Source organism: Kribbella sp. NPDC056345, assembly GCF_042262745.1.
GTDB lineage: Bacteria > Actinomycetota > Actinomycetes > Propionibacteriales > Kribbellaceae > Kribbella.
Genome location: NZ_JBHJQQ010000016.1, coordinates 57,672 through 113,914, shown reverse-complemented (window position 1 = coordinate 113,914; position 56,243 = coordinate 57,672). Strand labels below are relative to the sequence as shown.

The window sequence follows — 56,243 nt, the reverse complement described above, 5'->3', positions numbered from 1 at the left end:
GTGCACCTGGCGGCTGCGGGTCGACCCCGGCTTCCAGGCCGACGCACCGCACACCCTGGACGCCGACGAGATCTTCGTCGTCCTCAGTGGCACCGTGCAGATCACCCCGGACGGCGAGAAGCTCACCGCCGGTGACTCCCTGATCGTCCCGGCCGGTGACCCTGTCGGCATCACCAACCTGGGCGAGGGGCACGCCGAGATCCAGGTCGTCATCACCGCCGGCTTCACCGGCACCATGGCGGACGGCAGCACCGTCCAGCCGCCGTGGTCTCGCTAACGCAAGCCCTGGAGGATGACGGCCAACGTTCGTTGCTGAAGGTCCGTCGTCCAAGAAGATTGCTGAGCTGCGTAGGTCGCTGCCGTGAGGAGCGCCATCACCTCGTCCACCTGAACAGTGGACCGGACCTCACCGGCGGCCTTCGCCTGCTCCAGCAACCGGCCGACGCTGTCCGTGAGTCCACGCAGGGCATCGCCAATATCGAGACGCGGCTCACCCAGTGCCATCACAACCATTCTGGTCCGGACGGCTTCCTCGACGACCGCGCCGAAGAACGCCGCCAGCGTCGACTGATCCGCGAGGGCTGCCAGTCGCTCCAGTGACTCCTTCATGATCGCGACCAGTAGGTCGTCCTTGGTCGGGAAGTGCCGGAAGACGGTCCCGATCGCCACCCCGGCCTGCTGTGCCACCTGCTCGGTGGTCGCCTTCGGCCCGTGCTCCGCGAAGGTTTCGGAGGCGGCAGCGAGGATCGCGGCCCGATTCCGCGCCGCGTCGGCTCGCAGGGCCATCCGGACTCCTCTTGGAATATGAGTAGGCACTCATTATAGTGCGAGACAACCTGAGTCTGCACTCATCTTTTGGGGGTTGTCATGTCCGACCTGCGCACGATGATCGAGAGCCTGGGGAAGAGCTGGACCGGCGATCCGGCGGCGATGGACGACTTGCTGGCCGACGACGTGGTGATCGAGGCGCCGTTCGCGGCCGGCGGGCCGGCGCGCTGGGAGGGGCGCGCGGAGTGGCTAGCGTTCGCGGTGCCGGCGCGGGCGGGGTTTCCGGTGCGGTTCGATCGGTTCACGCCGTTGACCGTGCACGAGACGGCCGATCCGGAGGTTGCCGTGGTCGAGTACGAACTGGCCGGCGAGCATCCCGCGACCGGCGAACGGGCTGGTGCGCGATTCATCGGCGTACTGCGGGTCCGGGACGGGCGCATCGCGGGCTGGCGTGAGTACCAGAACACACATGCCATCCTGCAGGCGTTAAGTTGAGGCGGAGAGCGTTGCCGACTGGGAGGACTGTGTGTGATGCCGGAGATCGTCGAGCTGGCGGAGCGGCCGTACGTCGCGCTGCGGGGGACCGTGCCGATGGACGGGATCAGTGCGTTCGCGGACCGGCTGCACGAGGTGATCCAATGGCTCGTGGCGCGGGAGATCGCACCGAACGACGCTCCGTTCTTCAAGTACGACGTGGTCGACATGGAGGCCGGTCTCGTGATGGAGATCGGGTTCCCGGTCGATGATCTGCATGCCGGTGAGGGAGAGATCGTGACCGGGGTGCTTCCGGCCGGGCGGTACGCCACTGTGTCGCATCACGGTCACCCGGACGGTCTGATGGATGCCACGCGTGACCTGCTCGCCTGGGGTGAGGCTGAGGGGATCGAGTGGGACGCTGTTGGTGACAAGTGGGTGTCCCGGCTGGAGATCTACCTGTCCGATCCGCGTGAGGTGCCGAACATGGCGGACTGGGACACCGAGCTGCAGTTCAAGCTCAAGTAGTGCCCACAGTCCTCGCAGGTGCCGGCCGACTCGCGCCGGAGCGCATCCGCCACGTCGCCTCACCCCTGATCGAGCTCGGCTGCGCACTCCACGTGCTGGCCGAGCCTCGGCACCACAGTCGCGTGGACTGGGCTGCCGACGTACCGCTGCCTGCTTCGCTGCGTTCCGAGCTACTGCAGTGGACGTGGACTGTCCGTGCGGTGCGGGCCCGCTTCTTCGCGACATCTGCCGCCACAGGTGTGCCCTCGTGGGCGGACGAGATCGCGGCGCTACGGGCGCGTGCTCCCGAAGACCTGGCTGCTGAGCTGGTGCGCCCGCTGCGGGGCCGTCCGCTGAGCAGTCGCGAGGTGGACGTCGACGCCGTACGGCACTGGTCGCGGTCACGTGGTCGCGCGGTCGCCTCACTCGTTGAGGCGTTGCTGGACTCGCCTGCGGAGCCGGTACGACGTTTCCTCGACCTGCTGGATGCGTGCTGGTCCACGTGGTTCCACGAGGTGTGGGACTCGTCGCGTGACGCCCTGGCCGCCCGCGGACGCCAGGACCGCGACCTCGCCGTGCGCGACGGCGTACTGGCCATGCTGCAGTCCCTGGACAGCTCCATCTCCATCCGCGACAACGACAGCGCCGTCGTCCAGAAGGTCCAGAACAAACGCATCGACCTGTCCGACCGCTCCCTCCTCCTCGTCCCCAGCAACCACATCGCCCCGCACCTCTTCCTCGGCGAGATCCCCGGCGAACCCCTCACCGTCATCTACCCCGCCACCGGCCGCGGCCCCGCCGTCCCCACCGCCCAGCAAGTCCGGGCCCGCCTGGAAGCCCTCGCCGCCCCCGACCGCCTCCAGGTCTGCCGAGCCGTAGCCAGCGAACCCCGCACCGCCGGCGAAATAGCCGCCCTCTGGAACCTCCACCCCACCCAGGTGACCCGCCACCTCAAAGCCCTCACCCGAGCCAACCTGGTCACCGCCGAACGCCAAGGCCGCTTCGTCACCTACCACCTCAACGAAGCCACCCTCCAATCCCTGGGCCCCCACCTCCTAACCCTCATCCTCAGATAACCCACGGCGTACAGAAGGTGAGCGAGTTGACGATCCACGTCGAGCCGTACGACGAGGCCTGGCCGCGGCAGTTCACCGAGCTGGGCCAGCGGCTTCGGGAGGCTTTGGGAGATGTGGCCCAGCGCATCGATCACATCGGTTCCACGGCGGTGCCGGGGCTGGCGGCCAAGCCGGTGATCGACGTACAGATCTCGGTGGAGGCACTGGAGCCGGTCGACCCTTTCCGGGATCCCTTGGAGGGCTTGGGTTTCGTCTATCGCGCGGACAACGCGGAGCGCACCAAGCGCTACTTCCGCGAGCCACCGGGCGCTCGCCGTACCCACATCCACGTACGCAAGTCCGGCAGCTTCTCGCAGCAGATCCCGTTGCTGTTCCGCGACTACCTGCGCGCCCACTCTGACGCGGCCGAGCAGTATGCGGCGCTCAAGCGCGAGCTGGCCGGCAGGTTCGCCGACAACCGGGCCGCGTACACCGACGCGAAGGAGCCCTGGATCTGGGACGCCATTCGGCAGGCCGACGGGTGGGCGCAGCAGACCGGGTGGGAGCTGGGGCCTACGGATGCTTGAGTTCGGTGGCGAGGGTGTCGAGTTGCTGGGCGGTGCCGGCTTCGCGCCATTCCGGCTTCTCCTGGCCGGGGAGGTACATGCCGTGTTCGGTCAGGGTGAGGAGCGTTCCGTTGCCGTCCGGCTGGAACTCGACGCTGGTGACCGAGGTGGTCGACAGTACGTCGCCGGTGCTCAAGGTTGACGTGGTGAGGATGCGTTCGTTCGGCACGATGTCGACGTACCGGGCCTCGTAGGTCAGCGGGCGGCCCTCGCCGTCGAGGCCTTTGGCGGTCTCGCGGCCGCCGACGGTGAAGTTCTGGGAGTGCTCGGCGCCTTGGGCCATCCAGCGTTTTCGGGCGTCGGGGGTGGCCCAGGCGGCGAACACCCGGTCGACCGGGACGGGGTAGTGGCGCTCGAGGGTGAAGGTCGAGTGGGTGACGGACATGGTCAGGTTCCCTTCAGGTAGTCGTCGAGCTGGTCGAGTTGCCGTTCCTGTTCGGTGCGTTGGCCGGACAGCCAGCGTTCCGCGGTGCGCAGGGTCTGGGGTTCGAGTCGGCAGCTGCGGACCCGGCCGTGCTTCTCGGTGACGATGACGCCCGCGTCCTCGAGCACCTTCAGGTGCTGCATAACCGCCGGCAGGGACATGGCCAACGGTCCCGCCAGCTCCTTCACCGGCGCCGGCCCGCGGACCAGCCGCTCCACGATCGCGCGGCGGGACGGGTCGGCGAGCGCATGAAAAACGCGTCCGACCGCGTCGATCCCGGAATGGTTAGGCATATCCTTAACTATTGACCTGACCCTCGCGAAAGTCAAGTAGTTGCTTAACCATTTAGGCTGTGCGGCATGACGACGAAGCAGACGGTACGACGAGGGCCCGCGCGGCTCCTGGTCGCCGTACTGCTGCTGGCCGGTGTCTTCGCCATGCACGCCCTGACCGGCAACCACAACCCCGCGATGGCCGAGCCTGCACCGGCCGCGCATTCGATGGTCACCAGCGACGCTCCAGTTGTGGAGCCCGCGGAGGATGGGCATCTGCACACGATGGGCGAGGTGTGCCTGGCGGTGCTGGCGGCGTTGCTGATCGCCCTCCTGGTGACGCTGGTACGGCGAAGTTTCGCGCCCGCGCACCCGATACCGCCGACCGGTGCCGTCACCCCCGTGATCATCGCCGAACCGTCGCCCCCGTGGCGGCAACCGAGTCTGTCGAAACTCTGCGTACTGCGGACCTAGGCCGAGCTCTGTCTCCAGCCCTTCTGCAGCTACGAAACGACAAGGACTCAACCCCATGCGACACCGTCTATGGATCACCTCTGCGCTGATGCTCGTGGGCACGCTGACCGCCTGCGGCAATGACGACAAGGCGGCAACCGCCGACTTCAACGACGCCGACGTCACCTTCGCGACCCAGATGATCCCGCACCACCAGCAAGCCGTGCAGATGGCCGACATGGCCGGCTACACCGCCACCAACCCCGAGGTGAAGAAGTTCGCCACCGCCGTCAAGGCCGCCCAGGACCCCGAGATCAAGACCCTCACCGCCTGGCTCACCAAGTGGGGCAAACCTGTCCCCACGCCGGCTCATGGCGGCCACGGCTCCCACGAAATGCCCGGCATGATGACCGAAGACGAGCTGTCCGCCCTCGGCAACGCCAAAGGCCGCCAGTTCGACCGTCAGTGGGCGCAACTCATGATCGACCACCATCAGGGCGCCGTCACCATGGCCAAGACCGAACAGTCCACCGGCAAGTACCCCGAAGCAGTAGCTCTCGCCCGCAAGATCCAGTCCGATCAGACCCGCGAAATCGCAGCCCTGCAACAGCTCCTGGCCAAACTCCCCAGGTAGTCCCTCCGCGGTAAATGCCTGAAATGTGACCAGAAATCCAGGCAGGATCGTCGGATGAACACTCTGGACCGACGAGCGCGACACTCTGCCTTCTCCGACCCGGGCAGGCACGGCCAACTGCTCCGTGACCTGTCCGGGATCGAGGAGATCTGCGCAGCCGTCAGCAATCTCGTGCTGCACTACCGAGCCGAGGCGCACCTACTGCGCGACGATCGGCGCGGCGAAATCAACCTGCGCTGGATCTCAGCACTTCTGGACCTCGACCAGGCGCGGCATGCCGCCCCGCTGCTGGATCCCCGGCCACCTGCCGACCGGGTCGCGGGCTGTTGCCGCGACCACGCCCTCCCCGCCGTCGCCGCGCTGCGCGAGCAGGGAACCCCAGCACGCACCCGAGTCGGCTTCACCTTCGCTGAGGACTTCTGCGGCGATCACGTGGTCGCCGAATGGTGGAACGGCACCCGCTGGCAGCGCTTCGACCCCGAACTCCAACCGGGCACCCGTCCGTTCGCCATCCGCGACCTGCCAACCGGTGCAGGAGCCCCGTTCGAGACAGCAGCGGAGGTCTGGACGGGCTACCGCGCCGGCCACCTCGACCCTGCGCGCTACGGCGTAGCCCCAGGCTCGGAGCTGTCCGGTCCAGACTTCATCCGCATGTACGTCGTCATGGAGGTCCTGCACCGCCACGGTCACGAGGCCCTCCTGTGGGACGAAATCGGTCACGGGATCACGGATGCCGATGCCGACGACCTCGCGCGACTCTTACTCGCTGCCGACGCCGAAGACCCGACGGCCGAGGATCACCTCGAGATCCGGTTCCAGACCGACCCGAGGCTCCGACCGGGCTCGACGGTCACCCAGCTATCGCCGTACGGCGATCCGCCGGTCACGGTCGAGCTCACGCGGTGAACTGCTTGACCGCACTCGTACGGTGACTGCGTGGACCTGTCGCCTGCTCACCACCGCGCCGCAACTGTTGCAGCCCAATCACTCGGCCGCGAGTTCGCGACCCTCGAGCCGCAGCGGACATGGGGGCCGACAGTCGTGGTCAAAGTCATCTCCCGTGACGGTCTGACAGCCTTCATCAAGGCAGGCGCGAACCAGAACGTCCACACCGAAGCCGCCGTCATCGACCGTGCGCAGACAGCCGGCGTCCGCGCAGTGGACGTGCTCGCAACGGGAACAGACGAACAGCTGCCCGGCGGCCGCTGGATGATCACCCGAGCCGCCGAAGGGCAAGCCCTGGAAGACGCCGGCCTGACCGCCCCGACGATCACCCGGACCCTCGCCGACCTAGCCGAGCAATACGCTCAACTCCACCAGACCAGCCTGCCCGGACGCGGCCCGATCGCCCCCGACGGTTCCCGCGCAACCCTCGACACCTGGTCGCAATGGCAACAGCAGGTCCTCGAAGAGGCCCTCACCAAGCTGACCCACCGCAACGACGTCACCGCCACCTTCGCCGACCGAGCCCGACTCCTGGCACACCAGTTCGCCGCAACCCTCGACCAGACCCCTGCCGCCTTACTACACGCCGATCTGGGCGACCGCGAACTCTACGTCGACCCGTCGAACGGACACGTGACCGCGATCGTCGACTGGGGCAGCGCCTTAGTTGGAGACCCCCTGTACGACGTCGCCCGCTTCGTCGCCGGCGGCCCCGCCAACGACCCCCGCCCCGGCCAACTCAGCCCCCTGCTCCAGCACCACTACTTCGCCCGAGCTCCCCATGACCCCGATCACGCGAACCGCCTGCTGCTCTTCTACCGCTTCCACATCTGCCTCGTCGAAGCCGCCTGGGAACCATCCTGGGCCCCAGCCCACACCACCTGGGCCGACAACCTCATCACCGAACTTTCCTAAGCTGCGTGGGGTTTGAGGAGGGTTCGGAGCGAGCGGGCGGCGGTGAAGCCGGCTCGGTTGGCGCCTATGGTGCTGGCGGAGGGGCCGTAGCCGACCAGGTGGATGTGGGGGTCGAGGGCGGTTTGGGTGCCTTGCATGCGGATGCCGCCGGAGGGTTCGCGGAGGTGTAAGGGGGAGAGGTGGGCCAGGTCGGCTCGGAAGCCGGTGGCCCAGAGGATGGTGTCGATGTGCTGGTGGTGGCCGTCGGGCCAGGTGGGGCCGTCGGGGGTGAGGTGGTCGAACATGGGGTGGCGGGTGTAGACGCCGCGGTCCCAGGCGGGTTGTTCTTGGGGGCGTAGGTGCAGGCCGGTGACGCTGACGACGCTGCGGGGTGGGAGGCCGGCGCGGACGCGTTCCTCGACCTTGGCGACGACCTGGCGGCCTAGCTCGGGGCCGAACCCTTCGCCCGTCCGCCATTCCGGCACGCGTCGGGTCACCCAGGTGGTGGTGGCGACCTCGGAGATCTCTGCGAGGAGTTGTACGGCGGATGCGCCGCCGCCGACCACGAGCACCTGCTGGCCGGCCAGCTCAGCCGCACCGCGGTAGTCGGCAGTATGCAGCTGCTGGCCTTGGAAGGTCTCGATCCCCGGGTACCACGGGATGAACGGCCGATTCCACGTGCCGGTCGCGTTCACGAGCGCTGCGGTCCGGTACGTCGACTGGTCCGTCAGCACCTCGAACCCACCGTCGACCCGCTGCACGCTCTCCACCGCCACCGGCCGCACGACCGGCAAGCCGAACCGCTTCTCGTACGACGCGAAGTACGACGGCACGAACTCGTTGGCCCGCTCCGGCCCAACACTCTCAGGCACTGGTACGCCGGGGAGGTTCGCGATCCCGTGGACGTCGTGCATGGTCAGCGAGTCCCACCGGTGCTGCCACGCGCCGCCCGGCTCCGGATTGCGATCCAGTACGACGACCTCGTCGTACGGCGTGAATCCCATCCGCACGAGGTGGTACGCAGCCGACAGTCCCGCCTGCCCGGCGCCGATCACCACAATCTGTTGCACACCACCCACAACACTCGCCCGGCGACGCATCTTCCCGCCGCCGGGCTGGTCTGGTGCGGGCGGTCAGTCCTCGGCGATCAGGCGGTCGATCTTCTCGTGGTAGCGCTGGCCGCTCTTGCCGCCGATGATCGCGGACAGCAGAGTGACCACGATCAGTGCCACTCCGGCGATCACACCGCCGGTGGCCATGGTCTCGGTGGACAGGGCGATGTCAGGGCGTTGTACGTCGCCCAGCCAGTCGTACTGGCTGTTCAGCAGCGCGCCGGCACCGGCGGCGAGGAGTGCGACGAGGATCGCCACCATCCACACGCCGAAACCGTTCCGGGCGCCGTCGAAGCGGGCGAGCCGGCCGGCGACGTAGCCGCCGCTGTAGAAGGCCACTGCGATCACCACGATCCCCATCACCGAGGCGGTGAGGCCTGCGGCGGCGGGTGCGGCTTCGGCGTCAGTGCGGTTGTAGTCGAGGACCTCGGCGGTCAGCATTGCCACGGCGGAGACCGCGGCGGACAGCAGCACCGACATGGCAATCGCGATCAGCCAGCCGAAGAAGGCGGCGCCGAACTTGAATCCCCGATAGACCAGTAGCGCGGCGTCGGCGGCCGGCGGGCGATCCGGTGCGACCAGTGGCCGGTCCGGGACGGTCGTCACGTTGCTCATTGTCCGTTCTCCTCACAGGTGAGCTCTGGCGACCAGTACCCCGCTGGCTGTGCGCCAACACCGGTTGCGCTCCGGATTTAACCCGGCTCTGTTTTATCGGGGTAGCGCCTTGGCGTGAAGACCAGCGGCCCAGCCGGCCGGGAGACACTCCGCGTCTGCGACGAGCCGATGAGCAAGAGACACCGCATGTCGACCGTCGCGGGGTCCAGCTCACCCAGCGTGGTCACAGTGACGGACTCACGAGCTCCACCGACTTCACGACCCACCACGACCGGTGTGTCCGCGGAACGGTGTTCCAGCAGCAGATCCCGGGTTGCGGCCACCTGCCAGGTGCGGGACTTCGAAGCTGGGTTGTAGATCGCGATCGCCAAGTCGGCGGCCGCAGCGGCAGTCAGGCGCTGGGCGATGACGTCCCACGGCTTGAGTCGGTCTGACAGCGACAGCACGCAGAAGTCGTGTCCGAGCGGCGCACCGACCCGGCTGGCTACGGCCTGCGCAGCAGTCATCCCAGGCAACACCTGTACGGCGATGTCCGCGTACTCCGGTTCCGACGCGACCTCGGTGACCGCACTGGCCATCGCGAACACCCCGGGGTCTCCGGACGACACCACGACCACTGCGGATCCCTTGCGGGCCAGGTCGAGTGCGAACGCAGCCCGCTCCGACTCAACCCGGTTGTCCGACCCATGCTTGCGCTGACGAGCCCGGTCCGGCAGGCGGTCGACGTACGGGCCGTAGCCGATCAGGTCGTCGGCTCCGGCAATCGCCGCGCGCACCTCGGGCGTCATCCACTCCGGCCCAGCAGGACCGAGGCCGACGACAGTCACCGAACCTTCGCGCGCGGTCCGCACTGCCGGCGTACTGAAGGTGTTGTTGATCGGACTGGGCAGCAGTGCCAACGAGAAGTACGGAACCGCGTCCGGGTCGACCTCGGACAGCGGTGCGATCCGCTGCTCTGCGGTGGTGGCGCGTTCGACGTACCAGGCCTCGTCAGCGCGGCCGGCCAGCTCGAATGCCTCGCGGACGTTACTGAAAGTGCGCCCCAGCTTCATGACCGCGGCAGCGTCTGTGTTCCGCAGTCGCTCGGCAAGCACATCCGGCGGCAGCGTTCCAGGCAGCACAGTGAGGATCTCGTCGCGCTCACACAACGGCCGTCCGAGTACGGCGGCCGCTCCGCTCACCGACGTCACGCCAGGCACCACCTCACACGGGTACTGGTCAGCCAGCCGCTTGTGCATGTGCATGTAGGACCCGTAGAACAACGGATCGCCCTCAGCCAGTACGACGACATCCCGGCCCGCATCGAGATGCGCAGCGAGCCGTGCCGCGCACTCGGTGTAGAACTCGTCCATGGCGCCCTGATAGCCACCAGGGTGGTCAGTGGTCTCGGTGGTGAGCGGGTAGACCAGGTGCTCTTCGATCTGCCCGTCCCGCAGGTACGGCGCGGCAACCGAGCGCGCGATACTCCGCCCGTGCCGCGCACTGTGGAACGCGATCACGTCCGCAGCGCCGATCAAGCGGGCAGCCTTCACCGTGACCAGCTCAGGATCACCCGGTCCGAGTCCTACGCCCCACAGCTGTCCGGTCACTCTTCCTCGCTCGCAATCGCATTCACAGCGGCGGCGGTGATCGCACTGCCACCACGGCGTCCCCGCACCACCAAGTACTCCAGGCCGAGCGTGTTCGCCGCCAGCGCCTCCTTGGACTCGGCGGCACCGATGAACCCGACCGGAATCCCCAGTACGGCGGCCGGCCGCGGACCGCCCGCTGCGATCACCTCGAGCAACCGGAACAACGTGGTGGGCGCATTGCCCACCGCAACCACCGCACCGGCCAAATGCTCGGCCCACAGGTCCACGGCGGCCGCACTCCGAGTCGTCTGGAGTTGCGAGGCCAGCTCAGGCACACCGGGGGAGCTCAGTGTGCAGATCACCTGGTTGTCGGCAGGCAGCCGGCGCCGAGTGATCCCGGCAGCCACCATCTGCGCGTCGCACAGGATCGGTGCGCCGTCCTGAAGAGCGGCGCGGGCGTTCTTGACCACGTTGGGCGACCAGGCCAGGTCGGAGACCAGATCGGTCATGCCACAGGCGTGAATCATCCGCACCGCGACCTGCGCCACGTCGGCCGGCAGGCGATCGAGGGTGGCCTCGGACCGGATCGTCGCGAACGACCGCCGGTAGATCTCCGCGCCGTCCCGCACGTACTCGAACCCGCTCACCACGTCTCGCTCCCTAGATCGTCGACCACTGCACCGTCAACCCGATACCCGTTGCCGACGGCAAGTATGTCGACAAAGTCACCCGCCGGTTTCCCGCACCGGCGTTCACACCCCGACCAGTGCACCCGGCGTCCGTCCCGCACGAGCCGTGGCACGATCCGCTGCGCATCACCGCGGACGTCGGCCAGCGCCTTCGCACAGCCGGGGCGGCCCGCACACGCTGTCACACCGCTCCACATCGAGTCAGGTGTTGTGATCAACCCGACAGCCTCCAACGGCTCACTGGCCATCGCCGGGAGCACGACCGAACGCCAAGGCGTCACTCGAACCCACTCTGCGACCTGGGTGAGCAGCACAGCCTGCTCCTGCGTCAAACTCCCGAGCGGAACGGTGGCTACCAGCGCCGACCCCTGCGGGCCAGCCTCAACCGGCGCACCGGCGGTCGGGACCTCCTCCGTCGCCTGTAGGCCCAGCCGCTCCAGAATCCGGCTCTCCCCGTCCGCCACCTCGGCGATCCGCCACTCCGCCGCGTCCCGCACTTCCAGGAAGGTGGCTGCGGCCGCCAGCATCACCTCGACCACCTCATCCCAGCCGACACGCACACCACGCGCACCGAGGGTCAGCAGCGCATTGCGGGCATCGACTGCCTGGACCAGCACATCCGCGGCCGAGGCGACCAGATCACCACGTCCGTCATCCAGGGCGAACAGGAACCGCCCTGGCAGCTCGGCCAGACCAGGCTGCGCACACAGAGCTCGGTCGAGTGCAGCAGCGAGCGGCAGTACGTCGTACCGGCCGTCCAAACCGGACAGCGGGGAGACGAGGATGTTGCGGACGCGCTCGTGAGTCAGCGAGGGGAGTAGCCCGGCCCGGTAGAGGCGGTCCGACAGTTCTCGTGGCCCATCTGATCGCAGGGCACGGATCTGCAGGTTCCCGCGGGATGTCAGCTCAAGTCGACCGTCACCCAGGTCCAGCGAGGCGGAGCGGAGTACGTCGAGCTGCGTGACGCTCAGCAACCCACCAGGCACGCGGATCCGAGCCAGACCGCCGTCAGCCGCCTGGTGCACTGCCAGCACACCGGGGCACCTGTCCGTCGAAGTCCGCACCACACCGGTGATGCTACGTGGCTGCCTCCTGTGTCCTGGACCACGTCACGACTCCAACTGTCAGCGCAGCGCAGACACCACCCAGCGTCATCGCAGTAGGCACTGACCAAGCGTCCACGACCAGGCCGCCCACCAACGCGCCCATGGAGAGCACCGCCTGGAACGACGAAGTGAACAGCACGGTCGCGGCCTCGCGCGCCTGCGGAGCAGCCGCAGCGAACATGCTCATCGTGCAGACCGGTACGCCGCCGTACCCGAGCCCCCACACCACCAGCAGAGCAACAGCTCCCGGCGTACTGCGTCCGAGCAGGGGGAGCAGCAGCATCGCAGTGGCCATCAGACCGGCACAGGTGGCAAAGGTGAGCCGGAGATTCCGGGCGGCCGTCGTACCCGCGACAAGGTTGCCGATCAGGCCGGCGCCGCCGTAAACGAGCAGGAGCAGGCTGATCAGGTCGGGGCGCACGAAGGGCCGGAGGAAAGGCGTCACATACGTGTAGGCGGCGAAGTGGCCGGTCACGATCAGGCAGGTGGCAAGCAACGCCTGGTTGCTGCCCCGGAGCGCACCTCGTAGGACGGACAGCCGGGTGACCTGCAGCGGCGGTAGCGGCGGCACGGTCAGGTAGAGGGCGACCATCACCACCAGCGACAGGCCGCCGAGCGCGGCGAACGACGCCCGCCAGCCCAGCAGCTCGCCCAGGAAGGTTCCACTCGGTACGCCGAGGAGCGTGCCGAGCGGAACCGCGGAGAAGATCACCGCGGTCGCCCGGGCCGTCCACCGCTTGGTGACGAGTCGCTCGGCCAGACCGGCACCGATCGACCAGAAGCCGCCGATGGTGAGGCCCACGAGGAGGCGGGCGAGCAGTTCGAGCTCGTAGGACGGTGCGGCGGCTGCCAGGAACCCGGAGACGGCCAGCAACCCCATCAGCGCGCACAGCATCAGCCGGCGGTCCAGCCGTGCAGTGGTCACAGTGATGACCGGTGCGGCGACCGCGGCGACCAGCCCCGGCATAGTCATCAGCCAGCCCGTCCGGCCCGCGGTCAGGCCGAAGTCAGTGCCGATCGGAGTGAGGAGACCGACCGGCAGGATCTCGGTGGTGACAATGGTGAAGATGCCCAAAGTCACCGCGGCCACCCCGAGCCGATGATTGACCGGCGCCCGTGTCATCTCGAGTGTCATGACATCCAGCCAATCGACCACAGCTGCGCGAGACCGGCGGATTTGCGACGGCGCGGTGCGGGGCGACCGAGAGGTCGCATTCTCGCCATCGCCACAGACTGATCGCCACAGACTGTCGGAAGTGCCTGGCAGGGTTCGTGGCATGGCACCGAGAGAGCGGCCGTGGCCGGATGACGACCTGACGTTGCAGGAGTCCGTGGTCGGGTACTTCCAGTTCGTCCACACCACGGTGGTGAACAAGCTGGACGGGCTGACCGAGGAGCAGGCGCGGGCGACACCGCTCCCGACGTCACCGGTGATGAATCCGCTCGGGCTGGTCAAACATCTGACCGCGGTTCAGCGCCAGCACATCCAGCGCACGATCGGCGGCCAGGACCTGCCGTCGTTGTGGCGGTCCGAGGACCATGACTACGAGTTCCGAATAGGTCCGGACGAGACGGTGGCGACGGTCGTCGCGGCGTACGACGCGGAGTGGGAGCTGACGCAGCAGACGCTGGCGAGGGTCGACTGGTCGGCGTTCGTGCCGGGGTACCACGGCCCGGTCCGGATCGAGCGGTTCCTCGCTGACGTGCTGCAGGAGTCGGCCCGGCATCTCGGCCACCTGGACATCGTCCGCGAGCTGATCGACGGCACCAAGGGAGAGTGATCCGGAGCGGGATCATCTGGCGGCAGATAATCCCGAGCTAGACTCGAAGTATGGCCACCCTGCGCACTGTCCCCGACCTCACCGGCTACCTGAACCATGCCGGTCACGTGCTCGAGACGCAGCTGCATGCCGCCCTGGCCGAGATCGGGCTGACGACGCGCATGCAGTGCGTGCTGGGTCATGCGCTGGAGGCCGAGCGGACGCAGATCCAGCTGGCCGAGTTGGCCTATCTCGACAAGACCACGATGGTGGTCACGGTCGACGCGCTGGAGAAGGCTGGGTACGCCGAGCGCAAGGCGTCGGCCACCGATCGCCGGGCCCGGATCGTCTCGGTCACCGCGGCCGGCGCGAAGATCGCGCGTGAGGGCCAGGCGATTGTCGACCGGGTGCACCGGGAGGCTCTGGACGCGTTGGCGGCCGACCGGCGGACGCCGTTCGTCGAGGCCTTGCAGACGCTGGTCGACGGGCATCTGGCCACGCCGGTCGAGGCGCAGCCCGTCCGCCGCGGCAGGCAGCGGACGAGCTGACGCAGGTCGCTCAGGCGTTGCTCTTGCCCGGCGTGCAGACGATGAAGCCGTAGGCGTCGATGGTGTCGGACAGGCCACCGTCGGCCTTGCTGTAGCGCGCGCCGAAGAACCAGCGCTTGCCGTCGTAGCTCGGCTCCGACTGGAAGTAGCTGATCCCGCGGCCGGAGTTGGTGCCACCTCCGTGACCGCCGGTGACGACGACCTGGCCGTCGGGGCAGCTGGCCTGCCACTGCGCCCAGCCGCCGTCCTTGATGTTCTGCCGGAAGATGGTCGGCGGGTTGACGACGAAGCCCGCCGCGTCACCCTTCGGACCCTGCGGGCCAGCAGGCCCGGCAGGTCCAGCCGGACCACCCGGCCCCGGGACACCCTGCGGTCCGGCGGCACCCTGCGGTCCGGCCGCACCGGCCGGTCCGAGGTCGCCCTTCGGGCCCTTCTGGTTCCACGAGGTCGGCGTCTCGTAGAAGCGGCATGCGCCGCCCTTGGCCGGGTCGATGATCCGCACGTCGCCGAAGCTCCGGTCGACGCACGCACTGATGGTGACCGGCGCCGGCTCGGCCGCCGAGGCGACCAGCACGGTGCTCGCGCCGAGTGCCACCGTCGCCCCCAGCACCGCCGCGACTCCGCGAGACTTGCCCACCCGTAGTGCTCTGTTCTTCAGGTCCATGCCGTCGATTGTGAAAACAAGATGCCTGCGGCAACAGTCGCGACCAGGCCGCCCCCAGGGCCATGACCGGTTCGCGATCGGGCAACCGGCACCCGGAGTCAACCGGCAGTCACACCCGGTGGATGCCTTAGTCTGCCCGCATGCAGATCCTGGTGATCGGTATCGGTGCAGGCGATCCGGAGCAGCTCACGCTGCAGGCGGTCGCGGCGCTGAACCGGGTCGACGTGTTCTTCGTGCTGGACAAGGGCGATGTCAAACAGGAGCTGGTCGACCTGCGTACCGAGATCCTGCAGCGGCACGCGGCCGGGTACCAGGTCGTCGTCGGTCGCGACCCCGAGCGGGACCGGTCCAGTACGGCGTACGTCGAGGCCGTCGACGACTGGCGGCGGCGCCGGGCGGATGTGTGCGCCGAGCTGATCGCAGCGAACCTCGGTGCCGACCAGGTGGGCGCCTTCTTGGTCTGGGGTGACCCGTCGCTCTACGACAGCACGCTGGCGATCCTCGACGACATCCAGGCCCGCGGTGAGCTGTCCTTCGACATCGAGGTGATCCCCGGCATCAGCAGCGTCTCCACGCTGGCCGCCCGGCACCGCGTCCCGCTCAACCAGGTAGGACGTCCGGTGCAGATCACCACCGGACGTCGGTTGGCCAAGGAGTGGCCGGCCGGCGTGGACGACGTGGTCGTGATGCTGGACGCCCAGACCGCCTTCACCGCGCACCTCGACCAGGACGCCACCATTTACTGGGGCGCCTACCTGGGTACGCCGGACGAGCTGCTGATCGCCGGTCCGGTCCGTGAGGTCGCAGCGGAGATCGAGAAGGTGCGTGCGGAGGCCCGCGAACGCAAGGGCTGGATCATGGACACGTACCTGCTGCGACGCCCTTAGACCAAAGGTGGTGGCGCCCTGGTCTCAGCTAGCGGGCCGGCGCACGAGATCCCACGCCCGCATGATGAACGGCGAGAGCAGCAACAGCAGTAGGGCATAGAAGTGGACACCCGGAACGAACGCTGCCAGCACGAACGCCAGCAGCGTCAGCCCGGTCAGTACCAAGGAGTTGGCGAGCTCCCGGCGGCTGACCGGGTTGTCCGGGTTCTCGATCTCCTGGTGTCCGCGGATCATCCAGGTGAGAGCCGTCTGGGTGAGGCTGAGCGCGAGGATCGTCCCGCTGTAGAAACCGGCGGTGAACTGCGAGCTCTCGAAGGTGCCGACGATCTCGGTCGGGAACGGCAGGACCACGATCGCCAGCAGCCAGAGCAGGTTCAGCCGCATCATGTTCGCCGTGTAGGCACGCACGTGCTCGAAGACGCGGTGGTGACCCAGCCAGAAGTTCGCGATCACCACGAAGCTCAGCAGGAACGAGTAGATCTCCGGCTTGTGCTCGGTGACCACCTCGAGCGCGGTCAGGTTCTCCGCCTTGGACTCGGTCACCACCTCGACCAGCGGCAGGATCAGCAACGTCAGTGCGATCGCCACGACGGCATCGGTGAACAGGACCAGGCGATCCGGATTCCGCGTCTTACTCACGGCCGCCACCTTAGTGGAGTGTCGTGGTTAAATCTCGGCACTTGCGGCGCCCAGGCGGGCACCTCGCGGCGTTGGAGGGAAAGCCACGATGGAAAACATCGAGGCTTCCCCTCCGCCTTGCGATGCACCCACCTGGACACCGCCAGCACTCGAGCTTTAACCACGACACTCCACTAGCGCCGACGGATGAGCGCACCCGTCAGGAGGAGGGCTAGGGCAACAAAACCGGCGGCGGTGATCCAGGCGACGCCGTAGCCGTCCCGGAGCGCCAGCAGTTCGCCCGCGCCCTCGGACAGTCGTTGTGACGTGGTGGCTGCAGCCAGAGTGGCCAGTACGGCGGTGCCGACGGCTGCACCGGCCTGCTGGGCGGTGTTGTTGAGTCCCGATGCCAGTCCGGCATCGCTGGGTGCGGCAGCGGCCATGGCCAACATGATCGCGGCCGGGATGGCCAGCCCGACCCCGGCACCCATCACTGCGAGCACGGGCGCGACATTGACGACGTACGAGCCGTCAACGGGTGCCTGGCTGAGCCAGAGCAGTGCCAGTGCGAACAGGGCGAGGCCGACGAGCAGCATCCGGCGTGGGCCGTACCGGACGGTCAGCCGGGGCGCGATGGACAGCGACATCAGCGCGTTCATCAGGGGTGCCGGCAGAAACGCCAGGCCGGTCGAGAGCGAGTCATAGCCGAGCACGCGCTGCAGGTAGAGCGCGGTCATGAACTGGAAGCCGAATCCGGCAGCGAACAGCAGCATGACCACCACGTTGGCCACCGTCATCTGCCGGCTGCGGAACATCCGCACGATGGCTATCAGGGCAGCCCGCAGGACGTCGGCGCCCTTGCCCAGACCGAGACCGCGTTCCCGGGTGAGCAGGCGCTGTGCGAACAGCAGGGCGATCAGACCGATGGGGACGTTGATCAGGAACGCCCAGTGCCAGCCGATGGTCTCGGTGATGACTCCGCCGAGGATCAGGCCGATGGACGCACCGCTGGCGGAGGTGAAGCTGTAGATGCCCATGGCTCGCGCCTGCTCACCGGGTGCCGGGAAGAGCCCGACGATCATCCCGAGGATGACTGCGGAGGCCAGTGCGCCGCCGACGCCCTGCAGGAACCGTCCGGCGATCAGCACCTCGGCACTGGTGGCGATCCCGCACAGCAGCGAGGCCGCGGTGAACAGTGCGAGGCCGGCGACGAACACCCGCTTTCCGCCGATCAGGTCGCCTAACCGGCCGGCCAGGAGGAGCAGGCCGGCGAAGGCGATCAGGTAAGAGTTCATCACCCAGGCCAGACCGGCGGCGGAGAAGCCGAGGTCGCGCTGGAGCGTCGGCAACGCGACCGTCACCACGGTCCCGTCCAAGATGATCATCAGCTGCATCACGCACAGCACGACCAGCGCCTTGAGGCGTCCGGCCGTGGGAACTTCGGTCTCGATCGTCATGGACGAGACCGTAGCAGATAGTTCCGAAGCGGACTATCTGTTGAGTGATTATCTGCTTAGGTATCAGGGAGTGAGATGATCGACCAGGTGATCCGGTCCTTGCCGGGCCGGGCCTGGAGGTAGGGCTCGACCAGGGCGTGGATCCCCTGCCGGAGGGTGTCCAGGTCGGCGGCGTCCACGTACAGCGAGGCCTGGTTGAGGCCGAATTGCTCGAGTCTGGTGTCGAGATCGCCACGCTCGACCAGCCGGTCGAAGTCGGCGGCCAGCTGGGTGAGCACCAAGAGGAGTGCGCGCCGGTGCTGGTCCGGCGTCATCGCCCGCGCCTCGTCGATGCCGATCCGGCCGGCCGCCGTGGACTGGTCGAGGGTCAGGGTGCGCTCGATCGCGCCGCGGATGCGCCGCTCGCGGACGACTGTCAGCATGCCGCCCTCGATCAGTGCGGCCACGTGCCGGTAGAGCGTCGTCGCCGGGATGTCGGGCAGATCGTGCTTCAGGTCCGTGGTGGTCACCTCCCGGCCGAGTACCCGCTGGACGATCCGGAAGCGGATCGGGTGCAGCAGGAGATCGGCCAGCGGTGTTGAGGGTTCGGTCATGGTCTACCCCTATTGATTCCAAGTCTGGGAATAATATCCTTTGTGGTACCAATCGCCCTAGACCGAGGAGTCTGCCGTGTCGTTCCGCTCGCAGCCCGATAGTCCGAAAAGCGCAGGTCTCTCGCGGCGCACCGTCCTCGCCGCCGCGGCAGCCGCCGTACCGGTCGGTGCCCTGACCGCCACCAGTACAGCCACCGCAGCACCAGCACCTGTCGCCACGAAACCGAACCGTACGACGCCGGTCGCGGTCGGGCGGCTGTTCGACAAGGTCGAGGCCGGGATGGCGAAGTACGCGATCCCCGGTGTCGGTCTGGGCGTCTGGTACCGCGGCCGTGAGTACGTGCGCGGTTTCGGCGTCACGAACGTCGACAACCCGTCGCCGGTGACCGCGGACACCGTCTTCCGGATCGGCTCCACCAGCAAGACCTTCACCGCCACAGTGATCATGCAGCTGGTCGAGCAGGGGCTCGTGGACCTGGACCGGCCGGTCCGCACGTACCTGCCCGATTTCGCTACGGCTGACCCCACAGTCGGCCCGCGGGTCACTGTCCGGCAGTTGCTGAACCACTCCGCCGGCTGGCGCGGTGACACGTTCCTCGACACCGGCGACGGCGACGATGCACTGGCCCGGTACGTCGCTTCGCTGTCAGCGGCGCCGCAGTTGACCCCGCTGGGCAAGGTGTTCTCGTACAACAACGCCGCGATCGGTGTGGCCGGGCGGATCATCGAGGCGGTCACTCGGAAGCCGTACGAGACCGCTACCCGGCAGATGCTGATCGACCCACTCGGTCTGGCGCACAGCCGGTTCTTCCGCAGTGAGCTGGGCGGCTTCAGCGTCGCCGCGTCGCACAACATCGTCAACGGAAAGCCGGTCGTCGAGCCGTCGTTCGACCTGATGCCGCGCAGCCTGAACTCGTTCGGCGGTCTGATCTCCAGTGCGCAGGACCAGCTGAGCTATGCGCGTTTCCAGCTCGGCCACTACGGGTTCCCGCGGTTGCTGCGGGACCGGACCCGGGTGGCGATGCAGACCAACCCCGGACCGGGCGGCACGCTGTTCGTCGAGATCGACGGTGTCGGTGTCGGCTGGATGATCCGTCCGACCGCAGAGGGCCCGAAGGTGATCCAGCACGGCGGTGACTGGAGCGGCCAGCACTCCGGCTTCCTGATTGTGCCGAAGCGCGACTTCGCCCTCACCGTGCTGACGAACTCGGAGAGCGGCCCGGCGTTGACGGCAGAGCTGTTCGGCGGCGACTGGGCACTGGCCGAACTGGCCGGCGTCCACAACCTGCCCGCCGTACAGCGTCCGCTGTCACCGAAGCAGCTCGCGCCGTACGAGGGCAGCTACGTGGCCAGCCAGATCGGTATGGACGGTGTGGAGAGCTCGTTCGGTCTCGACCTCAAGGCTGACCAGGGGCAGCTTCTCGCCTCGGCCGATGGGCAGCCGGCCCTCCGCCTCGGCTTCTACCGCCGGGACTACGTGCTGTCACTCGGCCTCGACGGCACACCGGACCACGTCCGCGCCAACTTCGTCCCCGGACCCGACGGCAAACCCGCCTTCCTCCGGTACGGCGGCCGCCTGTTCCGCCGGCAGACCGCGGCCGGCCGGAGTGCTGCGGGCCGTCAGCTCACGAGCCTCGCCGAACTGACACGTCCCGTCCGCTGACCAGCAGCAGGAGATCCTGAGCGGTGCCGGTGACAACCTCACCGGCACCGTAGGACCAGTCCAGGTCGGTTGCGCGCAGTTCGGTGTTCGACAGGTCCACCCCGAAGTACTTCAGATGCTTGGGCCCGAGACCACTCAGAACCACGCGCACCCGATCCAGCGGTACCCGGCGATCGATGGCCAGCGCAACGGTCATGTCGAGCCCGTGGATCACGTCATGCGACAGTGCGCCCTCGTAGCCGCCGCCCGGTGGCTTCCATGGGTGGTTGATGTTCTCCCGCAGACAGCTCAGCAGTTCGGCGTTGCTCAGGGCTGCGGTGTCGGCACGCGCTGCCCGCTCGGAGAACCGGTTGAAGCGGCCACCCGCCTTGGCGATCCCCAGCAGGACGCGGGGCATGGAGTAGCGGTAAGCCATGGTGATGTGGGCAACCACCTCACGTACCCGCCAGCCGGCACACAGACTCGGCCTGTCCCAATCCTCCTCGGACAGTCCGGTCAGTAGCTCGACCAGATCACTACGTTCAGCCGCAACGAGCTCTCGAATGTCTGTCATACCCCACCGACGAACAGGTCAGCTCCGGACAGACACCTCGGCCAGGCGCTTCTCCAGGTATCTCCGGTCGGCGTCTGTCGTGGACAGCTCGGCAGCCTCTCGGTAGGCCGCGGCTGCTTCGGTACGGCGGTCGAGGCGGCGCAGGAAGTCAGCCCGCGCAGCCGGGAGCAGGTGGTAATCGGCTAGCGGCCCTGCGGCGAGTCGATCGACCAGTGCGAGTCCGACGGCAGGTCCGTCCGCCATACCAATCGCCACTGCGCGGTTGAGCGCGACGACCGGTGTCTGGGGGAGCTGTGCGTAGAGCGCGGCGATCTGCGGCCAGTCGGTGTCGGCTGCGGTCCGGGCGATCGCGTGACACGCGGCTATCGCGGCCTGCACCTGGTACGGCCCCGGACTGCGGCGCTGCAGCGTGCGGTCGAGCAGGTGCTCGGCCTCGGCGATCAGTGCGCTGTCCCAGCGCGTTCTGTCCTGCTCGTCCAGTGTGATGAGGACACCGTCGGGGGAGAGGCGCGTGCTTCGCCGAGAGTCGTGGAACAGCATCAGGGCAAGCAGTCCGGCCGCCTCTGGCTCATCCGGCATGAGCTGAACGAGCAGTCTGGCCAGCCGAATGCCCTCCTCGGTCAGAGTGCCGCGGGTGACATCGGAGTACCCCTCGTTGAAGAGCAGGTAGAGCACCGCGAGTACGGCGGGAGTCCGCTCGGGCAGGAGATGCGCCGGCGGGACGCGGTACGGGATTCCGGCGTTCTGGATCTTCTGCTTGGCCCGGGTGAGCCGCTTCGACATGGTGGTCTCGCCGACGAGGAACGCGCGCGCGATCTCCGTCGTACTGAGTCCTGCCAGCGTCCGCAACGTCAGTGCGACCCGCGCCTCCATCGCCAACGCCGGGTGGCAGCACGTGAACATCAACCGCAGCCGGTCGTCCGGTACGTCGTACGCGGGGGTCTCGGGTTCGTACGTCATCGCAGCGACCTCCTGCAGCTTCGCGGCTCCGACCGCCTCGCGGCGGAGCCAGTCGATCGCGCGGTTGCGCGCAGTGGTCGTCAGCCATGCACCCGGCTTGTCCGGTACGCCGTCGCGCGGCCAGCGCTCGAGAGCTGCGGCGCACGCCTCTTGGGCGCACTCCTCGGCCAGCTCCCAGTTCCCGGTCATCCGGATCAGCGTGGCGACCACCTGGCCCCACTCCGCCCGGAAGACCTCGGCGTACGTCACACCACCCCAGGCGGCGGTTCCAGCACCGGGCGGATCTCGATGGTGCCGTAGCCCGCGGCCGGGTGCTTGGCAGCGATCTCGATCGCCTCGTCCAGATCCGCGCAGTCGATCAGCACGAAGCCACCGATCTGCTCCTTGGTCTCCGCGAACGGACCATCGGTGAGCAGCAGTTCGCCCGAGCGGACCCGCACAGTGGTTGCCTCGGTGGGCGGGTACAGACCGGCCCCACCGGTCACTACACCCCGTGCCTCCATCTCCTCCGACCAGCCGCCACAACCGTCGTTGGCATGCTCCGCGGCGCTCTCGTCACCGGCGATCATCAGCAGGTACTTCACAGTCGTCCCTCCGAGTTTCAGACGCGCTAACAGTTCACCGACGAAGACCATTGCCGGAAACAGACACGACCTACACTGCGTCTATGCCTGACCGTACCCAGACCATCGCGTACCCGGCACCCGGATCGCGGCCGTCACGACGGGACGAGGAGCCGCTGGCACCGCACGTCATAGTGCTCTTCGGTGCCACCGGTGACCTGGCGAAGCGCAAGCTGCTCCCCGGTCTGGCGTACCTGCAGCAGTCCAAGTTCGCCCCCGACGTACGGATCATCGGGTCGGCCACCGAGGACCTGACCGCGGACGAGTTCCGGGAGCGCGCCCGCCAGGCGGTGGAGACGTTCGGGACGCACCGGATGAGTGACGAGGAGTGGGCGCAGTTCGCGAGCCGCCTCGACTACGTGTCGGTGTCGGCCGGGCCGCAGGCGCTGGCCGCCACCGTGCACGCGGCTGAGGAGCTGCTCGGTGAGGGCGTCTGCCGGTTGCACTACCTGTCGGTGCCGCCGAAGGCCGCGCAGGCCGTGATCGCGATGCTCCGCGACGCCGGACTGGTCGACCGGGCCCGGGTGGTGATGGAGAAGCCGTTCGGTGACGACCTGACCAGCGCCATCCAGCTGAACGACTTCGTCCACGAGACCTTCGACGAGTCGCAGGTCTTCCGGATCGACCACTTCCTCGGCAAGGAAGCGGCGCTGAACATCCTCGCCTTCCGGTTCGCCAACGGCCTGTTCGAGCCGATCTGGAACCGCAACCACATCGACCACGTGCAGATCGACATCCCCGAGGAGCTCGGTCTCGACCAGCGCGCGACCTTCTACGAGCCGACCGGCGCGTTCAAGGACATGGTCGTCACGCACCTGATGCAGGTGATGTCGTTCGTCGCGATGGAGCCACCGACCGCCCTGGAGCCGCGGGCGATCTCGGAGGAGAAGAACAAGGTCTTCCGGTCGATGCTGCCGATCCAGGCGGCCGACGTGGTCCGCGGCCAGTACTCCGGGTACCGCAACGAGGACGGCGTCGCGCCGGACTCCGACACCGAGACGTTCATCGCTCTGAAGGTCGAGATCGACAACTGGCGCTGGGCCGGCGTGCCGTTCTTCCTGCGCACGGGCAAGCGGATGGCGCAGGGGCAGCGGATCATCTCGATCGCCTTCAAGGAGGCGCCGAAGACGATGTTCCCGACCGGTTTCGGGGCGGAGGGTCCGGATCACCTGACCTTCGACCTGGCTGACTCCTCCCGGGTCTCGCTGTCGTTCTACGGCAAGCGGCCCGGGCCGGGGATGCGGCTGGAGAAGCTGTCGATGCAGTTCTCGACGCAGGAGACGAAGAGTGCCGGTGACGTCCTGGAGGCCTACGAGCGGCTGATCCTGGACGCCATGCGCGGCGACCACACGCTCTTCACGACCGCCGAGGGTATCGAGTCACTGTGGGAGCGGTCGGCACACCTGCTGGAGGACCCGCCGCCGGTCAAGACGTACCAGCCCGGCACCTGGGGCCCGAACGCCATTCACCAGCTGATCGCGCCGCGGGCCTGGCGGCTGCCGTTCGAGCGCGAGTGGCGCGAGAACAAGCCCCACTCCTAAGCGTGTACGGCGGCCACTGCCTCGCGGATCGGACCGCGGTGCAGTCCGCCGTGGCCGGGCAGTACGACGTTCGCGTCCAGATCCACCAGGGGCTTGAGTGCCGCGAGCAGATCGGTCGGGTCGCCGTGCTGGAACAGCGGTGGGATCAGCTGCGGACCCACAGCCGACACGATCTTGTGCCCGGTCACCAGCGCGTCCCCGGTAATCACCACACCGGCCGCCGGGACGAAGTACGCCGAGTGACCCGCAGTGTGGCCGTGCGTCGGCACCGGGACCGGCTTGCCGGGTAGGTCCAGGGCGCCTTCGGTCGGGAACGCTTGGACGTGCGGAGCAGCCACATCCTGCAGAGCGCCGTTCCGAACGATCCCGACCGTCCACGGCAGCACACCGGGCCGCCACAGGTTCCTGATCAGCTTGGCCGGAGCCAGCTGGTCCAGGTAGTCCCGGTGTGCGTGGCCGACCTCAGCAGGATCGGCGTACGCCGGTGTGTCGTAGCGACTGTGGAACGGGTTCACCGCACCCATGTGATCGACGTGTGCGTGAGTGAGCAGTACTGCCTGCACATCCTCGGGCCGGTGCCCGATCGCCCGGATCGAAGCCTCGACAGCCTCCAGATCACCGGGATACCCACCGTCGATCAGAGTCAGGTCGGACCCGTCCCTGAGCAACACCCAGTTCACAGCCGAGCCCTGGACGAAGAACACGTTGTCTGCTGCTTCCACCAAGTTCACGCGCCTGATGGTACGGGGATTGTCCCCACGGCCCGGTAACGTCCGGGGGTGTGAACGTCGAAGAACGCATTCAGGAGCTGGCCGGCCGGATCGTCGAGCTGCGGGACGCGTACTACCAGGGGTCGCCGGTGGTCGCGGACGCGGAGTACGACGCGGTCGAGGACGAGCTGCGCGCCCTGATCGCCGCGAACCCGGAGCTGACCCCGGAGCCGAATCCGCTGGACCAGGTGGGCGCGCCGGCCGTGCTGCACGCCCCGATCCGCCACTCGCGGCCGATGCTGTCGCTGGAGAAGGCGACGAAGCCGGAGCAGGTCGAGGCGTTCTTCAGCCGGTTCCCGGGGCAGCCCGTCGTGGTGATGCCGAAGCTGGACGGTCTGTCGCTGGCGCTGGTCTACGAGGACGGCCGGTTCGCCCGCGCGATCACCCGCGGCGACGGGACCACGGGTGACGACGTGACGCCGCTGGTGCGGGCGCTGACTGACGGCGTACCGCATCAGATCGATGCACCGGGGCGCGTCGAGGTGCGAGGCGAGGCGGTGATGCTGCGGTCGACGTTCGTGGCGTACAACCAAGCCCACCCGGACAAGCCGCTCATCAACCCGCGCAACGCGGCGGCCGGCACGCTGCGGGCGAAGGACCCGGCCACCGTGTCCGAGCGACGGCTCCAGTTCCTCGCATTCGATCTCCAGACCGATCCGGACAGCACCGAGGCCGATCTGGAGCGCGCGCTGAAGACACTCGGCTTCACCGCCGCCGACATGAAGCACTGCTCCGATGCCGCTGCGGCTCAGGAAGTCATCACCGGGATCGAGCAGCAGCGCAACGAGCTCGACTATGACCTGGACGGCGCCGTACTGCGGCTTGCCGATCGTGACGCGTATGCCGCAGCCGGGACCCGGTCGAGCTCGCCGCGGGGCGCACTGGCGTTCAAGTTCGCGGCCGAGGAGAAGACCACGATCCTGCTGGAGGTCAAGTGGGACGTCGGCAAGACCGGCAAGATCGCCCCGGTTGCCTGGCTCGAGCCAGTCTTCGTCGGCGGTACGACGGTCACCCGCGCCACGCTGGCGAACCAGGAGGTGATCAAGGCCCGCGGCATCAAGATCGGTGACACGGTTCTCGTCCGCCGGGCCGGCGACGTGATCCCGTTCGTGGCCGGCGTGCTGGACGCATCTCGCCGTACCGGCGCGGAGCAGGACATCGTGCCGCCCACCGTCTGCCCGTCGTGCGAAGAGCCGCTGACCGAGCAGGGCAACAGCCGCGAGCTCTTCTGCACCAACACCGCCTGCCCGGCCCAGACAGTCCGCCGCCTCATCCACTGGGCCTCCCGCGCGGCAGCGGACATCGACGCCATCGGTGGCGTCTGGATCGAGCGCCTGGCCGAGTCCGGCGACCTCGAGAACCCCTCGGACTTCTACGCCCTCACCAAGGAACGCCTCCTGGAGTTCGACCGCGTCGGCGAAGTCTCCGCCACCCGCATGATCGACTCCATCGAAACCAGCAAACAGGTCGGCCTCCGCCGTGCCCTCATCGGCCTGGCCATCCCGATGGCCTCCGAAGGGACGGCGGCGCGGTTGTGCCGAGCCGGATTCCCTTCCCTGGAAGCAGTCCTGGAAGCAGGCGAAGAAGGCCTGGTGGCCGTCGACGACATCGGCGCCAAGGTCGCCGCCTCCCTCATCGAACACCTCAACCGCTTGAAACCGGAGCTGGAGCGCCTCCGCGCGGCCGGTGTCTCACTCGACGTCCGGGACGAGGACCTGCCGCCAGTCGTGGCAGCAGGCGCACCGCTGGCAGGCAAGACAGTCGTGGTGACGGGCTCCATCTCCGACCCCCGCACCGGCGAGAAGGTAGCCCGCCCGGCCTTCCAGCGGATGTGCGAGCGAGCCGGAGCCACCATCGCCTCCTCGGTCTCCGCCAGCACCGACTACCTCATCACCGGCGCCGACGTCGGCGCCGCCAAAATCACCAAGGCCGAGAAACTCGAGGTCGAGGTCGTCGACCAGTCCGAGATCTGGAAGCAACTGCTGGAAGCCGGCGTCGCCTGACTCAGGGCTCGACACCCCAGGCGAGGGTGCTGCCGGTGTAGCCGGTGACTCGGTCGAAGTCGGTGAGTGAGCTGCTCACCCGGTAGCTGTGGTCGTCGGCCTGGTTGAAGGCGGACCAGTCCGACTTCGCCACCCGCAACTGGATGTCACCGGTGCTCGCGCCGGGTGCGAGGCTGCCGCCGGCGAAGACGACCTCCAGGTAGGCGTCCGCGCCGGTGCGGGGTGTACTCAGCTTGACGACCCGGGCCGTGAGGTTGGCACATCCGACCTGGGCCCAGTCGCACCACACCTGGTAGGTGGGCGAAGGGGCGTCGCCGGTGAACCAGTATCGCAGCGACACGGTGGCCAGGCCGACGCTCGTCGTACCGCGGTTGGTGGCCTGCAGGGTCGCGCCGATCTGGCCGGATGTCGCCGCGGACGAGCCCTTGTGCTGTACGGCGAGGGTGCTGGCGGGGGTCTGTGTGGTGCGCACGCTGATGAAGGCGGGCCCGGAGACGTTGCCGGAGGCATCTTTAGCCCGGACCGAGAAGGTGTAGGAGGTGTCCGGTGTCAGACCGGTGACCTGCAGGCTTGTCGTGGTGGTGGAGCCGACGACCGTGGTGCCGTTGAGCACGTCATAGCCGGCGACGCCAACGTTGTCGGTGGACGCGGTCCACCTCAGGGTGACGCTGCTGCCGGTCAGAGCAGAGGCTGTGAGCTGAGTGGGCGTGCTGGGCGGTTCACTGTCCGCCGTGCCGCTCGGCTCGACGCCCCAGACCAGCTTGCCGCCCTGACGCAGCACGATCCGGTCTGTCTGGGCCACTGCGTTGCCGGTGCCCAGCCCCACGGCAGACCAGTCGTTGGCCGGGTCCCACGTCCCCGAGCTGGTGATGCGGAACTGGACCTCCTTGCGGTACGCCGACTGCCCGGCCGGCGTCACGCCGGTGCACGGGATCTCCACGTAGTACGTCGAACCGCTGTGCTGGGTAGGAGCGCTCGGAGTCCCGCACTGGTTGTAGTTCGTGGTGACGGTGATCTGGCTGGGAGTAGTGGCGCCATCGAGGGTGAAGTAGTAGCGCAGTGTCCCGTTGAACGTCCTGGCGGGCCACGCGCTCTTGTTGAGCACGAACGCCTTGATCTCGCTGAACTGAGCACCTGACTGGTTCACCGACGCCTGCACGGTCAGCTCCGGGCCGTCCGGTGTCTCCGGTACCGGGAAGTTCGCCAGTGGGGTCCCGCCGTACTCCTTGTACAGCCGGGCGAGCGCACCGGTGAAGCCGGCGTTGTAGTCGAGTGCGACCTCGTTCATCACGTAGTCGCTGCGGCTGTCGACATAGGCATCGTCATTGCTCTTGGGGCCGCCGACCAGAGCGCCGTACAAGGTGTGCCTGCTGACCGCGGGCTCCTGGATGCTGTCGCTCCAGGATCCGTGCGCCGTGCGGTGATGCGGGTTGCGTGGCGGGTTGGCGCCGAAGCCTACGAGGTAACTGGAGCTGCGCGGGTTGTCGCCGAGCGCGTAGTTGATCTGCCGTACGCCGAAGTCGTGATACGTCCTGGCCCGCGCACTGTCCCGAGTGGCCAGCCAGTCGGAGTACACCAGGGCAGCGAACGCGGTGTTGGCCGCGTAGCGCAGAGAGCCCCAGGTGTCGAGGACTGCCTGGCCGCCGGGGGAGTAGCGGACCCGGTTGCCGTTGTAGCCAGTGGTCCAGTAGTCCAGCCAGCGGTTGGCGTCGGTGACGTACATCTGCTCACCGGTCAGCTTGGCCATCAACACGTAGGCGCCGTAAGCCTTGTCGTCCCACGCGATCGTCCACCGGTAGGACCGCTCGGAAGTCTGCGACTCGGTCGAGAGTTTCAGGTACTCCGCCTTGGCCTTGGTCAGGTACGCGGCGTCGCCGGTGGCGCGGTACAACCAGATAGCGCCCCAGGCCAGCTCGTCCTGATAGCCGCTCCAGGAGTTGTAGAACTTGGCCGCGTCGGTGATGCAGTCGCTGTACTTGCCGCGGTAAGTGTCGGCGAACGTGTAGAGCTGCTTCGCGTGCGTCACCAGAGTCGCCGCGTAGCCAGGGTCGGAATCCTTGAACACCATCGAGGCCGAAGCCATTGCGGCGGCGTACTCACCCGCGAGGTCCGAGCCAGGACACGAGGTGTCGACCTTGTACGACGGGCGTGCCATCGGCATCACCTCCGCCGAACCCCACCAGGCGTGGTCGGGGTCGCCTGCCCCGACCTGGCCGTAGACCACGTTCGGGGAGGGGTGCGCCTTGATGATCCAGTCGGTACCCCAGCGCAGGTTCGCCATCAGCGGCGCGAGCTGGCCGGAGCCCACGTAGGCATCCCGGTTGTCCACCACGCCCCAGGCCAGCGTCGACATGCTGAACGCGAACGGCAGCCCGAACTTCACATGGTCGCCCGCATCGTAGAACCCACCACTGAGATCGGTTCCGGTCCCGCTGCCGTCCTGCAGTGCCGAGTCGCCGCGCCAGTTGACGCGATTGTTCGCCGGCAACTTGCCTGCACGCTGCGCGTCGTAGAACCACACCGCCTTCTGCAGCGCCTCCGCGTAGTTGAACGCGGGTGCCGCCGACGCACTTGGCGGCGTCAGGCTGACCAGGCCCGCAGACAGGACAACCAGCGCAGTGAACAGCCGCAAGATACGACTTGGCATGTGAGCCTCCGAAGGGCGGTTCCGGGACGCGTTGCGGCAGCGTAGGTGTCCCGAAATGCCCCGGAGAAGGGCCTTAAACGTTTCGGATGCGATGTGCTCTTTACCGCCCGATGGTGGCCGGTTACAGTGCGGTGACTTTCTGGGAGCGCTCCCAAGTGTCTTACCCGCCCCGACGCTGCGAGGACCCATATGCGATCAAGAAAACTGTTCAGAGGCAGAGTGGCCGCCGTACTGGCGGCTGCGATCGCCACCTTCACTGCCGGTACCGCCCTGACGGCCACCGCCACCACCACTGCTGCGCCGGCGGCGAGTGGGTGCAGCGTCTCGTACTCGGTGACGAGCCAGTGGCAGGGTGGCTTCAACGCCGACGTCGCCGTGACCAACCTCGGCGCACCGGTCGACGGCTGGCAGCTGGTCTGGACGTGGCCGTCCGGACAGCGGAGCACCAACGCGTGGAACGCGACCATCACGACCTCCGGAAGCCGGGCGACGGCCAAGGATGTCGGCTACAACGCCAGGATCGGCACGAACGCGAAGGTCTCCTTCGGATTCACCGGCACCTGGACGGGGTCGAACCTGGTGCCGACCTCGTTCGAGCTGAACGGCGTTCTGTGTACCGGCAGCCCGGGCGCCGACGACGCGATGGCCAGCGTCGCGGCGATGCAGCCGGGCTGGAACGTGGGCAACACGCTGGACTCGACCGGCAGTGACGAGACGTCGTGGGGCAACCCACGGATCACCGAAGCCTTGCTGGACAACGTGAAGGCGCAGGGCTTCAAGAGCATCCGGCTGCCCGTCACGTGGAGCGCGCACATCGGCCCGGCGCCGGCCCACACGATCGAGGCGGCGTACCTGAACCGGGTCAAGGAGGTGGCCGGATGGGCCACCGCGCGCGACCTGTACGTGATGGTCAATCTGCACCACGATTCCTGGCAGTGGATCAACGCGATGCCGTCCGACCATGACGCCGTACTGAGCCGGTACAACGCGATCTGGACGCAGTTGGCGGAAGCCTTCAAGAGCTTCGGACCCAAGCTGACCCTCGAGAGTGTCAACGAGCCGCAGTTCACCGGTAGCTCCGGCCAGGCTCAGGAAGTGCAGTTGCTCAACGAGCTGAACACTTCGTTCCGCGACATCGTGCGCCGATCCGGTGGCAACAACGCGACTCGTCTGCTGGTCCTGCCAACTCTGCACACGTCGTCCGACCAGGTGCTGCTCGACGCGCTGGCGACCTCGATCCGCGGCTACAACGACCCCAACCTGATCGCGACAGTGCACTACTACGGCTACTGGCCGTTCAGCGTGAACGTTGCCGGCGGCACCCATTTCGACGCCACCGCGCAGAAGGACCTCACCGACGCGTTCGACCGGGTCCACGCCACCTTCGTCGCGCGCGGCATCCCGGTGATCCTCGGCGAATACGGCCTGCTCGGCTTCGACCGGCACACCGGAACCATCCAGCAGGGCGAGAAACTGAAGTTCTTCGAGTACCTCGGCCACTACGCACGCACCCGGAACATCACCACGATGTTGTGGGACAACGGCCAGCACCTCGGCCGCACCTCGTTCCAGTGGAGCGATCCGGAGCTCATCGCGCAGATCAAGTCGAGCTGGACCACCCGCTCAGGTACGGCGTCCACGGACCAGGTGTTCAGCGCCAAGTCGACCGCGATCACCGCCAAGACGATCACCCTGAACCTCAACGGCACCTCGTTCACCGCCCTGCGCCACGGCAGCACCGACCTGGTCCGCGGGACCGACTACACGATCCAGGGCGACCAGCTCACCCTGACCGCAGCGGCCCTGACCAGACTGAGCGGCTCAAGGGAGTACGGCACGAATGCGGTGCTGTCGGCCCGCTTCTCCCAAGGCGTCCCGTGGCGGATCAACCTCGTCACCTACGACCCGCCCGTCCTCAGCAACGTCACCGGCACAACCACTGCCTTCGCCATCCCCACCACCTTCCGCGGCGACCTCCTGGCCACCATGGAGGCGAAGTACGACGACGGCTCGAACGCCGGTCCGCATGACTGGACGCCGTACAAGGAGTTCGACCGAGCCTTCGCCCCGAACTACACCACCGGCGTGACCACCCTCACCGCAGACTTCTTCGCCGCTGTCAGGGACAACGCACGGGTGACGCTGACGTTCCATTACTGGAGCGGCACCAAGGTGACTTACTACGTCACCAAGTCAGGCACCACAGTCACCGGGACGACGGCATGAAGGCGATCGGCGCCGCGGTGTTGGCGACGCTTCTCGTAGTGCCCGGTCCGCCGGTGGCGCAGGCCGCGCCCGGCAGCCCGGCGCTCACTCCACCGTTGGGGTGGAACAGCTGGAACAGCTTCGGCTGTGCCGGTGTCAACGAGACGGTGATCCGGCAGGCCGCGGACACGATGGTGTCCTCGGGGATGCGGGACGCGGGCTACCAGTACGTCGTCGTCGACGACTGCTGGTTCGATCCGCAGCGTGATCCGCAGGGCAACCTGCGGGCGCATCCGACGAAGTTTCCCAGCGGCATGAAGGCGCTGGGTGACTACATCCACAACCGCGGCCTGAAGTTCGGGATCTACCAGGTTCCGACCGAGCGCACCTGTGCGCAGGGCGGGGGTGCGCATCCGGGCTCCACCGGCAGTATGGGCCACGAGGTGCAGGACGCGCGCTCGTTCGCGTCCTGGGGTGTGGACTACCTCAAGTACGACTGGTGTTCCTCGAGCGGTACGCGGGATCAGCAGGTCGCCCGGTTCACGATCATGCGGGACGCGCTGCGGGCGACCGGGCGGCCGATCGTGTACAGCATCAACCCGAACAGCTACCACGCACCCACGGGCGACAAGTACAACTGGGGTGAGGTCGCCGATCTGTGGCGCACCACCGAGGACCTGCTGGACATCTGGCAGAACGGCAACACCAACAGCTATCCGATGGGCGTCGGCAACGTCGTCGACGTCACCGCGCCACTCGCCGTACAAGCCGGTCCCGGCCACTGGAACGACCCGGACATGCTGGTGGTGGGTCGCCCCGGTCTGACGCTGACCGAGTCCCGGTCGCACTTCGCGCTCTGGGCACTGATGGCCGCGCCTCTGATGGCGGGTAACGACATCCGCACCATGTCCGCCGACGTCAGTGCGATCCTGCGCAGTCCCCGGTTGCTGGCGGTGAACCAGGATCCGCTCGGTGCGGGCGGGCGCCGGGTGCGTGACGACGGTACGACGGAGGTGTTCGCCAAACCGCTGGCCGATGGCTCGGTCGCGGTCGGACTGTTCAACCGGGGCAACGCGACGGCCACCGTCTCGACCACGGCGGCACAGATCGGGTTGTCCGGCGGATCGTTCACGCTGACCGACCTGTGGACCGGCGCCGGCTCCACCAGCACCGGGCAGCTCTCGGCCAGTGTCCCCGCGCACGGCGTTGCGGTGTACCGGGTCTCCGGCGGGTCTCCGGTGACCAGTACGACGTCCCGGCTCCGGGGCGCCGGCTCGGGCCGTTGCCTCGACCTCGCCAACTCGTCGACCGCGGCGGGTGCACTCGCGGTGATCTGGGACTGCCATACCGCTGCCAGTCAGTCGTGGACGTCGTGGCCCGGCGGCGAGATCCGGGTCTTCGGTGACAAGTGCCTGGACGCCGAGAACGCCGGAACCGGCAACGGCACCCGGGTGATCAGCTGGTCGTGCAACGGCCAGAGCAACCAGCAGTGGACGTTCCGCTCCGACGGATCGATCGCGAACGTCCGGTCCGGACTGTGCCTCGACGTCAACCAGGCCGCTACAGCCAACGGGTCCCGGCTGATCCTCTGGACCTGCAACAACCAGCCCAACCAGCAATGGGCACGTTCATGACCTGAACCACTGAGAAGGGGGAGCCGGGGACCGGGCAGTTTGCCCGGTCCCCGGCCTCTTTCATGAGGACAGTGCCCACTTCTGGTTGCTGCCGCCGGTGCAGGTCCACAGGACCAACGGCGTTCCGTCCGCGGAGCTGGCACCGGTGGCGTCGAGGCACTTGGTGCCGTTGCGAATGGTGCCGTCAGACTGCACGGACCAGTTCTGTCCGGCAGCCCCGTTGCAGGTCCACATCTGCACCGCGGTGCCATCGCCGGTGCCGTTGGCCGTCATGCACTTGCCGAGAGTGCGGAGCGTGCTCCCGCTGACCGCCCACTGCTGGTTCGCGCCACCATGGCAGGTCCACAGCTGGATGCGAGCGCCATCGGTCGGGCTTGCGCCGTTGACATCGACACATTTGCCGCCGATCCCGGTGAGTTGGCCGCCGGTGGCGCCCGGCGTACCGACGCCAGGACCGGTGAACGTCAGCGAGTCGACGTCGTACGAGTTGGCTGCGTTCGTCTTGAAGACCAGGAACAGTTCCGTGCTGCCACCGGGGTTGGTGACGTTCACCGCGGGCATGTTCACGTAGTTGTCCCAGCCGCCGGTGCTCTGCACCGGAACCGAGGCAATCAGCGCGCCGGTCGGTGAACCGGCCCGCAGCTCGACCGTGCCGCCGCCACTAGGTGATGACAGCCGGACCGACACCTGGTTGATACCGGTGAAGTTGTACGGCGTGAACGAGATCCAGTCGTTGTTGCTGATGTCGCCGACCCGCGCACCCGACTGCGCTCCGGACTGCGCGACGACCCGGACCCCGGACGAGCCGGTGAAGAACTCGGCCTGCTTCTGCTTGGGCTGCAGCACGACCTTCTTGCTACCGGTCAACGCCGGTACGCCGCTCGCGCCCTTGTCGGTGTACTTGGCATCGGCGACGTACAACACATTCGCGGCCGCATGTGCGCTGTCGGTCTGTGGATTGAGGTTTCCGGAGCAGCCCGGGATCGGACTGAGGTCGTGGGAGTGCTGATCGTGTCCCAGGGCCGGCGTCGTACTGACCTTCGTGCAATCGATGGTGCCGTCCTCGGGATCGGTCACGGTCACCGTGTACGGAATCGTGCTGCCCCAGTCGAACATGCCGCCGTCGGGGATGCTGAGTCCGACCGTGGGCGCGGTGTTGCCCGAGGTCACGATCACGTTCGCGACGCCGGTGTTGCCGGTCGTGTCGGTCACGGTGAGCTTGGCGTTGAACTGTCCCCTCGCCGTGTAGGTGTGCGTCGGGTTGGCTTCGGTCGACGTACTGCCGTCACCGAACTCCCAGCGGTACGTCACCGGACCGCCTTCGGGATCCCTCGACCCGGCGCTGGAGAACTTCACTGTCAGCGGCGACGCACCCGAGGCCGGAGTGCCGGTCGCCGTGGCGATCGGACTGCGGTCCCCGCTCTGGTAGTCGATGCGGTAGAGCCCGGAGTCCGGATTGTCCCGGCCGTACCCGGTTCCCCATTCCAGCAGGTACATCGCGCCGTCCGGACCGAACTTGGCGTCCATCGGCGACTTGAAGCCGAGGTTCGGCAGGAAGTTGTTGATCTTCAGCAGCTTCCCGTCCTGGCCCAACCGGAACTCCCACAGCCGGTTGCGGGCCCACTCGCCGAAGAATGGCGTCTGGTCGAAGTACGCCGGGAACTTCGTCGGCGACAGGTTGGCGGCGTCGTAGGAGTAGATCGGGAACGCCATCGGAGCCTCGCCACCGTCGCCCAGCTCGGGGAACTTGAACCCGTTCGCGCCATTGCCGTACCAGACGTCCGCCTTGCGGGCCGTGGGCAACTGGGTCAGGCCGGTGTTGTTCGGTGAGTCGTTGACCGGGCTGGTGCAGTTGAACTTCGGGCCGGACTGCCGGGTGGCGAAGTTGAAGTCGTTGAACGGGATGTTGTCACCGACGCAGTACGGCCAGCCGTAGTACCCCGGCGACGTGATCACGTTCCACTCGACGATCGCGCCCGGACCTCGGTTGGCGTTGTCACCGGCCGCGTCCGGGCCGTAGTCGGCCGCGTAGATCGTTCCGTTCGTGGGGTGCACCGAGAAGCGGAACGGGTTGCGGAAGCCCATCGCGTAGATCTCGGGCTTCGTCTTCGCTGTGCCGGGTGCGAACAGGTTGCCCGCCGGGACTGTGTAGGTCCCGTTCGGCTCGGGGTGGATGCGCAGGATCTTGCCGCGCAGGTCGTTGGTGTTGGCCGCGGTGCCCTGCGCGTCGTTGTTCGCCCAGCCCGGCCGCTCGTCGATCGGCGCGTAGCCGTCGGAACGGAACGGCTCGATGTCGTCGCCGGAGCCGATGTAGAGGTTGCCGTTCGGCCCGAACGTGATGTAGCCGCCGGTGTGGCCGGGCTCGGGGGCCGCACGTGACGACGGCACCTTCATGATCACCTGCTCGCTGGCCAGGTCGAGGGTGTCTCCGTTCACCGTGAACCGGGACACCCGCGCGATGTGCTCGGTCCCACCAGCGGGCGAGTACATCAGGTAGATCCACTTGGTGGTGGCGAAGTTCGGGTCGAGCGCGAGGCCGGTCAGTCCGTCCTCGCCGCCCGTGTACGCATTGAGCGTCGCGGCGGTGACGGTGGTCCGGGTCGACGGTTTGAAGATCTTCACCTTGCCGCCGTACTCGGCATAGAACACCCGGCCGTCCTTGGCCACATCGAGCGCGGCCGGCCCGACCGTGTTGTCGTCCAGCGTGACCTTCTCGAAGCTGCTCCACACCGTGGGGCCACAGTCCGCCGCGACCTTGCCGCCGGCCGATTCCACGCCGCCCTTGATGTGCTCGCGGAACAACGGCTCCGAGTAGCTGGAGGCCTGGTGGCCCATCGCGGTCGCCCACACCCGGCCGCCCTCGTAGTTACGGCACCAGGAGATCGGATGGTCGTGACCCATCTTGTTCGGACCGGCGTCGTACGTCGTCTCGTCCGCGGTCACCAGGACGTGTACGTCGCCACGCGCGGACCGGTTGAAGTTGTACCACTCCTCGGTGCGTGTCCAGCGGTCCGGCAACCCGGCGCCGGACGGGTGCTTGCGGTCGGCAACCTTCGCCGTACCGGGCACTGTTGCCGAGTGCTGGGTCATCGTCATGCCGAGCATCTGGTCCCACCAGGGAAACTGCTGCTCGATGTTCATGTCCGTCGCGTTGTGGATCGCGACCACGCCACCGCCGCCGCGCACGTACTTCTGCATCGCCGCGCGCTGGGCGTCGTTGTCCCAGACCATGCCCGAGGTCTGCAGCATCACGATCACGTCGAAGGTGGCGAGGATGGCGTCGTTGAAGACCGTCGAGTCCTCGCTCCTGGTCAGCTCCCACGCGTTCTGTGCGGCGAGCTGTTCGAGCATCGTGATCCCGGCCGGGATCGAATCGTGCCGGTAGGCGCCGGCAGCGGTCTTGCTGAACACCAGCACGTGCAGGCCTTCGGGGTGCGCCTGCGCGACTGGCAGGGGTATCCCGATCAGCAAAAGCAGCACGCCGATGATCGAGAGCAGACGGGCGGATCTGGATCTCATGGCCAAACTCCTCTGTACCAAATTCTTCTGGGGCGGTGGAACAGCTAACGGATCGACGCGGTCGCGCCGCGCAGAAACGTGAGTCCCTCGGTGGCGAGGGCATCGGGGGAGGCGGCGAGCGGGCGCCAGATCGAGGCGGCGGTCGCGATCGCGGCGTTGTCCGGCGTGAACGACTCGATGCAGAGCGGACCGCGATAGCCGGCGTCGGCCAATGCGCCCAGCAACGCGGGCCAGTCCAGATGGTCGTTGCCCGGTACGCCCCGGTCGTTGGCGCACACCTGGACGTGCGCGATGCGTGCGCCCGCGGCCCGGATCGCCTCGACCGGCGCGGATTCCTCGATGTTGAGGTGGTAGGTGTCCAGCGCCAGACCGCACGCGGGCAGACCCTGCAGGGCTTCCAGGGCTTGCTCGACCGTGTTGAGCAGGCTGGTCTCGTACCGGTTCAGCGGTTCGACGGCGAGCTGGACGTTGTGCGCAGCCGCATAGTCGACGACGGGGGCCAGGTTCGCACGCAACTCGGCATACACCTTCGGCCGGTCCGCGATGCGCCACGTGCGGCCGACCGAGCTGTACGCCGGGCCTGCCGCCACCGGGCTGCCCACCAACGCGGCCACGTCCACCACATGCCGCAGATAGGCCTGGGTGTCCGCGACGGTGCCCGCCTCGACCAGCTCCCGGCCGGGTGCCATCACCAAGCAGACCGTGGCTTTCAGACCCAGTGACGCCAGCAGGTCAGCCGCACGGTGTGGATCCCAGTCACCTGGCTGCTCCACCGGCAGTTCGATGACGTCGAAACCCCAGTCGCGCACCTTCGGCGCGAGCAAGGCCAGGCCGTCATCGGTCAGCGGTGACGTCCAGACCCACGTGCTGACGCCGATCTCCCACATGTCGGCTACCGCCAGGGACCGGGGTATCCCGGCATCGACTCACAGCCGCACATGGCGTAGTGCAGAGGCGGCATGTCCTGTTCGACGTAGTCCTGCACCCGGTCCTGCGTGATCTTCGGCTGCGGCAGCACCCACTCCTTCGGGACCTGCTTGCCTTCCAAGATCCGGAGTGCGGCGATCACCGGCGTACGCCACTGATAGGTCGGATACGTGGGAGCGACAGCGGTCAGCTTGTCGGCCGCCCAGGTGCGCAGGAAGTCCTGCTGGTCTTCGCCGACGAACGGCGGGACCGGCACACCTGCGTCCTGGAACGCCTCCACGGCCGCGACGGCAGTCGCACCGGCGTCCATCCAGACACCGTCGATCTTGCCTTCGCGCTGGAGGTAGTCGCTGACGATGCTCTTGGTCTTCGCCGCGTCCCCGCCGGTGAACTCGACGCCCACCACCTTCACCCCGCTGCCCGCGAAGATCTTGTCCGCCGCGGCCCACCGCTGTTCCAGCACGTCGACTCCCGGCAGGATGCGCAACGCCAGCACCTTGCCGCCGGCCGGCACCTTGTCCTTGAGGAACTCAGCTCCGTCCGCGCCGAACGCGAACCCACCGATCGGATGGATGTACGTCACCGGGCACTTGGTCTGCACACCGCGGTCGAAGACGATGACGGGTACGCCGGTCGCGCAGGCGGCCTCGACCGCCGGGGTCAGCGTCGCCGTGGTGTTCGGCGAGACGATCAGCGCACTGCATCCACGCCCGGCGAGCGACTGGAGGTCGCTGATCTGCTTGTCGTCCTTGCCTTCCGCGTCCAGCACGGTGAACTTGGTGATCTCCGGGCGCAGCTTCACTTCCTGCTGCATGGTCTTCCAGCCCACCTGCCGCCACGGGTTGTTCACTGCGGCGTTGGAGAAGCACAGGTGGTGCTTGCCGCCGGGCTTGGCGTACTTCGCGGTGTCGACCAGTTCGGGGTCGAGCATCTGCTCCCACGGCTTGTCGTCCGGTCCGACAGGCTTCGCGGTGCGGAACTTCAGTTGCCGGTCGTACTCGGTCTGATCGAAGAACTCGGATTTCGTTGTCGACTGACCAGCGGGAGTCGGCCCGGCGCTGGGCAGATCACTGGTGCACCCCGTCGGCGCGAGCAACGCCGCCACGGCCAGGACGGACCACTTCCTGTTCATGAGTTCTCCTTAGCTGTTTGCCGTGGGCGGCAGCGGCGACCGCGGCGATGAGGATGACCCCCTGGACAGCGGACTCGAGCGCGCCCGAGACGCCGATCAGGTTCAGCAGAGTGAAGAGGGCTTCGAGCGACAGCGCTCCGGCCGCCGCGGCCACGACCGATCCACGGCCGCCGCCGAGTACGACGCCGCCCAGCACCACGGCGGTGATGGCGCGGAACTCGAGGCCCTGGCCCACCTGAGCGGAGACCCCGGCGAACCCGGCGAGCAGGATGGCCGCCAGCGCGGCGAGCAGTCCGGACAGCACGAACGCCAGTACGCGCAGCCGATGCACTGCCCCGCCGGCGAGCCGGACAGCGTTTTCGTTGTCCCCCAAGGCGACCAGCGTCCGGCCGATGCCGCTGCGCATGAACCACAGGGCGGCCACCACGACGACGAGCAGGATAAGCACCGACCACGGCACCGGTCCCACTACTGGGAGCTCGAAGCTGCCACGGCCGAACATCCGGAACGACGGCGCCAGGGCTCCGCGCGGAGCACCGTCGGTCCACAGGAACACCGCACCGTCCAGCACGAGCAACATGCCCAGCGTGACGATGAACGACGGCACCAGCAGCCGGGTGGTGATCAGCCCGTTCACCAGGCCCACCAGCAACCCGAACCCGAGCAGGAGCGCGATCACCCAGCCGGTGTTCGCATCGGCGCCGTCGCTCAGCCGGGCGGCGATCACGACTGCGGCGGTGACCAGTGATCCGACTGACAGGTCGAAGCCGCCCGACACGATCACGAAGTACTGGCCGACCGCGAGGATCACCAGCGGGGCGGCCCGCTTGAGCAACGCCAGGTACCCGGCCGGCTCGGAGAACGTGGGCCCGGCGAACGCCAGCGCCACCAGCAGCACGACCAGCACGATCAGGACCGGAGCGGTGCCGTCGGCCAGACGGGGCCGCCACTTCACGCCGGCCCCCGGGACAACCGGTGCCGGGCGTACAGCGCCACAGCGGCCACCAGGACGACACCGCGGACGACGTCCTTGAGGAACGGGTCCACTGCGAGGTCGTCGAAGACGGTGTCCAACGTGGACAGGATCAGTACGCCGCCGATCGTGCCGGCCACGCCACCGCGGCCACCGGCCAGTACCGCGCCACCCAGCACTGCGGCCGCGATGGACTCCAGGTCGAACCCAGCGTCCGTACCGGCATAGGGCGCACCGGAACCGAGGCGGGCCGCCAGGAGCACCCCGGCGAGACCGGCCAGCGACGCGCACAGCACGTGCGCCGTGACGATGATGCGTGACGTCCGTACGCCGGACAGTCGGGCGACGTCGAGATCACCGCCCACGGCGTACAGGTGGTAGCCGGTGCGGGTGCGTCGTGAGAACCACCAGACGGCTGTGGCGATCAGCAGCACCAGCAATGCCGACACCGGGACGGGACCGATCCGGTCGTACCCCAGATGCTGGAATGCGCGCGGCACGCTGCCCGCTGGGCCGGTGTAGTTGTGCTCGAGGTAGCCCCGCAGGATGAGCGCCACACCGAGCGTGGCAATGAACGCGTTCGCCTTCAGGACTGTGATGACGAGGCCGTTGATCAGTCCGACCACGGCCGCGACGGCAAGGGCGAGGAGGACACCGGGCGCCATCATCGAGGTGCTGCCCGCCATCGTCTCGGCCGTCACCAGTGAACACAGGCCGGCCAGGTAGGCCACGGACAGGTCGAGGGACCCGGTGACGATGACCATCGTCTGCCCGATCGCGACCAGCCCGAGCAGCGTGCTGCGAGTGAGGATGTTGAGGATCCCGCTCTGATCCAGCAACACGCCTCCGCTGGCACCCACCAGGATGCTGCCGATCACCAGCAACGCCGCCAGCGCCAGATACACCGTGACGGTCGGCGTGATCGCGAGCCTTTCCCGGAGGAGGATCACCCGACCTCCCCAAGCCCGTGACCGGTCGCCAGTCCCATCACGGCTGCTTCCGACGTACCGGCGGGCAGCTCACCGGCGATGGCGCCGTCGTGCAGGACCAGGATCCGGTCGCTCATGCCGAGTAGCTCGGGCAGCTCCGAGGCGATCATCAGGATTGCCAGGCCGTCGGCGGCCAGCTTGCGCAGCAGCCGGTAGACGGTCTGTTTCGCGCCGACGTCGATACCGCGGGTGGGCTCGTCCACGATCAGCACCCGCGGTGACACGGCCAACCACTTGCCCAGGACAACCTTCTGCTGATTACCGCCGGACAGGTACCGCACCTCTTGGTCCGGCCCACGCGCCACGACGGCGACCGACTCCAGCAGCGCGCCGAGGTCGGAGTCGCGTCGCGCCGCGGCTCCGCGCAGGGCGGCACGCCGTACCAGCAGGGCGTTGTCCCGCACGGATTGTCGGAGCGCCAGCCCGTCACCCTGGCGGTCTTCGGTGACGTAGCCGATGCCGTTGCGGACGGCGGACCGTGGCCCGGTGATGGTCGTGGGTTCGCCGTCGAGCTCCACGACTCCGGTGGTGAACGGTTCCACGCCCCAGATCGCGCGGGCGACCGCCGACCGGCCTGATCCCTGTAACCCTGCCAGGCCGACGATCTCTCCGGCGCGTACGTCGAAGGTCAGGTCCCGGAGGCGTCCGTTCCCCGCGCCGCGTACAGCGAGCCGCACCTTCCCGGGCATCGAGTCACGGGCGGGGTAGAGCGTCCCCAGCGGACGTCCCACCATCTGCCGGACGAGTTGCCCAGAGGTGAGGTCCTCGGTTGGGGAGCAGTTGACGAACGCCCCGTCCTTGACGACCGTGATCCGCTGGCTGAGCTCGAACACCTCACGCAGCCGGTGCGACACGTACAGAATCGCGATCCCGCGTTCGCGCAACCGGCGTACCAGGTCACAGAGCCGGTCGACCTCGCCGTCGGCCAGCGCGGCCGTGGGCTCGTCCATCGCGAGCACCTTGGCGTCGGTGGCCAACGCCTTCACGATCTCCACGACCTGCCGCCGCGCGACCGAGAGCCGGGCCACCTCCGCGTCCGGTTCGATACCGTCCTCGCCCATCCACTCCAGCAGCCGCCGGGTCCCGGCCGTCATCGCCCGCCGGTCCACCTGACCGCGCCGTACCGGTTCGCGACCCAGGTACACGTTCTCGGCGACCGTGCGGTGCGGCAGCAGGTTGAACTCCTGGTGGATGATCGCGATCCCCGCGGCCTGGGCATCCCGCGGCGCGGCGAACGACACCTCGCGGTCGCCCACCAGGATCCGCCCCGCGTCAGGCCGGTACACCCCGGCCAGCACCTTGAGCAGCGTTGACTTACCCGCGCCGTTCTCGCCGACGAGGGCGTGCACCTCGCCGGCGCGCAGTTCGAGGTCTATGCCGTGAAGTACCGGCACGCCGAGAAAGCTCTTGGTGACACCTTCCAGCCGGACCAGTACTTCGTTCATCTGGCCCACTGCTGGTTGCCGCCGCTGTGGCAGCTCCACAGCTGGACCTTGGAGCCGTTGCCGGTGGCGGCACCGCTGACGTCCAGGCAGAGTCCCGACTGCACGCCGGTAATGGTGCCGTTGGCGTTGAACTGCCACCGCTGGTTGGCCCCGTCGGTGCACTGCGAGATCACGACCGCCGTGCCGTTGGTGGTCTGGTTGTTCTGCGCGGCCATGCAGCGCAGGTTGGTGCCGCTGTAGACAGTGAGCTGGTTGGATGCGGTGCGGGTCCAGGTCTGGTTGGAGCCGCCGTGGCAGTCCCAGATCTGCAGTTGCGTTCCCGGTGTGGTGCTGGCGCCGTTGACGTCCAGACATCTGCCGGCGGACACCGCGCGCACCGGACCGGTAGGCGAGGGTGGCACGTCGGGACTCAGGCCGAAGAAGGCGAGGGCCATGGCGGCCATACCGGGCATCGGCAGGCTGTGCCCGACGCCCTGGAGGCTGACGCCCTCGACCGGTGCAGTGCTCCCAGTGCCGCCGTACCGGGTGCGGGTCCAGTTGGGCTGTGGGCTGTCCGTGTACGCCGGGGTCTGGCTCAGGCCGTGCACGTTGGTCCACTGCTTGATCGCCTCCCCGAAGTTGGGATAGCGCAGGACATCGTCCGTAGTGCCGTGCCACAGCTGCATGCGAGGACGTGGTCCGGTGTAGCCGGGGTATGCAGCGCGGGCCAGATCACCCCATTGCTGTGCAGTCTTGATGACGTTGCCGCCGGCACAGGCGCTGTTCCACGTGTTCGGCGGTGTGGTCGCGAAGCAGGTCGCCGGTACGCCGCTGAACGCAGCGCCCGCCTTGAACACGTCGGGATAGTTGGCCAGCAGGACGTTGGTCATCATGGCGCCGGAGGATGCACCGGTGGCGAACACCCGATCGGGATCGCCGCCCCGATTGGCCACCACCCAGTCGACCATCGACTTGATGCCCACCGGGTCGCTGCCGCCGTCGCGGCGCAGCGCCTGCTGCGAGTAGACGTCGAAGCAGTTGCCGCTGCGGGTGGCGCTCGGGTAGATGACGATGAACCCGTACTGGTCCGCCAGCCGGGCGAACTCGCTCCCGCCGAAGAAGGCCGGGCCGGAGCCGCCGCAGTAGTGGACGGCCATCAGGATTGCCGGCTTGGCCGGCCGCTGGTCCGGCACGTAGACGTGCATCCGCAGGTTGCTCGGGTTGGAACCGAAGTTCGTCACCTCGACCAGAGCTGCTGCCGCCGAGGCGGGCGGGGCCTGATGGATCAGTGCTCCGAGTAGGAGTACGACGGCTGCGAGGCAGCGTGCGGGCGCAGACCAGTTTCTGTTGTGCATGTCCAGATCCTTCGGGGGCGGCGAAGTGGGCAAGCATGTATCGGACTTATTTCACGTGGATTAGGAAGAGCGGAGCGGAGCGAGGTGCCTTAGGTCACACATAACAGCCAGAAATACACGGAGAGTCAAGAGCCGGTGACTGGCCAATCACTGTAAGCTTCCGCTCCGAGCTCTAGGAGGCATCCAGGTGGACGGCGCGGCCCCCGCGGAGAAGTCCGGTGCAGCCGCCGGTCCGTACCGGCCAGGTTATGAAGTGGTGGCCGAGCGGATCCTCCAGCTGATCGCGGAGCTGCCGCTGCGGCCCGGCGACCGGATGCCCACCGAGAACGAGCTGGCCACCCGGCTGGGGGTCAGCCGGACCGTGGTGCGCGAGGCGGTCAAGATTCTGTCCGCGATCGGGCGGGTGCGGGCCCAGAAGGGCCGCGGCCTCTACGTGGCCGACGACGACGGGATGCTGGGCCCGTCGCGGTGGGGCGCGTTCTTCATGCCCACCGACCTCGACCACGTCTACCAGCTGTTCGAGTTCCGCCGGGTCCAGGAGATCGCGGCCAGCCGGCTCGCCGCTACCCGTGCGACGCCGGCCGAGTTGCGCGCCATCGAGGCCGGCGCCGAGGCCTGCCGACAGGGACACCTGACCGGGCAGACCGAACTGTTCGACCGCGGCGACGACGAGTTCCACCTCGGGATCGCCACGGCGTCGCACAATCCGTTCCTGCTCGCGTCGCTGCGCGAGGTCCGCCGCCTGCAGCATCAGTCCAGCACCATCGTCCTGCGTGGCACGGTCGGCGGCCACGCGGAGGAGGCGATCGAGGAGCACGCCGCGATCTACCGGGCGATCCGCGACGGCGACCCGGAGGCGGCGGCCGCGGCAGCCGCGGTCCATGTGGACAAGACCCTCGAGGACTACCGCCGCGAGATCCAGCGCCGCCTCTTCGGCTGACGGGCCTGCCCAGCTGGGCGGCGATCGTACGGCAGACATGTGATGAATGCGGCGGAGAGACGCGTGTCGACAGCGACCTTAAGCGCTTAGTCCGCTGAACCCTGGACGGATAGCTCGGCATCCCCTACACATACATGTGATGTTTACCGAGCCTGGGGGTTGAGATGTCGGATGTGACTCGACGGCAGGTGTTGCTGGCCGGCGCGGCCGGCGCGGGAGCTGCCCTGGTCCCTGGTCAGTGGGCGACGGCCGCGGACCAGGAGAGCGCCGCCGTCGACGATCTCTCGCTCTGGTACGACGAACCGGCCGGTTCGGACTGGCTGCGTGCGTTGCCGATCGGCAACGGCAGGCTCGGCGCCATGGTGTTCGGCAACACCGACACCGAACGACTGCAGCTCAACGAAGACACGGTGTGGGCCGGCGGCCCGCACGACTACAGCAACCCTCGCGGCGCGGGCGCGCTGGCGGAGATCCGGCGGCTGGTGTTCGCGAACCAGTGGGGCGCGGCCCAGGACCTCGCCAACCAGACGATGCTCGGCAACCCGGCCGGCCAGCTGGCGTATCAGACCGTCGGCGATCTCCGGCTCACCTTGCCCGGGACGAGTGGCGTGTCCGGCTACCAGCGGCGGCTCGACCTCGCCACCGCGACCACAGCGGTGACCTACGTGGCCAACAACGTCCGGTACCGGCGCGAGGTGATCGCCAGTGCTCCGGACCAGGTGATCGCCATCCGCCTGACCGCCGAGACGCCCGGGTCGATCACGTTCTCGGCCGCGTTCAGCACGCCGCAGCGAGCGACACCGTCCAGCCCGGACAGTACGACGATCGCGCTGGACGGTCGCTCCGGCGATCAACGGGGGATCGCCGGATCGGTCCGGTTCCTGGTGCTGGCCAAGGCGATCGCCGAGGGCGGGACCACCACCAGCTCCGGCGGCACGCTGCGGGTCACCAACGCGAACAGCGTCACGCTGCTGATCTCGATCGGCACCAGTTACGTGGACTTCCGCAACGTCTCCGGTGACTACCAGGGCATTGCCCGGCGACATCTCGCCGCCGCCCAGGTGACGCCGTACAGCACGTTGCGCGCGCGGCATGTGGCCGACTACCAGCAGCTGTACGGGCGCACCAGCCTCGACCTCGGCCGCACCCCGGCGGCTGACCAGACGACCGATGTGCGGATCGCCCAGCACAACGCCGTCAGCGATCCGCAGTTCTCCGCCCTGCTCTTCCAATACGGCCGCTACCTGCTGATCTCGTCGTCACGGCCCGGGACTCAACCGGCCAACCTGCAAGGCATCTGGAACGACCAGCTCACACCTGCCTGGGATTCGAAGTACACAATCAATGCCAACCTGCCGATGAACTACTGGCCGGCCGGCCCGGCGAATCTCGCCGAGTGCTACGAGCCCGTGTTCGACATGATCGGCGACCTCACGGTGACCGGCGCCCGGACCGCGCAGGTGCAGTACGGCGCGCGCGGCTGGGTCACACACCACAACACCGACGCCTGGCGGGGGACCTCTGTCGTCGACGGTGCGATGTGGGGGATGTGGCAGACCGGCGGCGCCTGGCTGGCGACCATGATCTGGGACCACTACCGGTTCACCGGCGATGTCGGGTTCCTGCGGGCGAACTATCCCGCGATGAAGGGCGCCGCCCAGTTCTTCCTCGACACCCTGGTGGAAGAGCCCACGCTGAAGTGGCTGGTCACCAATCCGTCGAACTCGCCGGAGCTGGGCCACCACGCGAACGTGAGCATCTGCGCGGGCCCGACGATGGACATGCAGATCCTGCGCGACCTGTTCGACGACTGTGCCGCCGCCACCGAGGTGCTGGGCGTGGATGCCGACTTCCGCGGGCAGGTCCAGGCAGCCAGGCAACGACTGGCACCGATGCGGGTCGGATCGCGCGGCAACGTCATGGAGTGGCTGTACGACTGGGTGGAGACCGAACCGAACCACCGGCACGTCTCGCACCTGTACGGGCTCTATCCCAGCAACCAGATCACCAAGCGCGGTACGCCGCAGTTGTTCGAGGCCGCCCGGCGAACCCTGCAGCTGCGCGGCGACGCCGGGACCGGCTGGTCACTGGCCTGGAAGATCAACTACTGGGCACGGATGGAGGAGGCGAGCCGGGCCTACGACCTGATTCGCTACCTCGTGACGCCGGAGCGGCTCGCGCCGAACATGTTCGACCTGCACCCGCCGTTCCAGATCGACGGCAACTTCGGAGCGACTGCCGGTATCGCGGAGATGCTGCTGCAGAGCCACTACAACGAGCTGCACCTGCTCCCCGCACTGCCGGCCGCTTGGCCGACCGGCAGCGTCGCCGGACTCCGCGGCCGTGGCGGGTACACCGTCGGCGCCTCCTGGAACAGCAGCCGCACCGACCTCACCGTCACCCCGGACCGGCCCGGCACGATCCGGATCCGCAGCCGCATCCTCACCGGCCAGTTCGAGTTGCGCGACGAGACGAGCGGCCAGGTGGTCCAGCCGGCGAAGCCCGAGCCCGACGTCATCCAGTTCGTCGGCCAGGCCGGCCACACGTACCGCGTGTCTGCGGCGAAGGCCGGTCCGGTGGAGCCCGGCGTGTACTACCGCCTGGTGGCTCAGCACAGCGGCAAGGCCACGGACATCAACGGCGCGTCCGCCGCAGCCGGCGCGACGCTGATCCAGTGGCAGTTGCACAGCGGACTCAACCAGCAGTTCGATTTCCTGCCCTCTGATGGCGGCCACTACCGGATCCGGGCCCGCCACAGCGGTCTGGTCCTGCAGGTCGCCGGCAACGCCACTGGCGCCGACATCACCCAGCAGCCGGACACTCAGGCAACCAGTCAGCAGTGGCGACTGGTCGACCAGGGCGGTGGCGCGGTGAGCCTCGTCAACCGGCAGAGCGGTCTGGCCATGGACGTGTGGTCATCCGGCACGGCCGACGGTGCCCGCGTCTCGCAGTACACGCTCACGGGCGCCGCCAACCAGCGGTTCCAGCTGCAACGCATCTAGACAAGGGAGTGCTATGGCGCGAGTACTGATCCTCCTCGGCGACGCCGCCGAGGAACTCGACTCGATGTACCCGATCTTCCGGCTTCGCGAAGCCGGCCACGAAGCAGTCGTCACCGCTCCGACCACCCGTCCGGTCAGACTCGTGATCCACGACTTCGAGCCCGGCTGCGACGCCTACACCGAAAAACCCGGCCGCCTGCTCCCCGTGGACCTGGCCTTCGCCGACGTCGCGCCCGCGGACTACGACGCCCTGGTCATCCCCGGCGGCCGAGCGCCCGAGTACATCCGCATCGACCCCCACGTGGCCCGCATCGTCCCCCACTTCTTCGAACAAGACCTACCGGTCGGCACCATCTGCCACGGCCCCCAGGTCCCAGCCGCCCTAGGCCTCCTCGAAGGCCGCACCACGGCCGCCTACCCACCCCTCAAAACCGACGTGGAACAAGCGGGCGCCACCTACAAAGACGCCCCGGACGTAGTGGACGGCAACATGGTCTCCTGCCGAGGCTGGCCCGACCTCCCCCTCTGGTCCCGAGCCTTCCTCGCCCTCCTGTAACCCACATCCCGCCCGGCTGTGAGGTCGTTCACAAGTCGTCACAGCCGAGCGGTGCGCGGGGTCTGGTGGGCATGACGAACAAAGAACAGACCTCGGTGCTGATCACCGGAGGCAACAAGGGACTCGGCTTCGAAGCGGCCCGGCGCCTCGGGGAGCTGGGCTGGACGATCTTCCTGGGCTCGCGTGACGAGAGCCGCGGCCAGGACGCCGCCGACAAGCTGATTGCCGGCGGCGCGAAGGTGGTCATGGTCCCGCTAGACGTGACCTCCGACGAGTCGGTGGCCGCCGCCGTACAGCTGGTCCGGCAGCACACCGACCGGCTGGACGTGTTGATCAACAACGCCGGCGCACCAGGCAACTTTGTCCCGCCCGCGGACGCGACGGCCGATGAGCTCCATTCCGTCTACGACACCAACGTGTACGGACCCGTCCGAGTGACCCAAGCCTTCCTCCCCCTGCTGAACGCGGCGGACAACCCGCGGGTGGTGATGGTGTCCAGCGGCGGCGGTTCCTTCGCGGTGATGGCCGATCCGACGCAGCCTGTCGCGTCGATGCATGAGCTCGCCTACAGCTCGTCGAAAGCGGCGCTCAACATGATCACCGTCCGGTACGCCCAGGCGCTCCCGCACATCAAGTTCAACGCCGTCACCCCCGGCGAGGTCGCCAACCGCAAGTTCGCCGCGACCGACATGAACCGCCACACCGGCCGGCTGACGGTCACCGAGGGCACCGACCCGTTCCTCGAGCTCGCGACGCTCGACGCCGACGGACCGACCGGGATCTTCATCGATCGCCTCGGTCCGATCGGCTGGTAACCCCTACCCCTCAGCACAGAAAGAGGAAGAACATGAGCAAGGTTTGGTTCGTCACGGGGTCGTCGCGTGGCCTCGGCCGGAACTTCGTCGAAGCTGCCCTGTCCCGGGGCGACAAGGTGGCCGCGACCGCCCGGACCACCGACGGCCTCGACGACTTGGTTGCTGTCTATGGCGACGCGGTGCTGCCGCTCGCGATGGACGTGACCGACAAGGCGGCCGTCTTCGCGAGCGTGCAGCGGGCCCAGGAGCACTTCGGTCGTCTCGACGTCATCGTGAACAACGCCGGCTATGCCCAGATCGGCGCGATCGAGGAACTGACCGAGCAGGAGCTGCGCGACCAGCTGGAGACCAACGTGTTCGGCGCGGTGTGGGTGATCCAGGCCGCGCTGCCACACCTGCGGGCGCAAGGTTCGGGGCACATCATCCAGCTGTCCTCGGCGGCCGGGCTCATCGCCGCACCGCTCGGCGGCGCCTACCACGCTTCCAAATGGGCCCTGGAGGGCTTGAACGAAGCCCTCGCCGGTGAGGTCGCCGAGTTCGGCGTCAAGGTGACCATCATCGAGCCGGGCGGTTTCGCCACCCGCAAGGGCAAGAACCCGGATCCGCTCGACAACGGACACCTGGCCAAGACCAACCCGTTGTACGACGATCTCCGCCACCGCCTCGGCGCGCTCGCAGGAAAGCAGCCCGCCGGTGACCCCGAGGCCGCGGCCCAGGCCCTCCTCAAGGTCGTCGACTCCGACGCCCCGCCGCTGCGGATCCTCTTCGGCCAGGGCTTCTACCCGATGATTCAGCAGGCCTACGCCGACCGGCTCAAGACCTGGGCCGACTGGCAGGACCTCTCCGCCGAAGCGCAGGGAAACCACTCATGATCCTCATCACCGGAGCCAACGGCCTGGTCGGCCGGCACGTGACGAACCTGCTGCTCCAGCAAGGCATCCCCGTCGCCGCGGTCACCCGCGAATCCCAGCCGCCCAACGGCGCGACAGCCGTCACCGGCGACCTCTTCGATCCGCACTGGCTGGCCGAGACCCTCGACACCGTCGAGGCAATCCAGATCAGCCCGCGCGCCACCGGCCCAGGCCTCCCCGAACTACTCCAACTGGCCCACAAACACGGCGTACGCCGCGCAGTACTCCTGTCGGCCACCACCGTGGAACACCCAGCAGGTGAGCCACGCTTCGCCGCGCAGTTCAAAGCCGCCGAAGACCTGGTCAAGGACTCCGGCCTCGACTGGACCATCCTCCGCCTGGCCGACTTCGCCGCCAACGCCCTCGCGTGGGTCCCTCAGCTCAAGGCGGGCGACGTCATCCGCGGCGCCTACGCCGGCGCCACCACCTCGCCTATCCATGAGGCCGACATCGCGGCAATCGCCGTACAGGCTCTGGCCGGCAAGGCCCACACCGGTTCAACCCTCACACTGACCGGACCAGAGCCGCTCGACCAGCAAGAGAAGGTACGCATCATCGGCGCTGCTCTGGGCCGCCCGCTGTCCTTCCAGGAACTTCCTCCTGAGCAAGTCCGCCAAGCCATGCTCGCCCAAGGCCTCCCCGAAGAAGTCCCCGCCCGCCTCCTAGGCTCCCTGGCCGACTACGCCCAAACCCCGGGCCCCACCACCCAAACGGTGCAAGACCTCCTAGGCCGCCCCGCCAAAACCTTCGCAGACTGGTCCAACGACAACACCCCAGCCTTCCGCTGACCGCTAACGGCCCAGCCGACCCCAGCCCAGCCCGCCAACCCCAGCCCAGCCCGCCAACCCCAGCCCAGCCCGCCAACCCCAGCCCAGCCCGCCAACCCCAGCCACAGCCCGGGGGGTCCGGGGGGCGGAGCCCTCCCGGGGCGGGGTCTGGGGGCGCCGCCCCCCGAAAACACAAAAGCGATTCATAGTCAGCGCTTTCCGCTGACATGAATCGCCTAGAATCGCGCGCCCCCGGCAGGATTCGAACCTGCGCACCCGCCTCCGGAGGGCGGTGCTCTATCCCCTGAGCTACGGGGGCTCAGGAACGAGGTGAACATTAGCAGCATGTTCCTGCCATCTCCGAATTGGGGCGGGCGGTGTGGGGTAGAACTCGGCCATGCGCAAACTGGGGATCGCTCTGGTGGTCATGCTTGTTGCCGTGATGTGGCCGGCACAGGCTCATGCTGTCGACGGCTGGCGGTTGGTGGGGTCGGACAACGCCCGCCCGCTGGATGAAGGTCAGGGGCTCGCCACGGTGACTCGTGGCAGCACAACGCAGTACCGGTACACGGGGAGTGCGACCATCCCGTTCAACCTGCTGGTGGCCGGCTGGAACCACGTGGGCGATCCGGGTGCGGCAAACGGCTGGTACGTCGAGCCGTATCAGCGTGACGACCGGGGCGGGAAGCTGTTCCGGGTGCAGTCGCCGACGGGTGCATGGTCGAACTACAAGCACGCACTGGAGTCGTGGGAGGCGACCAACAACAGTTGGTCGGCGGTCTCCCCGGACACCCGGTGGATGGTGAACGGCGAGTGGGGCACGATGGACCGCCTGCTGGTCTTCCCGATGCCGGGGGTGGGTGCGACGAACCCGGCGCAGAACCTGCCGCTCGCCTCGAAGGTCAACCTCGATCGCCAGGTGCGCGACGTACAGGGCTGTGACTTCGTGACGGCGACTCGGCTGCTGTGTGCGTCCGATGATCCGGCCGGGACACTGTTCGGTACGACGAAGCCGCTGCTGCAGGTTGATCTGTCCGGACCGGTCGGCTCCGCCGACGTGACGGGGCAGGTGACGTCGCTCGGCCAGCTGCCGTTGCAGAGTGCTTGCACTGGGACCTTCGAGGTCGAGGGCATCGACTACTTCGAGCCAGACGGCACCCTGCGGGTGATCGTCCTCTCCCCGAGCGTCTGCATCACCACCGACAGCAAGACCTACCGCTTCCAGCGGTAGCCGAAGGGCGTAGGGGCTCTCCCTGAGGGGACCCTGGAACAGCGGTGCGGCGGGATCGGACCGGGGCCTGGTGGCGTCATAGTGGTTGTAAGTCCAACCACGAAAGGACGTCGGTTCTGATGGCTAGCTCTCTGGTTCGCCCGTCGCACGGTCGCTGGATCGGCGGTGTCTGCGCCGGACTGGCCCGTAGGTTCGGCACCACCCCGAACACGATGCGGCTGATCTTCGTGATCAGCTGCCTGATCCCCGGGCCGCAGTTCCTGATCTACATCGCACTCTGGATCATGATGCCGGCCGAGAAGTACTAATCTGGCTCTTCATGAGAGCAGGTGTGAGGACAGCCGCTCTGCTCTTGGTGAGCATTGCTGCGGCCGGTTGCGGGGTCAGCCCCGCCAAACCGGCCGCAGCCGATCTCCGCACCACAGCCCCACCCTGGGACGCTCCACGGGACGCCGTCTCCTATATCGACAAGGCCGGTTTCGAGCGACTTCCCCTCGATTTCTCCGGCCCGGCGCCGTACACCCTGCGCCTGAAAGTCACCTTGGACGGCAATCCCGTGCAGATTCCGGCCGGCATCGGCGTCGACCGCGTCCGCGCCGAACAGGCCGCCGTACACACCCACACCACCGACGGCCTGGTCTATGTAGAAGCCAAAACCACCGCCGAGCACCCCACCCTGGCCCAGTTCTTCACCCTCTGGGGCCTCAAGTACGACGAAAAATGCCTCGCCGATGCCTGCCGCAACCTGAAGATCACCGTCGACGGGCAACCGGCGCCGTGGGACGTCCCGTTCACCGGTGGGGCCAAGATCACAGTGAGTGCCGACCGCTGACCCCGTACCGGGCTGTGGATGGTGGTTCCAGGGAACGGACGGTTCGCCATTAGGCTGGGGCGGTGACTCCGGAACAGCTCGCTGAGAAGATCCTGCAGGCCCTGGCCGCGCTCGCTGCCGACGGCACCATCGCCGTCGAGGGCGGGCTGCCCGGCGAGCTGAAGGTCGAGCGACCCAAGAACCCCGAGCACGGGGACTATGCGACGAACGTCGCGATGCAGCTGGGCAAGCGGGCGGGGATGAACCCGCGGGCCTTCGCGGAGCTGCTGGCGGCGAAGCTGACCGACGACGAGGCGATCACCGAGGTGTCGATCGCGGGGCCCGGGTTCATCAACCTGCGGGTGGCGGCCGATGCCCAGGGCAAGATCGCGCAGGCGATCGTGGACGCCGGCCCGGCGTACGGGGCGACCGACACCCTGCACGGGCTCGCGGTGAACCTCGAGTTCATCTCGGCGAACCCGACCGGCCCGCTGCACCTGGGGCACACCCGGTGGGCGGCGGTCGGGGATGCGCTGGCGCGGGTGCTGACCGCGGCCGGGGCGAAGGTGACGCGCGAGTTCTACATCAACGACCGCGGCAACCAGATGGACAAGTTCGGCGAGAGCCTGAAGGCGGCGGCGCACGGCGAGCCGATCCCCGAGGACGGCTACCACGGTGAGTACATCGGTGAGCTGGCCCAGCGGATCGTGGCCGAGGTGCCGGCGATCCTGGAGCTGCCGGTCGGTGAGCAGTCGGTCGCGTTCCGCGAGGCGGGGTACGAGCGGCAGCTCAAGGAGCAGCAGGACCAGCTCGAGCACTTCCGGACCAAGTTCGACGTGTGGATGTCGGAGCGCAGCCTGCACGAGCAGGACGGTGTCGGCCACGCGATCGAGAAGCTCCGCGAGCAGGGCCACCTGTACGACGCCGACGACGCACTGTGGATGCGGACGACGGACTTCACCGACGACAAGGACCGGGTGCTGATCCGGACCAACGGCGAGCCGACGTACTTCGCCTCCGACGCCGCGTACTACGTGAACAAGCGGGAGCGCGGTTTCGAGGTCTGCATGTACCTGCTCGGTGCGGACCACCACGGCTACGTGAACCGGCTGAAGGCGATCGCGGCCTGCGCCGGCGACGACCCCGAGCGCAACATCGAGATCCTGATCGGCCAGCTGGTGAAGATCCTCAAGGGCGGCGAGGAGATGCGGCTGTCCAAGCGGGCCGGCACCATCGTCACGCTGGCCGAGCTGGTCGAGGAGGGTGGTGTCGACCCGCTCCGCTACACGCTCTGCCGCTACCCGGTCGACTCGCCGCTGACGCTGGACATCGAGGAGATGACCAAGCAGGTCAGCGAGAACCCGGTCTACTACGTGCAGTACGCGCACGCCCGGCTGGCCTCGATCCTGCGCAACGCCGACGAGCTCGGGATCAAGCTGGACGAGTTCGAGCCCGGTCTGCTCAGCCACGATCGCGAGGGCGACCTGCTTCGCGCGCTGGCCGAGTTCCCGCGGATCGTCGCGACGTCGGCCGAGCTGCGCGAGCCGCACCGGGTCGCGCGCTACCTCGAGGACACCGCCTCGGCGTTCCACAAGTTCTACGACAGTTGCCGGGTGCTGCCCCGCGGCGACGAGGAGGTGGAGCCGGTGCACAAGGCTCGCCTGACCCTGGTGTCCGCGACGCGGACCGTCCTGGCCAACGGGCTCGACCTGCTCGGTGTCTCCGCCCCGGAGCGGATGTGAGGGCCCACGAGGCGGGCGCGCTGCACGCCCAGGCCGGCCACCGCGCGCCGCCCTGGCTGAGCGCCCCGCGTGATGTCAACGACTTGGTCCCGCAGCTGTGGTCGTCCACGGCGAAGAAGTCCGGTGAGGGCTCGCTGGTCATCGGCGGTGTCGATGTTCGCGACCTGGTCGCCGAGCACGGCAGCCCGGCGTACGTACTGGACGAGGACGACTTCCGGACCCGCGCCCGCGCGTTCAAGAACGCGTTCAAGGACTTCGACGTCTACTACGCCGGCAAGGCCTTCCTCAGTACGACGATCGTCCGCTGGGTGATGGAGGAGGGGCTCAACCTCGACGTCTGCAGTGGGGGAGAGCTGGCCGTTGCGCTCCGAGCCGGTGCGGATCCGAAGCGGCTGGGGTTCCACGGCAACAACAAGTCCGAGTCCGAGCTGGCCCGTGCGCTGGACGCGGGGGTCGGCCGGATCATCGCCGACTCGCTCTACGAGATCGACCGGCTGATCGTGCTGGCCCGCGAGCGCGGCGTCGTCGCACCGGTGATGGTCCGGGTCACCGCGGGCGTCGAGGCACACACCCACGAGTACATCGCGACCGCGCACGAGGACCAGAAGTTCGGCTTCTCGATCACTTCGGGTGCAGCGTTCGAAGCCGTTGCCCGGGTCAACGAAGCGCCCGAGCTGGAGCTGCTCGGCCTGCACTCGCACATCGGTTCGCAGATCTTCGACTCGTCCGGGTTCGAGGTGGCCGCGAAGCGCGTGATCGCCTTGCACGCAAGGGTTTCCGAGGAGCTCGGTGTGGACATGCCGGACCTCGACCTCGGTGGTGGTTTCGGGATCGCGTACACCACCCAGGACGACCCGTCGGACCCCGCGCAGCTGGCCACCGAGATGGGCAAGATCGTCGAGCACGAGTGCCGTGCCTACGAGGTCGACGTACCCAAGGTCTCGATCGAGCCCGGTCGTGCGATCGTCGGCCCGGCGATGTGCACGGTCTACTCGGTCGGCACCGTCAAGGAGGTCGAGCTCGACAACAACGCGGCCCGCACCTACGTGTCGGTCGACGGTGGCATGAGCGACAACATCCGCGCCGCCTTGTACGACGCGGACTACTCCTGCACGTTGGCCAATCGGTACTCCGACGCCCCGCCGACCCTGGCTCGCGTCGTCGGCAAGCACTGCGAGTCCGGTGACATCGTCGTGAAGGACGAGTTCCTGCCCGGCGACGTCGCCCCGGGCGACCTGGTCGCCGTACCGGGTACCGGTGCGTACTGCAGGTCGATGGCGAGCAACTACAACCACGTACCGCGGCCACCGGTGATCGCGGTCAAGGACGGTCAGACGAGAGTCGTCGTACGCCGGGAGACCGAGGACGACCTGTTGCTGCTGGACATGGGAGTCGAAGGATGACGCAGAAACCACTGAAGGTGGGCCTGCTCGGTTGTGGTGTGGTCGGTACCGAGGTGGTGCGGATCCTGACCGAGCGGGCGGATCATCTGGAGGCCCGGGTCGGCGCCCGGCTGGAGATCGCCGGGATCGCCGTACGGCGGGCCGGCCGGGACCGTAATATCCCGGTCGATCCGGCGCTGATCACGACCGACGCCCAGGCGCTGGTCTCGAGCGGCGAGCTGGATCTGGTGATCGAGGTGATCGGCGGCCTCGAACCCGCCCGCACCCTCATCCTGACCGCGCTGGAGCACGGCGCCTCGGTCGTCACGGCGAACAAGGCGCTGCTGGCCGAGGACGGCCCGACGCTCTTCGCGGCCGCCGAGAAGTACCAGCGCGACCTGTACTTCGAGGCCGCCGTGGCCGGTGCGATCCCGATCCTGCGGCCGCTGCGCGAGTCGCTGGCCGGTGACGACGTGACCCGGGTGATGGGCATCGT

At 67.9% G+C, this 56,243-nt stretch carries 54 protein-coding genes and 1 tRNA gene (2 of these 55 cut by a window edge); 29 read left to right on the top strand and 26 right to left on the bottom strand.

Translation table 11 applies throughout. The features are described 5' to 3' along the window. On the top strand, nt 1–277 hold the 3' portion of the coding sequence (locus ACFCV3_RS36940) for a cupin domain-containing protein (protein WP_376038568.1). It extends 95 nt beyond the left edge of the window; the window shows 277 of its 372 coding nt (coding positions 96–372); its start codon lies off the left edge, out of view; it ends in the stop codon at nt 275–277. On the opposite strand, the gene ACFCV3_RS36935 is transcribed toward ACFCV3_RS36940, so the two are convergent. Then, nucleotides 274–786, bottom strand: a complete 513-nt coding sequence (locus ACFCV3_RS36935; RefSeq protein ID WP_376038566.1) for a TetR/AcrR family transcriptional regulator — start codon at nt 784–786, stop codon at nt 274–276. The genes ACFCV3_RS36940 and ACFCV3_RS36935 overlap by 4 nt on opposite strands. An 81-nt stretch (nt 787–867) precedes the next feature. Here ACFCV3_RS36935 and ACFCV3_RS36930 point away from each other — a divergent pair, with 81 nt between their 5' ends. The 4 genes from ACFCV3_RS36930 to ACFCV3_RS36915 are packed head-to-tail and all read left to right on the top strand — an operon-like array spanning nt 868 to nt 3,391. Next, nucleotides 868–1,263, top strand: a complete 396-nt coding sequence (locus ACFCV3_RS36930; RefSeq protein WP_376038563.1) for a nuclear transport factor 2 family protein — start codon at nt 868–870, stop codon at nt 1,261–1,263. A gap of 36 nt (nt 1,264–1,299) precedes the next feature. Next, a complete protein-coding gene (locus ACFCV3_RS36925) occupies nt 1,300–1,770 on the top strand; it encodes a GyrI-like domain-containing protein (RefSeq protein WP_376038560.1) in 471 nt (156 codons plus the stop codon). Further along, nucleotides 1,770–2,825 (top strand): DUF5937 family protein, encoded by a 1,056-nt coding sequence (locus ACFCV3_RS36920; RefSeq protein WP_376038558.1) that lies wholly within the window; start codon nt 1,770–1,772, stop codon nt 2,823–2,825. Before ACFCV3_RS36925 ends, ACFCV3_RS36920 begins: the two co-directional genes overlap by 1 nt. A gap of 17 nt (nt 2,826–2,842) precedes the next feature. After that, a complete protein-coding gene (locus ACFCV3_RS36915; protein WP_376038556.1) occupies nt 2,843–3,391 on the top strand; it encodes a GrpB family protein in 549 nt (182 codons plus the stop codon). On the opposite strand, the gene ACFCV3_RS36910 is transcribed toward ACFCV3_RS36915, so the two are convergent. Further along, the gene (locus ACFCV3_RS36910; RefSeq protein ID WP_376038554.1) at nt 3,378–3,815 is read right to left on the bottom strand and encodes an SRPBCC family protein; all 438 of its coding nucleotides are present in this window, start codon (nt 3,813–3,815) and stop codon (nt 3,378–3,380) included. The genes ACFCV3_RS36915 and ACFCV3_RS36910 overlap by 14 nt on opposite strands. 2 nt (nt 3,816–3,817) lie before the next feature. Then, entirely contained in the window at nt 3,818–4,147 is a 330-nt protein-coding gene (locus ACFCV3_RS36905; RefSeq protein ID WP_376038551.1) for an ArsR/SmtB family transcription factor, read from the bottom strand. Between the two features lie 66 nt (nt 4,148–4,213). On the opposite strand from ACFCV3_RS36905, the gene ACFCV3_RS36900 reads away from it, so the two are divergent. Genes ACFCV3_RS36900 through ACFCV3_RS36885 form a run of 4 tightly spaced genes read left to right on the top strand, consistent with a single transcriptional unit; the run spans nt 4,214 to nt 7,073 of the window. Continuing rightward, nucleotides 4,214–4,600 carry a DUF6153 family protein gene (locus ACFCV3_RS36900; RefSeq protein WP_376038548.1) on the top strand — a complete coding sequence of 129 codons (387 nt, stop codon included), beginning with the start codon at nt 4,214–4,216 and terminating at the stop codon, nt 4,598–4,600. 55 nt (nt 4,601–4,655) lie between these two features. Then, complete coding sequence (locus ACFCV3_RS36895) at nt 4,656–5,213, top strand: DUF305 domain-containing protein (protein WP_376038545.1); 558 nt, start codon at nt 4,656–4,658, stop codon at nt 5,211–5,213. 54 nt (nt 5,214–5,267) lie between these two features. After that, nucleotides 5,268–6,119: a transglutaminase-like domain-containing protein gene (locus ACFCV3_RS36890; protein ID WP_376038542.1), complete on the top strand. Its 852-nt coding sequence runs from the start codon at nt 5,268–5,270 to the stop codon at nt 6,117–6,119. A 30-nt stretch (nt 6,120–6,149) separates the two neighbouring features. Next, nucleotides 6,150–7,073, top strand: coding sequence for a phosphotransferase family protein (locus tag ACFCV3_RS36885; protein WP_376038539.1), 924 nt, complete (start codon nt 6,150–6,152; stop codon nt 7,071–7,073). Here the strand turns inward: ACFCV3_RS36885 and ACFCV3_RS36880 are convergent. The 6 genes from ACFCV3_RS36880 to ACFCV3_RS36855 all read right to left on the bottom strand — a co-directional run bounded on the left by ACFCV3_RS36880 (nt 7,070) and on the right by ACFCV3_RS36855 (nt 13,280). Next, a complete protein-coding gene (locus ACFCV3_RS36880; protein WP_376038536.1) occupies nt 7,070–8,122 on the bottom strand; it encodes an FAD-dependent oxidoreductase in 1,053 nt (350 codons plus the stop codon). The two genes, ACFCV3_RS36885 and ACFCV3_RS36880, sit on opposite strands and share 4 nt — an antisense overlap. A 63-nt stretch (nt 8,123–8,185) precedes the next feature. Further along, nucleotides 8,186–8,779 (bottom strand): hypothetical protein, encoded by a 594-nt coding sequence (locus ACFCV3_RS36875; RefSeq protein ID WP_376038533.1) that lies wholly within the window; start codon nt 8,777–8,779, stop codon nt 8,186–8,188. A gap of 77 nt (nt 8,780–8,856) precedes the next feature. Continuing rightward, nucleotides 8,857–10,368, bottom strand: a complete 1,512-nt coding sequence (locus tag ACFCV3_RS36870) for a precorrin-2 C(20)-methyltransferase (protein WP_376038530.1) — start codon at nt 10,366–10,368, stop codon at nt 8,857–8,859. Beyond that, nucleotides 10,365–11,000 (bottom strand): precorrin-8X methylmutase, encoded by a 636-nt coding sequence (locus ACFCV3_RS36865; protein WP_376038528.1) that lies wholly within the window; start codon nt 10,998–11,000, stop codon nt 10,365–10,367. The genes ACFCV3_RS36870 and ACFCV3_RS36865 overlap by 4 nt, the downstream gene beginning before the upstream one ends. Further along, nucleotides 10,994–12,073, bottom strand: a complete 1,080-nt coding sequence (locus ACFCV3_RS36860; RefSeq protein ID WP_376038525.1) for a precorrin-3B synthase — start codon at nt 12,071–12,073, stop codon at nt 10,994–10,996. Before ACFCV3_RS36860 ends, ACFCV3_RS36865 begins: the two co-directional genes overlap by 7 nt. A 43-nt stretch (nt 12,074–12,116) precedes the next feature. After that, complete coding sequence (locus ACFCV3_RS36855) at nt 12,117–13,280, bottom strand: MFS transporter (RefSeq protein WP_376038522.1); 1,164 nt, start codon at nt 13,278–13,280, stop codon at nt 12,117–12,119. A gap of 142 nt (nt 13,281–13,422) precedes the next feature. Between ACFCV3_RS36855 and ACFCV3_RS36850 the strand changes: the two genes are divergently transcribed. Together ACFCV3_RS36850 and ACFCV3_RS36845 are read left to right on the top strand one after the other, a co-directional pair. Beyond that, a complete protein-coding gene (locus ACFCV3_RS36850; RefSeq protein ID WP_376038519.1) occupies nt 13,423–13,926 on the top strand; it encodes a DinB family protein in 504 nt (167 codons plus the stop codon). Nucleotides 13,927–13,976: 50 nt separating this feature from the next. After that, complete coding sequence (locus tag ACFCV3_RS36845) at nt 13,977–14,453, top strand: MarR family winged helix-turn-helix transcriptional regulator (protein ID WP_376038517.1); 477 nt, start codon at nt 13,977–13,979, stop codon at nt 14,451–14,453. A 10-nt stretch (nt 14,454–14,463) separates the two neighbouring features. Here the strand turns inward: ACFCV3_RS36845 and ACFCV3_RS36840 are convergent, their stop codons facing one another. Continuing rightward, entirely contained in the window at nt 14,464–15,117 is a 654-nt protein-coding gene (locus tag ACFCV3_RS36840) for a hypothetical protein (protein WP_376038514.1), read from the bottom strand. Nucleotides 15,118–15,257: 140 nt separating this feature from the next. Between ACFCV3_RS36840 and cobF the strand changes: the two genes are divergently transcribed. Further along, nucleotides 15,258–16,004, top strand: a complete 747-nt coding sequence (gene cobF, locus ACFCV3_RS36835; protein ID WP_376038512.1) for a precorrin-6A synthase (deacetylating) — start codon at nt 15,258–15,260, stop codon at nt 16,002–16,004. A gap of 24 nt (nt 16,005–16,028) precedes the next feature. Here the strand turns inward: cobF and ACFCV3_RS36830 are convergent, their stop codons facing one another. The 3 genes from ACFCV3_RS36830 to ACFCV3_RS36820 all read right to left on the bottom strand — a co-directional run bounded on the left by ACFCV3_RS36830 (nt 16,029) and on the right by ACFCV3_RS36820 (nt 18,672). Next, nucleotides 16,029–16,643, bottom strand: a complete 615-nt coding sequence (locus tag ACFCV3_RS36830) for a TMEM175 family protein (protein ID WP_376038509.1) — start codon at nt 16,641–16,643, stop codon at nt 16,029–16,031. 173 nt (nt 16,644–16,816) lie between these two features. Then, nucleotides 16,817–18,079 carry an MFS transporter gene (locus tag ACFCV3_RS36825; RefSeq protein WP_376038507.1) on the bottom strand — a complete coding sequence of 421 codons (1,263 nt, stop codon included), beginning with the start codon at nt 18,077–18,079 and terminating at the stop codon, nt 16,817–16,819. Between the two features lie 56 nt (nt 18,080–18,135). After that, entirely contained in the window at nt 18,136–18,672 is a 537-nt protein-coding gene (locus tag ACFCV3_RS36820; RefSeq protein ID WP_376038504.1) for a helix-turn-helix domain-containing protein, read from the bottom strand. 76 nt (nt 18,673–18,748) lie between these two features. Here ACFCV3_RS36820 and ACFCV3_RS36815 point away from each other — a divergent pair, with 76 nt between their 5' ends. Then, on the top strand, nt 18,749–20,335 hold the full coding sequence (locus ACFCV3_RS36815; RefSeq protein ID WP_376038502.1) for a serine hydrolase domain-containing protein: 1,587 nt from the start codon (nt 18,749–18,751) through the stop codon (nt 20,333–20,335). Here the strand turns inward: ACFCV3_RS36815 and ACFCV3_RS36810 are convergent. Genes ACFCV3_RS36810 through ACFCV3_RS36800 form a run of 3 tightly spaced genes read right to left on the bottom strand, consistent with a single transcriptional unit; the run spans nt 20,298 to nt 22,432 of the window. Continuing rightward, a complete protein-coding gene (locus ACFCV3_RS36810; RefSeq protein WP_376038500.1) occupies nt 20,298–20,888 on the bottom strand; it encodes a maleylpyruvate isomerase family mycothiol-dependent enzyme in 591 nt (196 codons plus the stop codon). The genes ACFCV3_RS36815 and ACFCV3_RS36810 overlap by 38 nt on opposite strands. 18 nt (nt 20,889–20,906) lie before the next feature. Further along, complete coding sequence (locus tag ACFCV3_RS36805; protein WP_376038498.1) at nt 20,907–22,097, bottom strand: RNA polymerase sigma factor; 1,191 nt, start codon at nt 22,095–22,097, stop codon at nt 20,907–20,909. Beyond that, entirely contained in the window at nt 22,094–22,432 is a 339-nt protein-coding gene (locus tag ACFCV3_RS36800) for a YciI family protein (protein ID WP_376038495.1), read from the bottom strand. The genes ACFCV3_RS36805 and ACFCV3_RS36800 overlap by 4 nt, the downstream gene beginning before the upstream one ends. Nucleotides 22,433–22,515: 83 nt before the next feature. Between ACFCV3_RS36800 and zwf the strand changes: the two genes are divergently transcribed. Continuing rightward, the gene (zwf, locus tag ACFCV3_RS36795; RefSeq protein ID WP_376038492.1) at nt 22,516–24,012 is read left to right on the top strand and encodes a glucose-6-phosphate dehydrogenase; all 1,497 of its coding nucleotides are present in this window, start codon (nt 22,516–22,518) and stop codon (nt 24,010–24,012) included. Here zwf and ACFCV3_RS36790 read toward each other — a convergent pair. After that, nucleotides 24,009–24,743, bottom strand: a complete 735-nt coding sequence (locus ACFCV3_RS36790) for an MBL fold metallo-hydrolase (protein ID WP_376038489.1) — start codon at nt 24,741–24,743, stop codon at nt 24,009–24,011. The two genes, zwf and ACFCV3_RS36790, sit on opposite strands and share 4 nt — an antisense overlap. A gap of 50 nt (nt 24,744–24,793) precedes the next feature. Between ACFCV3_RS36790 and ligA the strand changes: the two genes are divergently transcribed. Continuing rightward, complete coding sequence (gene ligA, locus ACFCV3_RS36785) at nt 24,794–26,785, top strand: NAD-dependent DNA ligase LigA (RefSeq protein WP_376038486.1); 1,992 nt, start codon at nt 24,794–24,796, stop codon at nt 26,783–26,785. A gap of 1 nt (nt 26,786) precedes the next feature. Here the strand turns inward: ligA and ACFCV3_RS36780 are convergent, their stop codons facing one another. Further along, on the bottom strand, nt 26,787–29,432 hold the full coding sequence (locus ACFCV3_RS36780) for a glycoside hydrolase family 9 protein (RefSeq protein ID WP_376038483.1): 2,646 nt from the start codon (nt 29,430–29,432) through the stop codon (nt 26,787–26,789). 189 nt (nt 29,433–29,621) lie between these two features. On the opposite strand from ACFCV3_RS36780, the gene ACFCV3_RS36775 reads away from it, so the two are divergent. Next, nucleotides 29,622–31,658 (top strand): cellulase family glycosylhydrolase, encoded by a 2,037-nt coding sequence (locus ACFCV3_RS36775; protein ID WP_376038481.1) that lies wholly within the window; start codon nt 29,622–29,624, stop codon nt 31,656–31,658. After that, nucleotides 31,655–33,271, top strand: coding sequence for a ricin-type beta-trefoil lectin domain protein (locus ACFCV3_RS36770; protein ID WP_376038478.1), 1,617 nt, complete (start codon nt 31,655–31,657; stop codon nt 33,269–33,271). Before ACFCV3_RS36775 ends, ACFCV3_RS36770 begins: the two co-directional genes overlap by 4 nt. Before the next feature lie 60 nt (nt 33,272–33,331). On the opposite strand, the gene ACFCV3_RS36765 is transcribed toward ACFCV3_RS36770, so the two are convergent. The 7 genes from ACFCV3_RS36765 to ACFCV3_RS36735 are packed head-to-tail and all read right to left on the bottom strand — an operon-like array spanning nt 33,332 to nt 43,590. Further along, nucleotides 33,332–36,790, bottom strand: coding sequence for a ThuA domain-containing protein (locus tag ACFCV3_RS36765; protein WP_376038475.1), 3,459 nt, complete (start codon nt 36,788–36,790; stop codon nt 33,332–33,334). A gap of 44 nt (nt 36,791–36,834) precedes the next feature. Further along, on the bottom strand, nt 36,835–37,677 hold the full coding sequence (locus tag ACFCV3_RS36760) for a sugar phosphate isomerase/epimerase family protein (protein WP_376038472.1): 843 nt from the start codon (nt 37,675–37,677) through the stop codon (nt 36,835–36,837). 5 nt (nt 37,678–37,682) lie between these two features. Continuing rightward, complete coding sequence (locus ACFCV3_RS36755; RefSeq protein WP_376038469.1) at nt 37,683–38,849, bottom strand: substrate-binding domain-containing protein; 1,167 nt, start codon at nt 38,847–38,849, stop codon at nt 37,683–37,685. Next, complete coding sequence (locus tag ACFCV3_RS36750) at nt 38,785–39,804, bottom strand: ABC transporter permease (RefSeq protein WP_376038467.1); 1,020 nt, start codon at nt 39,802–39,804, stop codon at nt 38,785–38,787. The genes ACFCV3_RS36755 and ACFCV3_RS36750 overlap by 65 nt, the downstream gene beginning before the upstream one ends. Beyond that, nucleotides 39,801–40,772 (bottom strand): ABC transporter permease, encoded by a 972-nt coding sequence (locus tag ACFCV3_RS36745; protein ID WP_376038464.1) that lies wholly within the window; start codon nt 40,770–40,772, stop codon nt 39,801–39,803. Before ACFCV3_RS36745 ends, ACFCV3_RS36750 begins: the two co-directional genes overlap by 4 nt. Then, nucleotides 40,769–42,256 (bottom strand): sugar ABC transporter ATP-binding protein, encoded by a 1,488-nt coding sequence (locus ACFCV3_RS36740; RefSeq protein WP_376038462.1) that lies wholly within the window; start codon nt 42,254–42,256, stop codon nt 40,769–40,771. Before ACFCV3_RS36740 ends, ACFCV3_RS36745 begins: the two co-directional genes overlap by 4 nt. After that, nucleotides 42,253–43,590 (bottom strand): PHB depolymerase family esterase, encoded by a 1,338-nt coding sequence (locus ACFCV3_RS36735; RefSeq protein ID WP_376038459.1) that lies wholly within the window; start codon nt 43,588–43,590, stop codon nt 42,253–42,255. Before ACFCV3_RS36735 ends, ACFCV3_RS36740 begins: the two co-directional genes overlap by 4 nt. Before the next feature lie 187 nt (nt 43,591–43,777). Between ACFCV3_RS36735 and ACFCV3_RS36730 the strand changes: the two genes are divergently transcribed. The 6 genes from ACFCV3_RS36730 to ACFCV3_RS36705 all read left to right on the top strand — a co-directional run bounded on the left by ACFCV3_RS36730 (nt 43,778) and on the right by ACFCV3_RS36705 (nt 50,602). Beyond that, on the top strand, nt 43,778–44,530 hold the full coding sequence (locus ACFCV3_RS36730; RefSeq protein ID WP_376038457.1) for a FadR/GntR family transcriptional regulator: 753 nt from the start codon (nt 43,778–43,780) through the stop codon (nt 44,528–44,530). Nucleotides 44,531–44,703: 173 nt separating this feature from the next. After that, nucleotides 44,704–47,532 carry a glycoside hydrolase N-terminal domain-containing protein gene (locus ACFCV3_RS36725; RefSeq protein WP_376038456.1) on the top strand — a complete coding sequence of 943 codons (2,829 nt, stop codon included), beginning with the start codon at nt 44,704–44,706 and terminating at the stop codon, nt 47,530–47,532. 13 nt (nt 47,533–47,545) lie between these two features. Continuing rightward, the gene (locus tag ACFCV3_RS36720; RefSeq protein WP_376038453.1) at nt 47,546–48,088 is read left to right on the top strand and encodes a DJ-1/PfpI family protein; all 543 of its coding nucleotides are present in this window, start codon (nt 47,546–47,548) and stop codon (nt 48,086–48,088) included. Nucleotides 48,089–48,159: 71 nt separating this feature from the next. Continuing rightward, a complete protein-coding gene (locus ACFCV3_RS36715) occupies nt 48,160–48,903 on the top strand; it encodes an SDR family NAD(P)-dependent oxidoreductase (protein ID WP_376038451.1) in 744 nt (247 codons plus the stop codon). 32 nt (nt 48,904–48,935) lie between these two features. Beyond that, a complete protein-coding gene (locus tag ACFCV3_RS36710) occupies nt 48,936–49,775 on the top strand; it encodes an SDR family NAD(P)-dependent oxidoreductase (protein WP_376038448.1) in 840 nt (279 codons plus the stop codon). Next, nucleotides 49,772–50,602 carry an NAD(P)H-binding protein gene (locus ACFCV3_RS36705; RefSeq protein WP_376038446.1) on the top strand — a complete coding sequence of 277 codons (831 nt, stop codon included), beginning with the start codon at nt 49,772–49,774 and terminating at the stop codon, nt 50,600–50,602. Before ACFCV3_RS36710 ends, ACFCV3_RS36705 begins: the two co-directional genes overlap by 4 nt. A 226-nt stretch (nt 50,603–50,828) precedes the next feature. Here the strand turns inward: ACFCV3_RS36705 and ACFCV3_RS36700 are convergent. Further along, a tRNA-Arg gene (locus tag ACFCV3_RS36700) sits at nt 50,829–50,900 on the bottom strand. Between the two features lie 78 nt (nt 50,901–50,978). Here ACFCV3_RS36700 and ACFCV3_RS36695 point away from each other — a divergent pair. The 6 genes from ACFCV3_RS36695 to ACFCV3_RS36670 form a co-directional block, all read left to right on the top strand. Continuing rightward, complete coding sequence (locus tag ACFCV3_RS36695) at nt 50,979–51,812, top strand: hypothetical protein (RefSeq protein ID WP_376038444.1); 834 nt, start codon at nt 50,979–50,981, stop codon at nt 51,810–51,812. A 119-nt stretch (nt 51,813–51,931) separates the two neighbouring features. Beyond that, entirely contained in the window at nt 51,932–52,120 is a 189-nt protein-coding gene (locus ACFCV3_RS36690; protein ID WP_132400513.1) for a PspC domain-containing protein, read from the top strand. An 11-nt stretch (nt 52,121–52,131) separates the two neighbouring features. Further along, the gene (locus tag ACFCV3_RS36685; RefSeq protein WP_376038442.1) at nt 52,132–52,644 is read left to right on the top strand and encodes a hypothetical protein; all 513 of its coding nucleotides are present in this window, start codon (nt 52,132–52,134) and stop codon (nt 52,642–52,644) included. Between the two features lie 62 nt (nt 52,645–52,706). After that, nucleotides 52,707–54,365, top strand: a complete 1,659-nt coding sequence (gene argS / locus ACFCV3_RS36680) for an arginine--tRNA ligase (RefSeq protein ID WP_376038440.1) — start codon at nt 52,707–52,709, stop codon at nt 54,363–54,365. After that, nucleotides 54,362–55,768 (top strand): diaminopimelate decarboxylase, encoded by a 1,407-nt coding sequence (gene lysA / locus ACFCV3_RS36675; protein ID WP_376038437.1) that lies wholly within the window; start codon nt 54,362–54,364, stop codon nt 55,766–55,768. The genes argS and lysA overlap by 4 nt, the downstream gene beginning before the upstream one ends. Further along, on the top strand, nt 55,765–56,243 hold the beginning of the coding sequence (locus tag ACFCV3_RS36670) for a homoserine dehydrogenase (protein WP_376038434.1). Its footprint extends 814 nt past the window's final position; only the first 479 of its 1,293 coding nucleotides appear in the window; the start codon lies at nt 55,765–55,767; its stop codon lies beyond the right edge, outside the window. The genes lysA and ACFCV3_RS36670 overlap by 4 nt, the downstream gene beginning before the upstream one ends.

Bases quoted from the DNA above. Each gene is read 5' to 3' on its own strand.
- ACFCV3_RS36935 (WP_376038566.1), bottom strand. From the start codon at position 786: ATGGCCCTGCGAGCCGACGCGGCGCGGAATCGGGCCGCGATCCTCGCT.
- ACFCV3_RS36930 (WP_376038563.1), top strand. From the start codon at position 868: ATGTCCGACCTGCGCACGATGATCGAGAGCCTGGGGAAGAGCTGGACC.
- ACFCV3_RS36925 (WP_376038560.1), top strand. From the start codon at position 1,300: ATGCCGGAGATCGTCGAGCTGGCGGAGCGGCCGTACGTCGCGCTGCGG.
- ACFCV3_RS36910 (WP_376038554.1), bottom strand. From the start codon at position 3,815: ATGTCCGTCACCCACTCGACCTTCACCCTCGAGCGCCACTACCCCGTC.
- ACFCV3_RS36905 (WP_376038551.1), bottom strand. From the start codon at position 4,147: ATGCCTAACCATTCCGGGATCGACGCGGTCGGACGCGTTTTTCATGCG.
- ACFCV3_RS36900 (WP_376038548.1), top strand. From the start codon at position 4,214: ATGACGACGAAGCAGACGGTACGACGAGGGCCCGCGCGGCTCCTGGTC.
- ACFCV3_RS36895 (WP_376038545.1), top strand. From the start codon at position 4,656: ATGCGACACCGTCTATGGATCACCTCTGCGCTGATGCTCGTGGGCACG.
- ACFCV3_RS36890 (WP_376038542.1), top strand. From the start codon at position 5,268: ATGAACACTCTGGACCGACGAGCGCGACACTCTGCCTTCTCCGACCCG.
- ACFCV3_RS36875 (WP_376038533.1), bottom strand. From the start codon at position 8,779: ATGAGCAACGTGACGACCGTCCCGGACCGGCCACTGGTCGCACCGGAT.
- ACFCV3_RS36855 (WP_376038522.1), bottom strand. From the start codon at position 13,280: ATGACACTCGAGATGACACGGGCGCCGGTCAATCATCGGCTCGGGGTG.
- ACFCV3_RS36850 (WP_376038519.1), top strand. From the start codon at position 13,423: ATGGCACCGAGAGAGCGGCCGTGGCCGGATGACGACCTGACGTTGCAG.
- ACFCV3_RS36845 (WP_376038517.1), top strand. From the start codon at position 13,977: ATGGCCACCCTGCGCACTGTCCCCGACCTCACCGGCTACCTGAACCAT.
- ACFCV3_RS36840 (WP_376038514.1), bottom strand. From the start codon at position 15,117: ATGGACCTGAAGAACAGAGCACTACGGGTGGGCAAGTCTCGCGGAGTC.
- cobF (WP_376038512.1), top strand. From the start codon at position 15,258: ATGCAGATCCTGGTGATCGGTATCGGTGCAGGCGATCCGGAGCAGCTC.
- ACFCV3_RS36825 (WP_376038507.1), bottom strand. From the start codon at position 18,079: ATGACGATCGAGACCGAAGTTCCCACGGCCGGACGCCTCAAGGCGCTG.
- ACFCV3_RS36820 (WP_376038504.1), bottom strand. From the start codon at position 18,672: ATGACCGAACCCTCAACACCGCTGGCCGATCTCCTGCTGCACCCGATC.
- ACFCV3_RS36810 (WP_376038500.1), bottom strand. From the start codon at position 20,888: ATGACAGACATTCGAGAGCTCGTTGCGGCTGAACGTAGTGATCTGGTC.
- zwf (WP_376038492.1), top strand. From the start codon at position 22,516: ATGCCTGACCGTACCCAGACCATCGCGTACCCGGCACCCGGATCGCGG.
- ACFCV3_RS36780 (WP_376038483.1), bottom strand. From the start codon at position 29,432: ATGCCAAGTCGTATCTTGCGGCTGTTCACTGCGCTGGTTGTCCTGTCT.
- ACFCV3_RS36775 (WP_376038481.1), top strand. From the start codon at position 29,622: ATGCGATCAAGAAAACTGTTCAGAGGCAGAGTGGCCGCCGTACTGGCG.
- ACFCV3_RS36770 (WP_376038478.1), top strand. From the start codon at position 31,655: ATGAAGGCGATCGGCGCCGCGGTGTTGGCGACGCTTCTCGTAGTGCCC.
- ACFCV3_RS36765 (WP_376038475.1), bottom strand. From the start codon at position 36,790: ATGAGATCCAGATCCGCCCGTCTGCTCTCGATCATCGGCGTGCTGCTT.
- ACFCV3_RS36760 (WP_376038472.1), bottom strand. From the start codon at position 37,677: ATGTGGGAGATCGGCGTCAGCACGTGGGTCTGGACGTCACCGCTGACC.
- ACFCV3_RS36755 (WP_376038469.1), bottom strand. From the start codon at position 38,849: ATGAACAGGAAGTGGTCCGTCCTGGCCGTGGCGGCGTTGCTCGCGCCG.
- ACFCV3_RS36740 (WP_376038462.1), bottom strand. From the start codon at position 42,256: ATGAACGAAGTACTGGTCCGGCTGGAAGGTGTCACCAAGAGCTTTCTC.
- ACFCV3_RS36735 (WP_376038459.1), bottom strand. From the start codon at position 43,590: ATGCACAACAGAAACTGGTCTGCGCCCGCACGCTGCCTCGCAGCCGTC.
- ACFCV3_RS36720 (WP_376038453.1), top strand. From the start codon at position 47,546: ATGGCGCGAGTACTGATCCTCCTCGGCGACGCCGCCGAGGAACTCGAC.
- ACFCV3_RS36715 (WP_376038451.1), top strand. From the start codon at position 48,160: ATGACGAACAAAGAACAGACCTCGGTGCTGATCACCGGAGGCAACAAG.
- ACFCV3_RS36710 (WP_376038448.1), top strand. From the start codon at position 48,936: ATGAGCAAGGTTTGGTTCGTCACGGGGTCGTCGCGTGGCCTCGGCCGG.
- ACFCV3_RS36705 (WP_376038446.1), top strand. From the start codon at position 49,772: ATGATCCTCATCACCGGAGCCAACGGCCTGGTCGGCCGGCACGTGACG.
- ACFCV3_RS36695 (WP_376038444.1), top strand. From the start codon at position 50,979: ATGCGCAAACTGGGGATCGCTCTGGTGGTCATGCTTGTTGCCGTGATG.
- ACFCV3_RS36690 (WP_132400513.1), top strand. From the start codon at position 51,932: ATGGCTAGCTCTCTGGTTCGCCCGTCGCACGGTCGCTGGATCGGCGGT.
- ACFCV3_RS36685 (WP_376038442.1), top strand. From the start codon at position 52,132: ATGAGAGCAGGTGTGAGGACAGCCGCTCTGCTCTTGGTGAGCATTGCT.